The following is a 57671-nucleotide window of genomic DNA, read 5'->3' on the forward strand; positions in this document are numbered from 1 at the left end:
GTTTTCTTTTCCATTAAGAGCCGATAACTGATCGTTCACATTTTGCGTATAAACCTTTGAATCAATCATCATTTTTGCCACCGTTGTAAACCCGGAATAAAGCACTGCGGCACCAATGGAAATAATAGCGGTCGCAATGACTACTTCAATTAAAGTCATTCCCTTTCTATTTAACATACTCTTCACCACCATAATAATCTAATTTCCAGTTTCCGCCATCATCATAGAGATAAGCAGACATCGATGCAGTTTGATTATTGTATTTTGTACTTACTCCTACAACTAAATAGGTGACTGTTTGATCCTCGGCGCTCGTTTTAAGCGTAATATAAGCTTCTTCTACCGTTCCCATATTCTCGGGTAACGTAATCTCTAAAGTAAGACTGTCATCTGTTTTTTCAGGGATCAAAGTTTTATCATAATCTCCGGTTTCTAAAGCATAAACAACACTGTCTATTGCTGAGCGTGCAGACAACTCTGCCTGAGTACGGCTGGCATTTTTAATCGATGTATTGTAATTCTTTTGTACAATCATAAGTCCCGCAGCAATGATGATTGTAATGACCATGATTACAACTATTGCCCAGACTAAAGCCGAACCACGTTCATTTTTCTTCATCATTCCACCCACTTTCTTTTTTATATCAAATATAAGATAAATGTTAAAGTAAACTCATATTGTCCCTTGACTGTCGTACTTGGAGCAGCAACTAAAGTAGCCAGCTGCATTCCTTTATCGGCATTCATATCCTCAATATACGCATATACATTTTCAGGTAACCCTCGTACACGCTGTGTCACTTCGTAACAAGGCATCACTTTAGAAGCAAACATTTCTTCTATTGTCTGATCCTCTGTTTTTGTTTCGGTCTTAGTGTCTTCCTCTTTCGTTTCACCAAACGGTTTAATAGTATCCGTAACTGAGAATTTAATTGATAAATCCAATGGCAATAAAGCATAATTCACGGTTTTCTTTGTATAAAGGTCATCTACATCCTCACTGTTAAAAGTGGTTTTATAAAAACGTTCACTTAGTTCAGCGTATTTGTTAGCGGCATTCTTCATATCCTCATCTAAAGTACTATAATCCATCTGACTGCTCTCTAAAGTTTGATAAGTACCTTTAAGCGTATCGTATTCATTTTTAAGAATTCTTTGCCTAGTTAATGAAGGTTGGATCAAAAACATCCATCCCCCTACACAAATTAACAATAACAATAAAATGTACAGAAGCGTTTTTTCTCTATGTGTCAATGTTTTCATCTTAATTTGCCTCCAATACACAGGTAATCTTCATATTATATTTTAATTCTAATGTTTCTTTTTCAGTTGTCACTGTTGTCGTTTCATTACCGGTATACCCTGCATGACTGACAGAACTAAAATAATGCAATGATTTCAAAGTTCTAACCACATTTTCCCCTTTAGTTACATCCGTTGTTTCAATATAAATATCCACTGTTGCTGTTTCATAATTATACACCATTGTTTTAATCGTACTATTTGATGAACAGGCAGAATCAATGGCTACTAAAAGATATTTATCTAAAGTCGGATAACTATCAAGATTTGTTGTGATCTCTTCTAAATTTTTATTGTTTTTATCAATCTGCACATACAGGTTATATTCTTCCTGACGATTGGTAAGTGCCAATTTTGTCTGTAAATCCGTAATATTATTTTGCATATCCAAAACATTCTGTTGTTTTTTATGTATGTCTGCATTCAAATAAATAAATCCTCCGATAAATACCACAATAATACACACTATAGGAATAATGTGCTTAATCACTGCACGATGTTTACTATAGAAAGATTCTTTATAATTATAGGGGACCAATAAGTCGATATCTTTATTACTGTTAAACATCTTATTTCCCCTTCCTTCTAATCATGGTACCTAACGGATAGGCATACTGGTAATAATCAATCTTTGCCCCGTTTACACTGGAAAAACAAAGGGATGGCATCAAGTAATCCACTTTAACATCCAAACTGTCTCCAATTGTTTCAAATGTCATTTCTTCATTTCCAACGGTATCTCCGCATAAATAAACATTTTCAATCTTTTCATCTTTACCGCCGCCACGTCTAAACTGAATCAGCTGTGAAAGACTGTTCGTTAATTCTGAAATAAATGCCTGACTTCCCTGTTCAGCTAATAATCTGGATTTATGGGAGAATACATAATGTCCTTGATTAAACATATAGCTCGTTAAGTCATTCCCATCAATCGTCATAATAATGTAAGATTTCTCGTTTAATTCAGGAATTGCATTTGCTAGTTTGATAATGGCGTTTGTCCCTACATCCACACTTTGAAGTTCAATATTAACACTATTAAATAAAGTGATATAAGTTTCAAGAAATTCTCTTTCTACCCCCACGCATAACACCTCTACACCATTTTGGTCCTCTAATTTACTTCTTAAAATGGTGTAATCATATAAGAACGCTTCTTGAGTATCATTAATATCTCTTAATTCATCAACGATTAATTGGCGCATCTCTCGCTCCCTTGCTTTAGGTAAGATTGCAATCTTTTTTAAGATTTTTCCTGTACACAAGACAAGCCTCGCCTTATTAATTCCCAGCCCTTTTGTCTGTGCCAACACATGGCGTACACTATCCTCATTTAAGATAGTTCCATCAATAATAACCCCTTCATCAAAAGGATAAACACGGCATTGATTAATTTTTAAAGTTTGGTGTTCGTAAGTTCCCTGTACTACCTGGATACCACGATTCGATAAATACATGACAGTTTCCATAGATTATCCTCCTACAATTTCCCGGCATTTTGATAGATAGAATAGATCGGCAAAATGACCGCTAAGACTACAACTAAGATAATAAGCGCTAAGATAATGATCATCAAAGGTTCCATAATTGCCACCAACTGTGTGGATGCTACTTCTGCTTCATAATCAAAATCATCTGCTAATGAAGTAAGAATATCACCTAAACGCCCGCTTTCTTCTCCAACATAGATACTGCTCGTCAGTTTAGGATCAAACCCGTCAACATCACTGATAGAATTTGATAAGGATGTTCCGCTTCTTACACTTCTTATCACCTGATCAAACTGGCTCTCCAAATACTTGTTGCCAATGGTTGAGCGTGTAATCATCAGCGCCGTAACAATACCAATTCCACTGCTATATAGCGAACATAATGTTCTTGCAAAACGAGCTGTATAAATAATACTCATCAATCGCCCAAATTTCTTAATTTTCAATTTCTTTCGATCAACCCATAAACGGATGCTTTTTACTTGCAATAATGAACTTAAGAAGATTAAAAGGACTAAAAAACCAATCAGCAAATAAAGCCAATTATTCATAAATCCTTTTGCCATTCCCATAATCAACGTTGTAATCCAAGGGACCTCTACCCCATCAAATAAATCAAAGAACTTTGGCAGTACCCCCACAAATATAACAATCAATACCAATATGGTCACAATGACCAAAACAATCGGATAAATCATTGCACTCTGCACTTTTTTATTCAATCGATGATCTTTTTCATATTGTTTCGCCATCGTCAATGCTACTTGAGCCATTTGTCCGCTTGTTTCTCCAGAACGATACATCTGAATCATCAAAGAGGGAAAGGCCTTACCTTGCATCTCCATCGCTGAAGACAATGTCTCCCCACGCTGTAACTGGATATAAATATCATTATAAATATTTTTTAATTTATCCTTCGTTTCCCTTTTGATCATAATGCTAAAAATATTGATCAAACTTAAACCAGCAGACAGCATGGTGCCAATATCACGGGAAAAGGAAGAAAGTTCATTTAGTTTCATTTTATATTCGCCGGCGTTAACGCTGACTGCTTCTTTACAATCGATTAGATAAAGATGATCCTGACGAAGCTTTCTTGAAAGTTCTTCACGACTCAGCGCTTCCATCTCACCGCTTATTTTCTTAGAAGCCAAATTTCTTGCTGTATATTTATATGTAGCCATACCACACCCTCTTCCTACAAATGAAATAGTGATAAATACCAACGGATCACTTCATTCCCATATAATAAAGCCAAATAAATCCCTATGCTAAGATAAGGTCCAAAGGCTATATGATCTTTTCTTGAATTCTTTTTGGTCAGTAATAAATATGTTGCATAACCCCCGGCAATAAGAATGCCAATAAAAGCTGCCAATAAATTATTTGCCCAACCTAATAGAAATCCACTTGCTGCCATGAGCTTAATATCACCGCCACCAAAACTATCGGGAATAATCAATGTTAATCCCAGCATGATTCCACTTACACTGATCATACCGATCATTCGCGTAAATAAATCCAATTCCGGCTGAAGGAAATATTGAATTACTGCCAAAGCAAAAAGACTGATGACTAATCCATTAGGAATCGTCATGGTATCAAAATCAATCATCGTAATTGCAAGTAAAATCATAAATACTAAAAATGATAAAGGCGTCATCCAAGATACGCCAAAACGATAGAAACAAAACAGCATCATCAATCCGCCGATACATTCTATTATAAATGAACGTAAACCTATTTTTTGCTTACAATAACGACATTTACCTCTTAATAGGATATAACTGACAACCGGTATTAGATCATAAGCTTTGATCGGATGCTGACAAGCATCACAGTGACTTCGATCACTTACAATCGATTTTCCCTGCGGTACGCGATCGATCACAACATTTATAAAACTTGCCACACAACTCCCTACTAAAAACAAATAAACACCGATAATGACTAACGCTCCGGACATAGTTTCCTCCTACAATACACTTATTATTTATTATAGCATTTTCCACTATAATTTGTATAGTTCGAGCTTTGTCAAATCGTGTCAAATTTGTCTTTTTTTATCTGATAAAATAAAGAATATCGGGTTTCAATTCCCGATATCTTCATTAAGCTTTGTTTGTAATTTTAATTTCGTTATTTGGATCAATTTCAGCTGTAATTGTTTTAGAGTTGCTAGTAAAGACAACTGTATACTTGTTAGCGGTCGTATCATAACCAATACTTGTTACAGTAATAGTTGAACCATTTGTTGCTGTTGCTTCAACCTTATCATTTGCAACACTTACTAATGTTGAATAATCAGTGATAGGTGTACCTTTTGCAGTTGCTTTCGCTTCTTCAGCCTGTACAACTAAATAAATTGAACGTGCTTCAGACACATAACGTGCATTATTTGCATCTTCAATATATCCTGTTACAACAGGAACAGTGATAGCAGCCAAGATTGCAATAATCACAAGCACAACTACTAATTCAATTAAAGTAAACCCTTTTTTATTTTTCTTCAATTGTTTAATCTTATTTAACATCTTTTATCTCCTCCATACGTTTATTTAACGTCCCTTAATAAATAGTATACATAAAACGAGTAAAAAAGAAATAGTTTTAACTGAAATTTGCGGAAAATTACTTGAAATTACCGCTATAAATGACATATTCTTCCTAATATAATTTAATATTAAAGATATTTCTTATCTTCATATCCAATAAATATATTAAATACTCGAATAACTACTTATTTTGGCTTGTTTATAGTATAATCTTATTAATAAAATGTCAAGGAGTGTGACCTATGCAATGGATTATAAAAAGATAGATAAACTGATAATGAAATACTTGATCATTATTGTCTTATTGATATTAGCAGTAACCAATATGAACTTTATTGTCCGTTCCATTAACTTAGTATTTACCGCTTTTGCAAATATCATTTTTGCGGCAATGATCGCTTATGTCATCAATATCATTATGAGTCGAATTGAAAAAATAATTGTCAATACAGATCAGCCTTTTCTTATTAAAAGAAAACGTATTTTTGGAGTCATACTGTCATTAGTGACAATAGCCCTGATCTTTTATTTGCTGATTAATCTGATTCTGCCTGAATTTTTTAAAGCTGTGACAGTACTCATTGAAACTATTCCTACATACGCCGAACAGCTAAGAGTATTTTTAATGGATGCCTTTGAAAATATGCCGGATATTTCTCAATACGTGAATAGTCTCCAGCTTGATTGGAAAAGCATTGTCGATAATTTCCTTGCGATTGCGGGAAACGGCTTAGGCAATGTTCTTGGAACGACATTCAATATTGTAAGTTCAATCATGGGCAGTCTCTTCAATATGCTGTTGGTCATTGTTTTTGCCATCTATCTGTTGATTGATAAAGATCGTTTTATAACCCTATATTATCGCCTTACCACATTATATCTAAGTGAGGAGCAACGTAAAAAAATAGGGGTTGTATTAAAAGTCACCCATCAATCTTTTAGTTCCTTTATTGGCGGACAATGTATTGAAGCCGCTATTCTTGGTTCATTATGCACATTAGGAATGATGATCTTGCAAATGCCTTATGCGATTATGATTGGGACATTGGTAGGAACAATCAACATCATCCCAATTATCGGTGCATACATCGGCGGCGCAATCGGTGTATTTATGGTGTTTACCGTTAGTCCGATGCAGTCTTTAGCATTTCTTGTTTATCTCATTATCCTTCAACAGTTTGAAAGCAATGTCATTTATCCGCGTGTGGTGGGAAACTCCGTTGGTTTGCCAGGCATTTATGTGTTGGCTTCAGTGATCGTTTTTGGAGCCATCGCCGGTATTCCGGGAATGTTTTTAGGAATCCCCACAATTGCCAGTCTTTACAAATTATTGAAGATGCATATAATAAGAAAAGAAACTGCCTTAAAACAAACCCAACACATTAAAGAAGATACTCAATAAGGGAACTCACGTTCCCTTTTATTATGGCTTAATATAAGCAAACCCTTCATTTTGCCTGATAACCAACTCAACAACTCCAGCCGGAACAATCGTAATTTGATCTATAAGATCTTCCTTTATAATTTTCTGTGCATTTAAGGCGTTTTGGCATGCCGCAATCACGACTCCGTTTTCAAGAAGTTCATCGATCTGTTGTTCCCATTCACTTTCTTTTTTCAATTTTTCAACCGCTATACTGTTCGCTAAAATTTCAATTTCAAACGTTGTCTTGTTTTCTTCGCCATATTTCAGCATATTTCTTACGTTCCCAAGACAAAGCTGCCATTTTTCATTCTCATCAACATGATAAATCACTTTCATTATCTTCACTCCTTTTTCGTATTTATTATAACATAACGCGTCATCAGCGTCTGCATTTATGCAATGTAACTTTATTTAATCAAGTTACTTTACAAAGTTAATTCATAGTGTTATAGTAGGAGTGTAATCAAAAGGAGGAAATAAAATTATGAAAACATATGATGCAATTATCATTGGTTTTGGCAAGGGAGGAAAAACGTTGGCTGTTGATTTAGCAAAGCGCGGACAAACGGTGGCTATGATTGAAAAGTCAGATAAGATGTATGGTGGGACCTGTATCAACGTTGGATGTATTCCCTCTAAATCATTAATTATTCAAGCCGGTCAGCATGACTACTCGCAAGCAGTTAAGAATAAAGAAGCACTGGTAACAAAACTTCGTCAAAAAAATTTCGATAAGTTAAATCAATTAGATAATATTACCATTTATACAGCTACTGCGACTTTTAAAAATAATCATGAAGTGCATATTCAAAACGAAGAGATTGAAGAAACCATTTACGGTGAACATATCTTTATTAATACAGGTGCCACACCTGTCATCCCTCAAATCGAAGGAATCTTAAATACTCGTCATATTTACACCAGTGCTGAAATGATGAGTTTAGAAAAATTACCTAAACGTTTGGCAATTATTGGCGGCGGATATATCGGTCTTGAATTCAGCAGTATGTATGCCCGTTATCACAGTGAAGTCACTGTCTTTGAATTTGGCAGCCGCCTTGTTCAAAGAGAAGATGAAGATGTGGCTCAGGAAATTTTGCATGTACTGGAAAATCAAGGCGTCAATTTCCATTTTAACGCCAGTGTGACACGTGTGGAAAATTTAGATGAAACTGTACGCATTACTTATCAAGATCAGCAAGGAAATCAAAAAGAAGAAATCGTGGATGCCGTATTATTAGCTACTGGTCGCAAAGCCAACACAAATGACTTAGGACTGGAAAACACAAATATTCAAATGGATTCCCGTGGAAACATCATCGTCAATGAACATCTCCAGACTACAGAAGATCATATTTATGCAATGGGCGATGTGAAAGGGGGATTGCAGTTTACCTATATCTCATTAGATGATTACCGCATCGTCAAAGATCATTTATTTGGTGAAGGAAAACGTACTACATCAAATCGCGGCAATGTCGCTTACTCTGTTTTTATTTCACCTACATTCTCTCGTGTTGGTTTGAGTCAGCAAGAAGCCATTAATGCAGGATATGATATAAAAGTAGCTCAGCTTCCTGCTGCTGCCATTCCAAGAGCGAACGTTATTTCTCAGCCAAACGGTTTATTAAAAGCGATCATTGACACCACCTCAGATAAGATTTTAGGCTGTGTACTATTTTGCGCAGAGTCTGAAGAAATGATCAATTTTATAGCATTAGCGATGGATCTTGGATTACCTTATCAAAAAGTGAGAGATCATATCTTTACTCACCCTACCATGTCAGAAGCATTAAACGATTTATTTACAATTTAAAGGAGGAAAATCATATGTCAAATGTTATACACCCAAATGAAAAAGAATTTAATGAAGTTATCAGCAGCAACGAAACGGTCTTTGTAGATTTCTTTGCAGCTTGGTGTGGTCCATGTAAGATGCTCTCACCAGAAATTGAAAAATTAGCCGATGAATATCAAGGACAGGTGCCGGTCTTGAAGGTCGATGTCGATCAGCAAGCAACGTTAGCACAACGCTATGGTATTCAAACGATTCCAACGCTTATTGTATTTAAAAACGGGGAAATTAAACATCAGTCAGCGGGATTCCGCCCATACGTTCAATTAAAGAATTTATTGGAATCATAATATATGTCATTTCAAAACGTGAGTTTTTTGCTTGTTTTTATTGAAGGATTATTATCCTTTCTTTCTCCCTGTGTCTTGCCTCTGCTTCCTGTCTACATGGGATATCTGAGCGGACAAATCGATAACGAAAACCCACATGCTCAGCGAAAGATTCTGATATTAACCCTGTGTTTTATTATCGGGATCTTCTCTGCTTTGCTTTTATTAAATACCGGACTCAATATTTTCAGTCAGTTCTTTAAAGAACACATGACATTTATTATTCGTGCCGGTGGAATCCTAATCATTTTATTAGGAATTCATCAATTAGGGATTATAAAATTCAACACATTAGAAAAGACTTTTCGTATTCAAGTAAAAAAGAAAAACATCCCTACTTATTTATTTGCCTTTGGTCTTGGCTTTACTTTCAGCTTTTCATGGACACCCTGTATTGGTCCCGCTTTATCTGGTATTTTGCTCTTAGCGAACAGTTCACAAAGCTTCTTAATAAGTAATTTATTAATGTTTGTCTATGCCTTAGCACTGACAATCCCTTTTCTTATACTGGGAATCTTTACGAATAAAGCACTGCATTGGTTTTCTAAATATAAACGTTTTGTACAATACAGTGTTAAAATCGGAGCGGTAATTCTTATTTTCATCGGTATCATGATGTTTACCGGTAAAGCTAATAATATCAGTAACTATGTCAGTCCGATCCCACAAAACGAGAGTGCTAAAGAAGATCCTAAAAACCCACCCCTTACTTTTGCTCTCTATGATCAAAATGAACAGCTGATAAGTTTTGAAGATTACCGCGGTAAAATTATCTTTCTGAATTTTTGGGCAACATGGTGTCCACCCTGCGTAGCAGAACTCGGGCATATTCAGGAATTATATACACAATATAAAGATAGTCAAGATGTTGTCATCCTCACTGCTATTCTTCCGGGTGATCGTGGAGTATCGAAACAGGATATTCTTGCATTTATAGATGAAAATGAGTATACTATGCCCGTATTATTTGATGATGGTACGCTGTTTAGTTATTTTGGAATCAACAGTTATCCCACAACCATAATGATTAATAAAGATGGTACACCCTACGGTTATGCCAAAGGACAACTGACAAAGGAAATGATGGAAAAACTGATCAGCCAAACATTAGCGATTAATTAGAAGATATAAAAAGAAGGAGCTGTATTTTGATGAAAAAACAATATGATCTTCCGTGCAATATTGCTCAAAGCTTAAATTTAATTGGGGATAAATGGACCCTGTTAATTCTCCATGCAATTAAATGCGGTGCACATTCCTATAAGGAAATCAGTGAAGCCTTGCCGGGAATCCCAACGAATTTATTAAGCAAACGATTAAAAGATCTTTGTAATGAAGACCTGCTTGTCTGTCATCTTTATTCCAAACATCCTCCCCGTTATCAATATGATTTAACGAAAAGCAGTCAGGATTTAGATGATGTCTATAATGCTATCTTGATTTGGGGAGATAAGCATCTTGAAAAAAGCTTTAAATGCTTAAAACATAAGGGGGCTCCTGTTCGTATTGCCTATATCAATGAAGAAACCGGAGAAATCTTAACCGCGGAAGATCTATGTGTTGAAAACCACTAAATTAACCAACGAAAGAGGAATATTTATGAAAATGAAAAATAAAGTTGTTTTAATTACCGGCGGCGGTAAAGGAATCGGTCGCGGTGTCAGTGAAGCTTTTTGTGAAGAAGGGGCTGATTTAGTGATTACCGGACGTGACGAAGCTTCGCTTTTAAAAGCAAAAGAAGATTTAGAACAAAAGTATCACAATCGCGTTTTAGCGATCCGCGGAGATGGAGCCGTAGAAGAAGACGTTAAAAATGTTATAGAAAAGACGATTGACTTCTTTGGTCATCTGGATGTATTAATCAATAATGCAATGGCAAGCAAATCCGGTAAAATGTTTGTTGAACATACAAAAGATGATTTTGCCTTGGCTATAGATACCGGACTTTATGCTACTTTCTTCTATATGCGTGAAGCTCATCCATACCTAAAAGAAAGTAAAGGGACCATTATTAACTTTGCCAGTGGGGCCGGTTTTTCCGGACGTATTGGTCAATCCTCTTATGCCGCAGCCAAAGAAGGAATCCGTGGTTTAAGTCGTGTTGCCGCAACAGAATGGGGACCTGATGGCATTAATGTCAATATTATATGTCCATTGGTAGAAACTCCGCAAATGCTGAAATGGAAAGAAACTTATCCCGATCAATATGCCAAAACGATTCATGATATCCCTTTACAGCGATTTGGTGACGCTAAAAATGATGTAGGACGTACTTGTGTTTTTCTAGCGAGTGAAGATGCCAGTTTCATCAGCGGAGAAACAATCGTCTTACAAGGTGGTTCTGGTTTACGTCCATAACATAAAAATTCTCCAAATAAGATTTGGGGAATTTTTTTATTATTTTACTCATACTAATTTTTAGAGCGACCTAGATAAAGAAACTTTATTTTTATGTTATACTATGAATAATAATGATCTAAATGGAGAACAACATGAAAAAATATTTAATACATATTCAAAATATTATTCACGATATCTTTTACCAGTGGCAAATTCTTCTGCTGTTTGAATTTATTTATAAATTAGCAGGAGGAATATTTCTGTTTCCTTTTTTAAAGTCCCTAGTACAAAAAACACTGACTTTAGCGGAAATTCCCTATCTTTATTTAGAAAATATAAAGAAATGGCTAACCAGTCCGTACACTTTACCTATTCTTTTTTGCTGTTTTATACTGCTGGGTATTTATATTCTATATGAAATCAGTGTCCTGGTTCTCTACTTTCAGCGTGCCAGAACCCAAGCTAAAATTACTTTTGTTTCTTTACTGAGTATTTCCTTTAAACAAGTTCTTCATGCGATAAAGCCCAAGAATTGGATATTCTTAATTATTTTATTATTATTTGTTCCGCTGACATTGCTGTCTCTTACGCCAACGACACTCATGCAGGTTCGCATTCCCGAATATTTTACTGACTTTTTCAAAGAACATGGCAATCTTTACTATATTTATGGCATCATCATGTTTATTCTCAATATCTTTGTTTTCTATATGATCTTTACTTTCCCCGCATTCCTTATCGAAAAAAGAAATTTCTTTGATGCTTTCAAACGCAGCCGAGAGTTAATGAAAAAACGTTTTATTAAGACGCTGATTGCTTATTTGGTCTGGTGGGTCAGCTTAGTTGCTCTCTTTTTCCTAATATGCGGATTCTTCCTGTTGATTCTAATCATTCGTTATTATTTTCTGCCGGATACAAAAGCAAATGCAACACAGTTTTTACTCAATTACATGACATTAAAACAATATGCTGTCTTTATCTACCATTCATTTATGTTTGCCGGCAGCATGGCATTTATCATGTATATGTATCAAACCTATACCGGAGTTAAGACAAATATTATCAAAGAAAAAAGGAAGACCACCTTAAAAACATTTGTTTTCAGCGTTGCAGAAGTTCTTATCATTCTTTTAGCAATCGGCTTTTACTTTGATTATCAGGGAAATATTTTTTATCAATATAATATTATGGAAAAGCCGATTGAAATAGCGGCACATCGGGCAGGGACTACCTTTACACCTGAAAATACTATACCGGCATTAAATTATGCGATCAATGTGAAAGCGGCTTACGCTGAAATCGATGTACAGCAGTCTAAAGATGGTCAGCTCTATATTCTACATGATACTAATTTTAATCGAACTGCCGGAATAAATAAGAATGTATGGGATGTTTCATCTGATGAAATCAATACGTATGATGTTGGCAGCTACTATGATTTACAATTCAAAGGAACCCATGTCCCTACTTTAGAAGAGATGATTCGTACAGCCAATCATAAGATAAAACTGATGATTGAATTAAAGAAAAACGGACATGAAGATCGCCTGGAAGAAAAAACGATTGCTTTAATTAAAAAGTATCATTTTGAAGATCAATGTGTCATTGCTTCTATGGATCTCGACATTCTAAAAACAGTCAAAGAAATAGACAGTCAATTAAAAACTGTATATATTGCTCCTGTCGTTTTTGGAAACTTTTATAACTTGGACTTTGTTGACATCTTCAGTGTCGAATCAACATTTGTGAATAAGAAAATGATTGATCGTTTGCATGAACACAATAAATTAATATTTGCTTGGACGGTCAATAAAGACAGTGAAATGAAACGATTGCTTTCTATGGATCTTGATGGACTGGTCACAGATAACCCCGAATTAGCTTTCTATTATAAGAATCAAGGGAAACAGGATGAATTTATAAACGAGCTCATCGTTTGGATGTTTCCAAATAGCCAAACTTAAAAAATAAGATCATTGACTGCACATTCATCAATGATCTTTTATTTTATTTTTCTTTAACGGCAATCCAAACCTCTATCTCGCCATCTTTCCCATAATATTCGATATCCGGAGCCCCAGATTTCATTTTTCCTGTTATATATCCTTTATTTAAAGGCTTATATTTTGATTTAGGCAGCCATTTCATAATCGCCATCGCTTCCGTTTTCCCCATCGTTTCCATTGTACAAGGAAAAACCGCCCAAGTGGCCTCCTGAACAAGATAAGATGACATTGTACTTTTCGGCTCAAGATCACTCGATACCGCTATATAATAGTCAAATTCTTTCGCATCTGCTTCATTTGTATTATAAGCATTGATTCCAAATATTCCATAAGGTTCACGATTCATAAAAGACATCAGTTGTTCATGCTGATCCCCAGCTTTAAACGTTTCCCACATTGCCGGTATATCTTTTGTTCCCTGCTTCTTTTTATTGGTTGTCGTCATTTTATATCCGACAACACGAAAACATTTTCTTTTTTCAATTCTAAACGGCTGTTCCATATATATTCCTCCTCATCTGTATTCAGTATAAAAGATTCATCAAAAAATTTCCTCTCAACTTGTGTCTAAAAAAGAGAGATTAGCACTCTTTCACCATCATCCATAATTCGAGCTTAGAATGCTTAGGATTTGGGTCTTTATAAACTTCGATGATCGGTCCATCTGCATATTCATAACCGGAATTGGGAAACCACTCCGTCCATATTCTTTTTTCCAGCTGCTGTAATGATTCATGAGTTCCCTCGGTGCTGAATACTACCCATGCCGCTTTTGGCAGACAATAGCTGTCCATTCCCAAGATTTCTTCGTCACTGGCAACTCCAATAAAAAAACGCCATTGCTTTTTCTCATCGGATACACTCATTCCAAGCAATCCCAACGGTTCTTCTTTTATATAGGCAGACAGTTTAGAAATCGTTCCCTTTCGCCCCGCCTCTTGCCATAATGTTGGAACGATATCAAAATTCTTTTCCAAATCAGGATCAAGGGAATGACTGATCCCAGTGATACGAAACGCTTCTTTTCTTACAATTCGGTACTCTAATTCTTCTACTCCCTCTACTTTTACAATAAAATGAATAGGCGGATAAGATTTTAATAAGGTGCCACACGCTTTAACCGTCGAAGGGGCAATTCCGTGAACATTTTGAAAAGCACGATTAAAAGCGGTTGGAGAAGCATATCCGTACTTTAAGGCGATATCAACAATCTTTTCATTGCCGTTTTGCAAATCAACGGCCGCTAAAGTCATCCGTCTTCTGCGAATATACTCCGCCAGTGACACTCCACTCATATACGAAAACATTCGTTGAAAATTATAAGATGACGTACAGGTAATGTTCGCAATTCTCTCTAAATCAATATTGCTTGTCAGATTTTCTTCAATATAAGTTATTGCCTGATTCATTTTATCCATCCACATGATGTTATGCCTCCTGAAAACTTCTAAATACTGTTGATCCATTATAGCATTCTCCATATTTTATTGACTACTTTAACGCTCTATCCCTCATGTATTTCATTTAAAAAGACATAAATACACGACAAATAGAATTAAATTTATAAGGATTTTCATAATATAATGTACCTTTTATTAAGTAATAGTATAAATATAAACGTATTATATTAATAATAAATACTTTAATAGAGTATGGTTTCTTATAATGCTTTTTTGTCACAAATTATGTCACAATTTTACTTTTAAGTTTATCAGAATCCCTTTATCCTCACTGACTTAGTGGTATAATAAAAGCAGGTAATGATAGTATGGTTTATTATTTATGAAAGGAGATTGGCTTATGGAAACAAAGAAATATACTGGTAAAAGTGTTATTAGCGGAGTATTTGATTGTCTCTGCAACGAATATTTTACTTTGATCAAAGCTGATGATTCCTTATATGAACTGTTAGGTTATACAAAAGAAGAATTTAAAGAATTATTCAACGATCAGCTGTTATCTTCTATTTATGAAGAAGAACGTATACAAATAAATAAAGAAATTCGTCGTCAAGTTGAACAGCATGGTGTCTTTATGTATGAAAACCGACTTATTTGTAAGAATAATATTTTAAAATGGGTATGGATCAGTGCCCAATTCATGATCGATGATACAGGGACTCCCTATTATCATTGTATTTTCCATGATATCACTGAAAATAAAGCAAATGAAGAGGCATTGACGATCAGCAAACAAAGGCTTGATTTTATTCTTTCCCAAACTCAGGATATTATTTTTGAATACGATTGTGCATTAAATCAAATTTATTATTCTGATAATTTAGAAAAGAAATTCGGTTATATGATTCCCGCTAAAGGATTCCCGGATTCAATGTTTAAAACTAATATCATTTATGAAGAAGATATACTTCCTCTTCGCAATGGCTTTCAGTCTATTATCGGCGGAAAAAATGAAATGCAATGTGAGTATCGTCTCAAATACCGTAATAAAGGATATCGCTGGGTACACGCCCAAGCCATTGCTTTGCGTGATAGTGATGGAAATCTCATCAAAATTATTGGCGTCATTACCGATATTCATGATCAGAAGCAGGAAATTCTTAAATCACGTCAAGAAGCCGCTTTAGATCCTCTTACTGGTTTATTCAATCGAAGAGAATGTATTCGCAGTATTGAAAATTATATCGCTGTTACAGATGCCTTATTTGCTTTTATCTTAATAGATATTGATGATTTCAAAATGATCAATGATGTCTATGGACACTCTAAAGGAGATTTCACGTTGAGAAGAATCAGTGAAGAACTCTCTTCTGTTATACGTAAAAATGATATTATTGCTCGTATTGGCGGTGATGAGTTCGTGATATGCTTAATGAATCTCCCTAATATTCAAGTTGCCATTGATAAAGTAGAACGAATACAGGACATTTTTGGCGACAGTTTAAAAGAAGCCTTTGGCTTTAAAATAAACTGCAGTATTGGTATTAGCTTCTATCCTAATGACGGACTTGATTTTGCTTCTCTTTTAGAGCATGCCGATCTTGCCTTATATGAAGCAAAAAAAGCCGGTAAGGATCGTTATCGTCTTTACCAAGATAAGGAAACTAACAAGGATTTTATCATTACACCACAACGATACATGAAAAAAACATTTCATGATCGTATTATCGAATATGTCTTGCAGCGACTTTTAGAGGAACCAAATAAAGAGAAAGTGATTCCTCTTCTATTGGAAATGATGTTAAGAGCCTTTGATTGTGACCGCATCACGATCTACGAGCGGCATGACGTTTCTTATTCCAAAAGTTTTCAATCTGTAAATGATCCGATTTTTGTCATACATGAACAAAAGCTGTCTTTGGCAGATGATCTCATCCATCAAATGACTTCCGGCAATAAATTTCTTGCTTATGAAAATGTTCAGACAATTGAAGATGAAAAGATTAAAAACTGGTTTTTAGATCGAAGCACCATTTCCAGCATCGTATATTATACAAAAGATATTAAGAATGCCAATATTCTCATTCTTTATGAAGACTGTCATTCTACCCGTACTCCAAGCGGGGAAATTCGCTATACAATTTTAATGGTCAGTGAACTCCTCCAATTATTTTTTCAACATCATCTTGCTTAAAAGCCTCATAAAGAGGCTTTTTATATATATTTATTTAAAGAAATGATCATTTTCAATACCACAATGACTAAATAAAAGATGCTCTTTGCATTGATGATATTCATACAGTTTCATTTCCACTTGTCCTAACAGAGATTCTTCAACATTACGCTGCATCTCTCCCATTTCCGGTGCATCTAAGCGATAGGTCTTTCCACTTTTTATTTTCAATACAATGTTATACTTTCCCTGTCTGATTGAAAGATAAAAATAATCCTTTACTCGTTTTGCCTTTGTAATGAATGCACCATAATAAGAAGCGAATCGATACTGTTTTTCACCAATCGCTATAACCATGATAATTCCAGTAAATTCAATGGGTTTAAGCGGGATGGCAGCACACGATAAAAATAGAACGGCTTGCTTTTCCTGACAGCAATTTGACTGAACCCATATATATTTTCTAGGGAAAGAGTTTCCCCAATCTTTTTCTTGGTAAAGGATTCCTTTTATCTTGTAAGAGGAATTCTGATATACCATCTCTCCTTGTGTGGAACTGCCTAAATTTAAGACAGCATGATTGCACTGCATGTTTTTAAGATAAGCAAATGGTCCCATGATCGTAGGGGCATATTTTGTTTGCTTCAAGGATAATGGTGCTTTGATCTTGATATCCAGTAAAACAGATAATCCCTGATCCTTTATATAAAGACGGTTCTTACTAAAAATACTGTCTTTGATTTTAATCAAAAACGGCTCATCTTGATATTGAACATCCTTTATATCATAACTCACCTTTTCCATCTTCTCATTTAGCGTATGAAAAATTTGAATAAAGGCTTCTTGTTTTTCTTTTGTTTTTGCAATCCCTATAATTACCGCAATAGAAACTTGATTATCGACTACACGAAAATACCAACCCTCAAAGGCTGGTATTTTATAACTTTGATGAAGCTGCAATTCTGTATCATATGTTATCATCTATATCACCCAAATAATGATATGAATGCCGGATACTAAATATGCAGATGAAATCCCAATCAAAATAATGAAGACCAATAATGTACGCTCCTTTTATTTCTAATCATACAAAAAAGCCCCGATTCATAGGGCTTAATACATGTAAACACTTTATTTATAACGCTGTTGATAACGCTCTTTTGCATATCGCAATAATTCTTTCGTATTCGCCCCATCTGATGGATAGACCACTATACTGGCTTGAGGATTGATAAATTCCTTTTTCCCATTTATTTTACGTTTCAAGAATAACTGTAAAATAAAATCTTCCACTATTTCCATTATTTTTTTATCTTCTTTATTGTGAAAAACGGCTACTGCAATAATATCCTCTCTTAGTTTACCGGCAATCGTATCTTCCGGAAAATCTTCTTGTATACATTTATATATTTGAGCAAAATACGCGTATATGTCTCCTCTATCCATTCTATGAGAAAGGTCATGAAATCCGGATAAACGAATATAGAGGATGAAACAGTCTGTTTGTTTTCTTTTTAAAAGAACTTGATCCACAAAATAACAAAAACCTTCATAATTATATAAACCACTGTCAGGGTCCATGTAATGTGTTTTTTGTAGTTCTTTCTTTTGTTTTACATAAGAATAAGAAAGACCAAAAACACTTAAAATCAACATTCCCAAAAGAATAAAAGCACTATCCATCAATAATACTTCAGCAGAGGATATCCACCCTTTTTGTGGCTGAATGCTGATATTCCATGTGGCAGGCAATGCAAAACTCAACTTTACTGCCTGCGAGAAATCAACTGTAGAATCAGAAGTTGCCACCACCATTTTATGTTCACCGAGTTCATTCACTTTCCAAACTTCATAATCATACTGTCCATCTTCAAATATATTCAGTTTCATTTGGCTGAGCACATAAGCTTTATCGATCGCCGAAACGATCTCTCCTTTATATTCACCCTCTATTACAATTGGCGTGATAAAAAGAAACACTTCCTTATCGTTGGTTAATAAGGTTTCCGGTCCTTCTACCACAGATGTCTTGACTACTTTAGCCAATGTGTAACTGTACATAAACTGATGGAGTGACTTTCCTTCCCACTCCTTATATTCCGCTTTTGGCAAAATGGTTTCTAACTTATCTCCATTAAAGTAAGCTAAATATATGATATGTTCATCTTCCGCTAATAATTGCTGAGCTTTTTGATCAAAGACCTGTACGTCCATATTCCCCTCATCATCACAAATATAAGATAAGGGGGCAGCATAATTAAGACGGAAGAACATATTAGACAGATGTTCATAAAAAGTATCTAAAGTGGTTTGTGCCGCGATCTTACGTTCTGTCATCAACTGTCGCAAAGCCATGTTACGCAATATAAACAAACTGCTGACGATCAGTACAGAAACGACAGCAAAGAGAATCCATTTCTGTTTTCTTTTATTTTTCATCATTCTGTTCTCCATTCAAGAAAAGGGAATATTTTCCTTTTCCATGACGTTTCACATCATAAAGCGCTTTATCGGCATTCGTTATCAGCATATCTAATGTATCCTGTTTATTCCATATACATGCACCTATACTGCAATGAATAGAAATTTCTTGTTCCTTTGCTTCTATTTTAAAGGAAAGCTTATCTAAGATTTCACTAAGCACTTCTTTCAATTCATCTAAGTTATCAATATCTTGAAGAATGATGATGAATTCATCACCGCCGTAACGACCAACATAGCCATCATATTTCTTTTCATATTCACGTAAAACAGAACCGATTTTCTTTAATACAATATCTCCGATCTGATGTCCATAAGTATCATTTAAAATCTTTAAATCATCTAAATCAATAAAGCACAGTGTCAGTTTATTCTCTTTGGTTTTATCTTGCAGCAGCTGTTCAGCCTGATTTAAAAAGAATGTGCGTGTTGCCACACCGGTAAGCCCGTCTTTTAATCCTTCACTGGACATTTGCAGGATATTTTCATAATCCATCTCTTTAAACATACGGTGACTATAAAGCTTTTTTTCCATACTATGAATCGATGATACCAATTTTTGAGTGATTTCTGCCTGCTTAAATATATACTTTTTAACAAAGTAATATAAAACATAAACAACCATAATCAAAAGCACACTAATAAAACTTAATAACGGTACACGATCATAAAAAAGAGAGAAAAAATCTACGGTCACTAAAATATCCCAGTTGGTATGCTGGACAGGACCATAAACGGTATACATTAAATTCCCGGATTTTATGCTTTGAAAGGTTCCACTCTCTCTTGACAGCAATAATGTTTCCAACTTATCGGTTGTTATTTGAAGTAAGTTGCCTTCATCAAGAATATCCATATAATCTGTTCCATAACTTAATTGATTCGTAGACGACATAATCTGCCCTTTAGAACCAATCAAAACCGCCTCTGCTCCATTAGTTGAAGCGGCTTTTGTTAAAAGATCGATCGTATCATCAAAATAGATAGAACAAAATAAGCTACCTGTCATTTCTTCCCCTCTTAACAAAGGAACCGCTACCGTATAATTCAAAGTTTTCCCATCCGCACCAGCAACAAAGCTATCAGTAACGAGACTTTTTTTAGTTGAGTATAGGGTCTGCATATGTTCACGACTCGCCAAGCTTGCAGGTTCTTCCCCCAAAGTATAGACTTGAATATCCTGATCAACATAGCAAATAAACATATAATCAAACGATTTATTAATTTCATCTAATTTTTCTGTTTTTGTTTCCCAAGGAACATCTGGGTCATAAAATTCCGGCAATGAAGCCAGTGATTCTAAAAGTTTTAATGATTCTTCTATTTTTTGTGATATTTGTGTCGCAGCACTCTGAAAAGCAGCATTGGCTGTTTGCTGCATCGTTTTAAATACTAACAGTGAACTGCTCAGTATTACCAATAATAGACAAAACAGAGTAAAAACAATAAATAATTTTCGTATTGAGGCAAAAGGGAGAATCTCATGTTGTTTTTTATTAGAAGATTCTTCTTTTTTCATATTTGATTCCCTCCATTCAGATATAATTTATCCTATTCCACTATTGTTTCTATTATTCGACTAAAAAAAGAGAACTATTTCTAGTATATTTATACACCTATATACCCTATTCTATCAGAAATTTTGATAAATTTCGATAAAATATTGAAATACTGTTTTTTATTCATTAATTTTTTAGAAATATGAAAAGATAAAAGAAAAAGTCCCTTATTTAGGACTTTTTAAAACTGTTTTTATGTTATTTCTTTTCAAATATTTCTGCTACCTCTTTTAAGTGGTCGATAATCCTCAAATGCTGCGGACAGACACGTTCGCATTGTCCACAACCAATACACTCACTCGCTTTTCCGTTTTCCTTCGTATAAACACCATAATAATAGTCACTGTTCCAATCATTGAACTGTTTTTTCGCGTTATAGCAGTTAAATAAATCAGGAATCGATATTTTTTTAGGACAGCCATCGGTACAATAGCGACAAGCTGTACATGGAATTCCTCCTAAACTATCTAATATCTCTGTTACTTTTTGGACTGCTTCAAATTCTTCTTGGGTAAATGGCTTAAAGTCTTTCATCGAATCAATATTGTCTTCCATCTGTTCTAAATTACTCATTCCGGACAAAACCTTGTAAACACCATCAAAAGAAGCTGCAAAACGCATTGCATAGCTGGCATAACTCTTTTGAGTTCCTAAATCATCCAGTACTTTTTTAGCCTCATCAGGCAAATTGACTAATCCGCCTCCTTTGATCGGTTCCATAATTAAAACAGGTTTATGATGCTTACGACAAACTTCATAGTTTCTTTTCCCTTGTACACTGGCACTATTGTAATCCACATAATTAAACTGCAGCTGTACAATTTCAATTTCCGGATGTTCTGTTAAAATCATGTCAAGTACTTCTGCTGTATCATGAAATGAAATTCCCACATGTTTTACTTTTCCGGAAGCTTTTAATTCCTGAGCGACTTCATAGGCTTCACATTTCTTGAACTGAGCATAATGTTCTCTGTCTTGAGCATGCATCAAATAATAATCAAAATAATCAACACCTGTTTTTTTTAGCTGTTCCTCAAATAAAGGATAGATTTCTTCCTTTGAGTTAAAGAAGTTTCCTGTCAGTTTATTTGTCAAAATATAAGCGTCTCGAGGATATCTAGGTACTAAACAATCACGAATCGCTGTCTCACTTTTTCCTCCTAAATAACCGTGTGCCGTATCAAAATAGTTAAATCCTGAAGCCATATATAGATCAATCATTTTATTAAATTCTTCATAATCTACTTGTTCACCCTTCATTGGTAAACGCATACAACCAAAACCAAACTTATCTTCCATGCTTTTTTCCTTCTTTCTTTATTTTCCTTACAACTAAATTCTATCCTATGGAGTTAACTCCAAGTCAATACTTAAATTAGGAAAAATAAGCAAAATGAATATCCATATACAGCTATTTATTTAATCATTATAGGATGTATAGAATACCTTTAATTATTTTTTGATTTTTTAAATACTTCTAAATATCGTTGTTTAGATAACAATTACTTTATAAATATTTAATAATATTGGCCAAATCAAACAATACTAATAAAGAGGTGAATACATTATGTTTAAATATGAAAGTCGTTACTTACATCCTGTAAAAGTAGATAAACCTAATCCAAATTATGCCACTCTTTTACAAGAACAATTAGGCGGACCACAAGGTGAACTCAAATCTGCTATGCAATACTTTGCTCAAAGTTTTCGTATCCGTGATAAGGAAATACGAGATTTATTCCTGGATATTGCTACAGAAGAATTGTGTCATTTAGAGATGATTGCTCAGCTTATTAACCTATTGAATGGGGATGAGCCGAATGCCAAGAATGCTACAATAGGAAACGTCGAAGCCCATGTCTTAACTGGCTTAACGCCAATGTTGGCTAATGCATCTGGTTATTTATGGACTGCCGCTTATGTCAATGAGACAGGCGATCTAGCTGCGGATATCTTATCTGATATTGCATCTGAACAACGTGCTAAAGTAGTATACCAAAACCTATATCGTCAAATTGATGATCAAGGGGTCAGAGAAACTATCGATTTCTTATTAAACCGTGAAGAAGCACACAATACGATGTTCAGACAAGCATTCAACAAGATTCAGAAATCTGCCGGGTCACAGCAGGATTGGGGAGTAACAAAGGATTCAAGAATCTATTTTGATTTATCCGATCTTGATGGTCAAAACTTTGATCCGAATGCTGTTCCGCCTAGCTTTAATTTAGATAAATTTTAATTTAAACAAAAGGACTGCATTTAGGAGCGGCTCAATAAAACAGTATAGAATTGTTTTCGGGAAACGGCGTAGCTTCGGCTATGCCGTTTCTCCGTTTGATAGGTTATTAAGCAAGGACATGGGGAGTATTCCCACAAGGTCATAGTAGATGTCTATCTGTTGTTCCCTTTGACTTATCGGGAGCATGAACATATACCGCTTTTACCATGTCATTCAAGATAGCAGGCGTCAGCTCATCCAAGTCAAGATACTTCCGCACCTTGCTTATAAACCTGTCAATGTTTTCTGCCTGTTCTTCCTACTGTGTAATTTCTTCATTCAGTTGCAACAGCTTTTCCCTCTATTACGTCATATAACATAGCCACCTGTTCAGTTTTGTGCTGCACAGGCGGTTTTTGTTATAACTTTCATTCCAAACGGAAAGGGGGTGAATATGATGTTATCCACAAAATACAGGGAAAGTATTGAACGGCGGTTTCATGCATTTTGAAAAGCTGTATTGCACAATGAAGCCTGTAATTATTACAGGGAAAACAAGCGTAAAGCAAAGCATGAAATTTCTCTTGACTATTTGCAAGAGAATACGTCCGTGGAGATATGCAGCGTAGACAAATACTTTGTATTACGGAACAGCGGCGGGAAATTATCCTTATGCGCTATTATCTGCAATTAAGCGATAAGCAGATAGCGACATTGTTGGAAAAGCCGCGCACAACAGTCAATTATCAGAAGAACGTAGCTTTGAAACAGTTGCGTACAGAAATGGAGAAAATGAATGATGAAGAATAGCAAATATAACCTTGTTCCCTGTGAAGTGATTGAAAGAGCAATTACAGGCGAGGCCGATGTGCTCTTTATCGTACAGGAACGACACAAACCCTACATAGGCAGACCGTGCAGAGGAAACGCCGACATGAAAGAATGGTTAAACGCAAAGCTGTTTTTGTCTTTGCTGTTGGCTAATCAAGAGGGCAGGATAGACCGCTTGCGTCCTCTGACATTATGAGATTAGATAGTTACGCAATAGGGGTCAAAAAATCCTTGTACTATGCGGCTTTGCAGGCCCAGAATGTGGGTAGGGAATAGTTTTACACTTGTACCTATTAAAATGGCGTTCTAATGTGTGACAAGGAAATCCATTAGCAGTTCAAAACCATGGAGTGGATAAAAAATGTGTATATTATGTTTAACAAAAAGTAAACACATTGACAAACATGTTTTGTAATCGTATTATAGTGATAACGAAACAATAATTACATTTTGTTGGGAGGATATTCAAATGACAAAAGAAAAGGCAGTAACCACTAAGGATGAAACGCAGGAATCTTTAGCTAAGAAAAAACAAACGCGTTTATCACAATCCAAATGCCCGGCAGTATCTATTGAAGATGTTCTAATTATTCCTCGTGCTATTAAAGACAACTTTGCCGGACAACCCACGCCTCCGTTATTACTTGCAGAGGCCTGCAATATATCACCTACTAGTTCAAATTGGAGAACTCTAACTGGTGCAGCGGTTGCATATGGTGTAACGGATGGAGGATATAATTCTAAGAACATTTCACTAACGCCACTTGGAGAGAGAATAGTGGCACCTTTGAAAGAAGGCGATGACTGTATTGCACTTAAAGAAGCCGTAATGGTACCATCAATTTTATCTGAATTTTATAATCAGTTTGATAATAACAAATTACCTAGGGCAGATATCGCTTATAACATACTTGCAAGTAAGGGTGTGCCAAAGGATAAAGTAGAAACAACTTGGGATATACTGAAAAATAACGCAAATAAGGCTCAGATACTTAAGATCATTAGTGGAAACGAATATATTTTTATAAATAAGTCGGCAGAAATATCTGCAACGTCAGAGATGGTAGTAGAAGTTGATGATTTGGAGACAACTGATACAGAGGAGGCTATTCCGGTAGATGTACTGAAAAAAATGAATATTACCGTTCCGAATCCTACTATCGTGCAAGCATCACTTAAAAAAAGTAAGCCGAATATATTTATTTCTCATGGTAAAAATAACACTACTATAGTTGGGCAATTAAAAGAATTGTTAGTATACGGGCAAATGGAACCTGTAGTTTCAATAGAACGTGAGACCACGGCAATACCTGTTCCAGATAAAGTTTTTGATGATATGAGAAATTGTGATGCAGGTATAATTCATATTGATTTAGAGGAAATCCCTATTGGAAATGGAGAGCAGACATTCAACCGATTAAACGAAAATGTTTTGATTGAAATTGGTGCAGCTATCGCTTTGTACGGAAAACGTGTGATTCTTCTTTGTAAAAAAGGAACTTCCCTCCCCTCGAATCTACAAGGTCTATATCGCTGTGAATACGAAGGAACCCAATTAGATTATGCATCTACGATGAAACTATTAAAAACCATGCAAGAACTTCGTGAAATGATGTAAATTGGTATAAAAATACCGCATATTTTTCAATATGCGGTATTTTTGCACCCTATATGGCAGCTACCTTATTTCAATTTGTTGATTGATACTGTTTTATCCGTAGCCCCCTTTACGCAGTCTTTTTAGCTATATATTTTCTTTATCCATTTTATTTAATATTTCTCAACTTATATCTTTCAATTCCTGTCTTTAATCGTTCTAATCCATCTTCTAAACGTTCTGACGGACAAGCTACATTCATACGAATAAAACTTTTTCCGTTTTCACCATATTCAAATCCATCAGATACATATAACCCTGTCTCTTCTCTGATAAACTGTACTAACTCGACACTATTTGCACAAATCTTTGAACAATCTATCCACAATAAATAAGTAGCATCACTGGGCACCACATAAAGGTCGCTCACATACGTTTTTATATATGTCATCGTTTTTTGCTTATTGTGTTGAATATAGACTCTTAGTTCATCTAACCAATTTCCACCCTTTTCAAACGCCGCAATAGAAGCCGCCACTGCAAAACTGTTTGGTTCAGCTACTTCATCTGTATTGATGCCACGGTTTACTTTATGACGAAGCACTTCATTAGGGACAACAATACACGATGTCTGCAATCCCGCTAAATTAAATGCTTTTGTTGGTGCAATGCAAGTAATACTGTTTTGAAGATTTGTTTTTGAAACACTTGCAAAAGGAATATATTCCTGATCAGGTGCTACAATATCACAATGAATTTCATCCGAAACAACAATGACATGATATTTTGCCGCCAAGTCTCCAATCCGTTTTAATTCCTCTTTTTGCCATATCTTTCCAATCGGATTATGTGGATTGCACAAGATCATTAACGTCGTTTGCGGCATGGCTAATTTATTTTCTAAATCCTCATAATCAATATGATAGGTGCCATTACTGTAAACTAAATCATTTGATAAAACATGACGCCCATTATTTAAAATAGAATTATAAAAAATATTATATACCGGAGATTGAATTAAAACGTTTTCTCCTACAGTTGTCATCTTTCTAACAATCGATGATAGGGCAGGAACGACTCCGGTACAAAACATCATCCATTCTTTTTGAATCGAATAGTGATGACGTGTCTCCCACCATTTTTGAATACTTTCATAGTATTCATCCGGTACTATATTATATCCAAACACTTTATGTGCCACTCTTTTTTCTAAAGCCTCTATAATTTCCGGTGCAGCTTCAAAGTCCATATCTGCTACCCACATCGGCAGTTCATCTTCTTGAACATCCCATTTTAATGATCCGGTTTTCAATCGATTGGTTAATTTTGAAAAATCATACATTTTCGTTCACCCCTTTTTCTTTAACATTGACCTATCTTTTTTACGTCCATTCCTAATGCTTATTCTTCTTTTATTCACTACCTCTTTTCTAACAATGAACAGACTCAAGCTGACTTACAGTTTCTGACTTTGTATTTTCAATAATAATTTTTGTATTTTCAGGTGTAATCTTCGTTTCATCTAAAATAATCTCACCGGCACTTTGTACGTGAATAACTCCGGAAATCGGATTTTTAATGCTGTCTACATGTGTCGTAATCTCTGCTTCAATATTTGAGCAATACTCAAAAGCCAAAGAAGTATTTATCAGTTTACAGTTTACCAGTTTCACATTATCCATATAGCATAATCCTTGAAGACTCTCAATCGTACAGTTGATAAACGTTATATTTTTGGAGTTCCACCCTAAATATTCGCCGATGATTGTAGAATCATAGACTGTCACATTTTCACAGTTCCAAAAGGCATCCTTTGAAAGTAATTTGGAGTGACGCACTACAATATTACTTGCTCCGTCGAAGCAATAATTTCCGGTTAAATTCAAATAGTCTGCCGTAATACCGTCACTGTTCATCGCAAAATAATCTCCTCTAACCCTTACTTTATTCAATTGGATATCCTGACAGTTCCAGAATGTTTGTTCCGCTATAGGCATATCTACATTTTCTAATGTGATATCACTGCTGCGTCTGAATGTTTTGGGTGCTTCAATAATGCTGTCTTTAATATGCATATGATGCGTATACCAAATTCCTGAACGTGCGGTTTCTAATAAAGCCGAGTTGCTCATTTGCACATTCTGGCAATACCATAAAGGATATTTCCACTTAAACACACTCTGATCGATTTCCAAATTTTTGCTTTCTTTTAATGGAGATTCTCCATCTGCAAAAATGGAATCTTCAATTCGCATGCCCTCACTTTGAAAAAGGGCTCTTTCACCGCTTAAATATTGTTGTTTTATTAATTTCATTCTAAATTCCTCCTATTTACTCACTTCAAATTTTATTTCTATACGACCATTCCCGACTACATTTGCTAATTCATCTGCGTTTGTCACATGCCCAATTTTAGTATAAGAATACGATGTCGCAAAACTATCGTAAAACAAAACTAAACAGTTACTGCCAAAAAGCATGATATCTCCTGCTTGAATGTAATGAACGGATTCACTTTTTGCTGGCAGATTAAAATTAAGATCATGATATTTTTCATTACCGTTAAGATCGTCCATCTGCAATGTGAGTGGAAATTTGTCCATCAAGTTTTGTACTGTTTCATTTTGATATACTGCAATCTCAAATTCCTGTCCGTTAATCGTTAATTTCATGGCATTGAATATGTCCTCTTCCAAATTTCTCGCAATATCCTGATCTGCTGTCTCATTTATTTTCTTTCTCTCTTGTATAGGCGCTTGATTTTCCTGTGATGTTTGTTGACACCCCATAATTAAGAGAGCTGCGAGTAACAAAATAATGATATTTTTTAGTTTCAATCATTATTCACCTTCTTAACTTTTTTTTCCCATTGCATAGGCTTCCTCTAAAATAGATATATGCTCTTTAACATCGCCATAGTGATCAATGCCAACTCCTTTGACAACACCTTTAAGCTGTGATTTTTCAAAGCATTCAATCCAGCCACCGATTCCGTCGATGAGATGATCTATTGACTTTTCATTTTGATCTGCACAAGTTGCCAATAAATAAATATCTCTAAATTGATAGTCGTCTGCAAATAATGGATTTGTACGATCCAGTAAAGTTTTCATCTGTCCGCTCATCTCATAAAAATATACCGGTGTAGCAAATACCACAATATCTGCTTCTTTGATCTTGTTAATGATTTGATCGGCATCATCTTGAATCACACATGGTTTCTTTTGCTGACAAACAAGGCAGCCTTTACAAAAATGAATTTCACGATCGGCTAAAGAAACTTTTTCAACATCGTGTCCCGCTTCAAGTGCCCCCTTCATAAAATAGTCTGCCAACACATCTGAATTACCACTTTTACGAAGACTCGTTGAAATGATATATACTTTTTTATTTTTCATTATGTTCATCCTCCTGTTTCAACATATAAATTAAATAATCAAGACAATCTATCTTTTTTTGAACCTGATGTAATTCTTCTAACAGTCCGCATCTTTGACATTTTAAAAATAATATCTGTTTTTGAAGGCTTTCATTTTTTCTGTATTCCAAAAATGTTTCTATCGTTTGATTTTCACATCCAGCATCTTTCAAATTGCATTTTATATTTTCTTTTGATAGTGGGTTCATAATAAGCCCCCTTTCTTATCTTTTATTCTAGAATAGAGCTATTCAAATATCAAATACCTATATCAAATATAAACCTATGTTTTTCAAGCATACTAAGGATAACCATAATAAAAAGATACCGAACTATTATTTTAAAACTGTATCTTTTATATCTAATGTTTTTCCCATTGTATAGGCTTCTTGCAGATAAGCCTCATTGATGAATCGCTTGCCCGGTTCTCCTTTACAGCCTTTCGCAAGAACCATCCCTTTATCACTCCAACCAAGAGCATTTAAAAAAATCTGTAAAATGAGACTGCCTGTTCAAATGCATAAAAACCATTACTTCCACTTGTCATTAATAATACTGTATCTTTATGGGCGTATTCATCATTCGCAGACATGGCATATAACCGGTCGATAAAACTCTTTAAGCGACCGGAGATACTCCAAAAATAAAGCGGCGAAGCTAAAACAATTATTTCGGCTTTTTCAAATAACGGATAGATGTCCTGCATAGTATCTTTTATCACACATTGATGATGATTGATCTGACAGGCACCGCAGCCTTTACACCCTTCTAAATACCCAGATAAATTTACTTTTTCAACTTTATTTCCGGCCTCCACTGCCCCTTTAATAAATGAATCTGTTAATTGATCGGTATTCCCATTTCTTACGCCACTTCCTACAACCACTAATATATTGCTCATATTTACAATCTCCTTATCATCATTGACTTATCTTTACAGTATGCTGTCTCTCTGATAACCTTTATAATAATCACACACATTTAAAATGCGGTATGTTTCTTAGTTGATTTAATTTGTTTTATCTTATGAGAACGATACCAATCGATACTTTTATTTTATATAAGCATTTATAAAATAACAAATACCTATATAACATATGTTCCTATAGTGAAAAACTATATGAAAAAAGATATGGAATTTTCCATATCTTTCTATATTCTGCGTATATCTTAAATTATATTTAGCAAAAATATTAAGCACCGGCAAATTGAAACACAATCCCTGCTACTGCACTCAAAGCAATTAAGATGATTGGATTCCATTTTGTTTTCTTAGATAAAATATAAAGGACTATGGCTAAAAGAATACTTGGCAAAACAAATAAATCAAGTAATTGCCCGGTTTGTTCAAAAATAGGAATATTTACTAAAGACACTTTAACGACACTGATTCCGGCGGCGGCGATCATCGCTAAAGAAGCGGGTCGCAATCCTAAAAAGGCACTTTGCACATAGGCGTTATCTTTAAATTTCTTCAGCAGATTAGCAATCACTAATATAATGATCACTGAAGGGGCTGCCAGTCCGATAGAAGCAAGAACCGCTCCGGGTAGTCCTGCCGTTGTAAAACCTGCATAGGTGGACATATTGATTCCGATTGCTCCCGGTGTGGACTCGGCAATGGCGATCATATTGACAATGTCTGCATGTGTAAACCATTGCATTGTATCAGATAAATGATAAAGAAACGGCAAGGTCGCTAAACCACCGCCAATAGAAAACAATCCCACTTTAAAGAATTCTATAAATAATTGTAGAAGAATCATTATGCATGGCTCCTTTCTAATGCGTTAATGACAATTCCGGCAACAGCCGAAGATATCACTAACAAATATAATGGAATTTCTGTAAAAATAGTCAGCAGAAAAATCACACCAAACAACAAGAAAGTTGTCTTACTGATGATGGATTTTTTCCACAAGCGTTCCACTGCATTTAAAATCAAGACACATACGCATACACGAATCCCTGCAAATGCATTTTTCACAATGGCATATTCAGAAAAGTTATTTAGAAAAAGCGCAATGATTATAATTAAAATAATAGGGATAGTAATAAAGCCCAAGGTGGCGATAATGCCGCCCAGTACCCCTTTACGCTTATTACCAATAAAGGTTGAAACATTTAAGGCGATAATTCCCGGTGTACATTGTCCGATTGCAAAATAATCCATTAATTCTTCATCGGTTACCCACTGTCTATTTTCGACCAGCTCTCTTTGAAGAATAGGCAGCATTGCATATCCGCCTCCAAAAGTAATACTTCCTATACGAGCAAAAATTAAATATAATTGCCAAAATTCTTTCATATCTATATCTCCATTTCCATTATACTTCCGGCATTGCCGCTCCGTCTGCACGAGGATCGCTGCCGCCTAATCTTAATCCATTCTCACGTACTTCTATAATTTGAGAAGCTCCCGAACAAGTAAACGGTTCTATAATTTGCAGTTCATGTCCCATTTCCTGAAGACGCTTTAATACTTCTTCACCTACCTGAGATTCAATTTTTAAAATATGAGAAACAGATCCATCACTATGAATAGTATGCATATCTGCCCATTTCCCATGTTCGAGTGAGCTTTGTACATCCAGACCAAAATCTAACAGATTACATACGACCTGCATGTTCCACTGAGGCTGGTTATCTCCTCCCGGAGTATTCCCAATATATCTTAAATTATTAAATTGATCTGTAATTAAATATGTATTCAAGGTATGCATGGTCTTTTTTCCCGGTGCAATCACATTCGGATGTCCTTCAATCAGATTAAATCCGGTTCCGGCACGATTATTTAATAGAATTCCTGTCCCGTCAACAATTTCTCCTGAACCCCAAGTGGCAGAAATACTATGGATAAAGGACACTGCATTTCCCTCTTTATCAATCGCAATCATGCTTGTCGTATGTCCTAGATCCGGTTCAAAGATATCTGATTCATTTAAACAGCTATCCATTTTAATGGTTGATGCTAGTTGACGTGTATAGTCATCACTCAATAATTGTTCAATCGGGTTTTTCACAAAATCAGGGTCACCGAAATATTTCATACGATCATGGAAAGCAATCTTTTTTGCTTCCACCATAAGATGAATCGCTTCTGCACTATCTGGCTCATATTGTGCTATATCCAGTTGATTTAAAATAGCCAATTCTTCCAGATGAATGATTCCTTGTGAAACCGGCGGCGTCTGATAGACACAATACCCCCTGTAATCAACAGAAATCGGGTCTAAGATTTCACAATGATAATCGCTGAAATCTTCCTTTTCAAAAAGTCCGCCGTTCTTCTTTGAATATGCTACTATTTTATCTGCTAATTCGCCTTTATAAAAGCCATCTCTTCCATGTTTTTGTAAATAGCGAATACTATTTGCATAATCTTTATTATAAACAAGATCGCCAAACGAATATGGTTGTAGATCATGTAAATAGATTTGACTCAAATTCTTGAATTTGCACATTTTCTCATAATCCGTATGCATATGTCTTACAACTTTTTCAGATACCGGCACCCCATTTTCCGCAAGATCAACAGCATCTTGACTGACTTGTGCAAAACTCATCGTCCCATATCTTTTTAATGATTCAAAGTAAACATCTACTGCTCCCGGTATCGATACGGACAGCATTCCATCTCCCGGAACGCGTTCATAACCATGACTTTTAAAATAATCTAACGTTGCCCCTTTCGGTGCCCCGCCTGATCCATTGATGGCTGTGATCTTTTTTGTTTTGGCATCATAATAAAGCATGAAAGCATCGCCGCCTAATCCGCACATATCCGGCAGCACTACTCCACTTGTCAACGCCATCGCAATACAGGCATCCATCGCATTTCCACCCTGATTCAGCACCTTCAACCCTGAAGCGGATATCAATGTATGTGCAGATGATACCATCCCTTTATAACTTGTAACGATTCCTCTATGTTTCATGACTTTCTCCTTTTTTCTTTCTTGTAGTTAATTTTTTACAGGTTCACGTCTACATCACTCAACTTCGTTTACTGTCTTTTAAATAGCATAATGCCTATATCATCATCATGTTTCAACACATTTCTTCATAATCGATAAAATTGATGATTACTACTCTTTTTTTATCTCTAAGCTATAAGCTTCTACGTTTACACACGCTTGCGTGTAGGAGTCGAGATAATCTTTATTAAAATGATATAGTATCTAATGCTAACTTACTTTTAAATCATACAGATAAATGCCTTGAATTAAAAATAAATTTCATTTTTTGATTTTATTTTCATAAGTATAAAACATGAATATTGTTTATATGTGCATTATTCACTATTTTTAGCACTCGCGTATTGACAGTGCTAAAAATAGTGATATAATAAAAGTGTAGTTAGGGAGGATCCCTAACGAGGTAGTATATTTCATTTCCCAGCGTGATTACTGAGAATCATTTTTGATGAAAGTTATGAAAGAAAGAGGCGATGTTTTATGAAATTCCTACCTGCAATTGATTCTTTGTTTGATGATTTATTCCACGATCCATTCCAAAGCGTTTCGACTGAACATATGCGTACGGATATCGTTGAAAAAGATGGAAATTATTTATTGAATATGGAACTTCCTGGATACAAGAAAGAAGATATTCAAATGGAATTGAAAGATGGTTATTTAATTATCAATGCATCAAAAGATATCAATAACGAAGAAAAAGACGAAGATGGACATGTCATTCGACGTGAACGCTATAGTGGCAGCTGCACACGTAATTTCTATGTAGGCGATAATATCAAAGAAGAAGATATTAAAGCGTCCTTTGACAATGGTGAATTAAAAATTTCAATTCCTAAAGAAACGATCAAACAAGTGGAAGAAAAACGTTATATTCCAATTGAATAAAGTAAAATCAGCTAGCTTATAACTAGCTGATTTTTATTTTAACCAAAAACGCTTCTTAAATCCCATGCCTTTTATTTTCATTCTCTTTATAAATATATCGGATTTCCTTCACTTCTTTCCCTCCGATATGATCGTTGAAATAATCATGCGTTGGGATAAATCCGACTTTTTCATAAAACTTTTTTGCTCTGATATTTTCTTCAAGCACCCATAAGAAGATATCATTGTATCCCAGTTTTTTTAACTCAGATACAGCATATTCAATCAGCTTCTTTCCATACCCTTTTCCCATATAATCGGGGAGCAGGTAGATTGAAATAATTTCACCCCAACCCGCAAACCGCTCTAAGCGGGAAGCACTAAAACTGCTTGTCCCCACTATTATACCGTTATCAATGCAAATGATGGTTTTTCTATCAGAATTCCCTAAATTAGCTACCCACTGTTCCTCTGAAATAGAATCTAAATAGGCTTGGGGAATCATTCCCTTATAGGCATATTTCCAACTTTCGGCATATATTTTGCTTATTGTCATTTTATTATCTGTCGATGTTATATAGCGAATCTCCATGTATCCTCTCCTCTATGCTATTCATTTTTTTAGGATTCTTTTTATATAAGCAGCATCGATTAAGTTGACAGTCTTAAATTCACCATTATAAAAGACTGCCCAATTATTAAACACACAAGGTAATGCTTTCGCTTTTTCCAAGGTATCAACATGAATCCAATTAACCGGTACTTCATTTGATTCACAATAATTTTTAATCCTTTGAATATACTGATCTATAAACGGACACTGTCTATCAAAATAAATGGTCAGTTCTTTGTTTTCGATTTCCATACGTTTAGCATTTGATGCGAATTTTGGCATCGTTCCATCAAAAGAAAGGGCAAGCAGTTCATATCCGTTTTCCGTCGTATCCACTACTTCAAAACCAAATTTCTTTGCAAACGATTGATCAGAAAGCCAGCCTTTTTGTTTCTTTGCGCCTAACATACAGATTCCCGATTTTCCCTGTTCTTTTGCATCCGCAATACAGTATTCCATCAAAGATGTTGCATATCCTTTTCCTTTATGTGCACTATCCACCCATAAACAATACAGATAATAATAGTTGTCACCGATGATTGGTACCCATGCCGTTTCACAAGGAGCATACTCGATAAAGACCGTTGCTTTTTCATTTAATTTCCTAAAGACATGCCCTTCTTTTAATCGATCCGCAAGCCATAAACGCTTTGCTTCAATACCGGGATGGGCTATTTTGGTACGGATGATACAGCTTAAATGTTCACTAGCAAGATTTTCCGGAGTTAAGTTTATAAATTCTGTTTTCATATTTACCCTCTCTTCAATATTTTTTATGTATTATCATGATACCAGTGTAACATATTTTAAAGAGAATAGGTGATTTCAAATAAAAACAGCACTTATTTGGTAAGTCCTGTTATTTTAATATAGTCATAATCCTTTTTATCTGTTTTCTATAGCTTTTTAAATCAAGGTCAGCGTTTAGCAAAGACATCTAAATTTACTCAATACAGTCCTCTACTTTCATAAAATATCGTCACCTGATTTGTTTTAAAGAAAACACCGTAGTTTCTCACATATAAGATTTAATTTTAAAAATAATATCCTGCTTGTTAATTGCGGCGTGAGCACTTTTCCGCATCTATTGCCAACACGATCATTAAAACATACAAGGCATTTTGAGGTTCTGTTACCTCTATCACATAAGTATCAGTCAGATGAAATACTTCCTTTGAAATGGTAGCAATCAACTGTGAATGTGCATCTATAATCTGATAATCCCATTGCCACAAGTCACCGTTTACCTGCCAATCATTACAGTCAAGACGAAAGACTGGCTTGAAAAATGAGAATTCTTTATAAATACGCCCAATATATTGGTCATGAACATACATATTAAATTTAGGTAAAAAAGTCAGAACTTCTTCTTTGATGGTCCCTATATTTTCATCTTGTTGATTATGAATATGAAGGCAATGCCCCCAACTTAACTTCCCTTGAACCGTATATAAAACTTCTTGATTCTCATCGTATATATCATAGCTATCGAGCCATGAAAAAAACCTTTGCTTAAATAATAGTTTCATCGTTATCTCCTTTTTATCTATTCTATCATAAAACAAATTGAATTAGTCCATTCACTTATAAAAGAATATATGAAGCTATCTATAAAAAAACAGATACTTTTTAGATATCTGTTTAATAAATGTATAAGATTAATAGACAAGTGCTGTAAATGTAAACTGTATCAGCTTCCACTCTTTCTTATACACATAAACTTCAGTCACCATAAAATGATGCGTTGTTTCTTCTCCATTTATCAATAATGTATAATTGCAGTCTGTCAAAACAACAGCTGTGTTATTATTAAAGAGATTAACTTTCTGATCATGAAATGTAATCTTTGTTGGCTTAAAAGAACCGCTTGTATAAAATTCTATTTCTTTATCTAAATCACAACTAATTCCAATATGAACAAACTGGCATTTTTGATCCGCATATAAACGCATTCCTTTTTCATCAGCGTTTTCCATAGCTTTCCAAAAAGCCTGAGATACTTCTAATACTTCTTTTTCCATTGACTTTGCCTCTTTTGTTTAGATTTATATTCTTTAATTATCTTTTTAAACCGCAAATCATTTCAACGGTTGCCGGATCATAGTGTGAGAAGAACGAACTTGTATCTTTATTCAATGACGCTATGGTTTGCATATCCTCTTGGCTTAATTCAAAATCAAAGATATTGATATTTTCCAGCATTCTTTCTTTTCTTACGGTTTTAGCCAAAGGCACAATCCCTCTTTGAATTAACCATCTTAAAATAACCTGTCCGATTGACTTACCGTATTTATTTCCAATTTCTGCTAGTGTTTCATTTGTAAAAATTCCATTTTTACCTTCTGCAAATGGAGCCCATGCTTCTAATTGTACTCCATATTTACGGTTATATTCTAAAGCTGTATCCTGTTGATGAAAAGGATTCACTTCCACTTGATTGACTGCCGGCACAACTTCACTATCTAATGCCAAATCAACTAAACGATCAGGATAAAAATTAGATACACCAATAGCTTTAATTTTTCCTTCTTTATATAAATCTATTAAAGCACGATATGCCCCATGATAATCTTTAAAAGGTTGATGCAGTAAGACTAAATCAATATACTCTAATTGCATTTTATTTAAAGATTCTTCAACAGAAGCTTTGGCTTGATCATATCCATAATTAGAAATCCAAACTTTTGTTGTGATAAATAATTCTTCTCTGGCAACAGTTGTTTTTATGATCGCTTCTCCTACTGCCTCTTCGTTTCCATATGATTGAGCTGTATCAATTAAACGATATCCGGCATCGATAGCGTCTAGTACCACTCTGACACATTCCTCTTTATCTTTGATTTGGAATACTCCAAATCCTGCTTTTGGCATTTTCACACCATTATTTAATGTTATATATTCCATTTATTTTCTCCTTACTGTTCATTTGCTTTAATAATATCTTGCAGGCTGACATGCTCATTGCGGTATCTGGCATTTGGATTTTTATCACTTATTGACATTATGATTGCTTTTGACGGGCAGTTATTGGCACATGCCAAACAGAATTCACAGGTTTTGTTGATCTTTACTGCTTTCCCACCAATAATCTTAATATTGCCAATCGGACAAACACGCACGCATATACCACAGCCACTGCATTTATCAGTAATTTTAATTTGTTCTCCATTATTAATTTCCGGATATTCCGTAAATCTAGCCTTGACTAAATCATATTTTTCTCGTCCGTCTTCTGTCGGTTGCTTAATAAAATTTTTACGCTGATTCAAATCTTCTTTAATCATTGATAGCTGCTCTGGTATCTTCTTATCCATTGCTTTTTGCTCATTGACATCAAATGAAGGGAGGTAGTTGTCAACCATTTGTAATGTATTGGCATAGTTTACCTTTATTCCCTGCTCCTTACAAAATTGGCTAGCCCACTCACTAGCAACACTATCATTCATCCCATAAGTTGAAATAATATAGAAATAATTCGTTTTAAAGGTTGCTTTTTCTATAAATCTTCTAACAATATGGGGCATCTTCCCAGCATAGACCGGTGTAACGATTCCAATGGTTTCATCTTCAAACTCTAAATCTTCTGTTTTTAAAACCTGAGGGATACTTTGACTATGGCTGTCTAACTGCTGACTGATATGTAAGCAGTTCCCTGTTGCACTAAAGTAAAATATCATATCTTTTTCCTCCTGAAATGATGATGTATCTGACTACTATTTCCTATAATATTTATTCTGCTCAATGTATTTATTTCATGCCTAAATGCATTGTTATAGAGGAATTTTTTAATTTTCAAAATTACACTTAGTTTTTGCTAATCTTTCTAGTGACTCCTTTGTAACGATGTAGAAAGGCTGATGTTTGCTGACTCGTTCAATTATTTTCATCTCTTCCTTAGTTAAAGCAAAGTCAAAGATATCCGCATTCTCTTGAATATGTTCTAGTGAAGTACTTCCCGGAACTAATCCAAATCCCATCTGTGTATGCCATCTTAAAATAATTTGTACTGTAGATTTATGATACTTATTTCCTAATTCCATAAATACTGGATCATTCAGCATGTCAGTATTGCCATGTCCTAACGGATACCAAGACTGCAAAGCAATATGATGTTCTTCTAAGAACGCTTTCACTGCTTCTGCCGGATAATAGGGGTGACATTCCACTTGCATGACAGCTGGTACAATTTCACAGTTGTCTAATATTTCCTGAACCTTATCGATTGGGAAATTAGATAGTCCAATCGCTTTTAATTTCCCATCTTTATAAGCTTTTTCCAGCATTCGATAAGCATAAATGTAATTGTTTACCGGATGATGAAGAAGCATTAAATCTATATAATCAACATTCAAACGTTTTAACGTATCGTCAATTGCCTGATCGTTTTCATATAAAGTTGGTCCTAGCTTTGTTTCTAAGAATATATCTTCTCGTTTAATTCCAGATTTTATGATCCCTTTTCCAACTTCAACTTCATTTCCGTAACGATTAGCAGTATCAATAAGTAAATACCCATTATTTAAAGCATAACTCACATTATCGATAATTTGTTCACCAAATTGATTGATCGTTCCAAAGCCTAGTTTTGGCATGCTCACCCCATTGTTCAATAGGATATATTCCATATTTTTTCCTCCTTTAGTCATGAATTTTCAATCCCATTAAACGTGTTTCATTTGCCGGGTCTTCCGGATTATGTGTTCCTTTTCCTGTATCTAAGGCTTGAATAGCTGTCATTTCTTCCTCGCTTAATTCGAAATCAAATATATCTATATTCCCCTTCATTCTTACTGGATTTGTTGATTTTGGAAGTGAAATAACTCCTTCTTGATAAATCCATCTTAAAATAATTTGACCTGCATTTTTGTTGTATTTATTTGCCAGAGAGATGATTGTTTCATTTTCTAATAAATTCTTGTTTCCATGTCCTAGTGGATACCATGCTTCTAAACGAATATGATGTTCATTCATCACTTCTCTTAACTCTTTTTGCTGAGTAAAAGGATTAAACTCTACCTGATTTACTACAGGCATTAAAGTCATGCCATCCTTAAATTTATTCCATAGATTAACTGTGATATTTGAAATTCCGATTGATTTTATTTTTCCTGCTTCGACCGCTTCTTCTAAGGCTTTCCATGCCCCTAAATAATCACCATATGGCTGATGCAGTAAATAAAGATCAATATAATTCACCCCTAATAGTGCCAAAGAATTTTCGATTCCTTTTTTTGCGTTCTCATAACCGTAATCTTGCAGCCATAATTTTGAAGTAATAAAGATTTCATCTCTTGGTATACCACTGTCCTTAATTGCTTTTCCTACATCGCTTTCATTCATATAGCCTGCTGCCGTATCAATATGGCGATAGCCCGCTTTTAATGCCGCTAATGTTGCATTATATGTTGGTCCGTCATTAGGAATCATAAAGACTCCAAATCCCACTGCCGGAATCGTTGTGTCATTGTTTAGTGTAAAGTAATCCATTGTTCTGTTCTCCTTTTCTTTTATTAATGTCCGCCAAATACCGCAAAATCCATCGTGTCTAAATGATCATCGATTATTCGAATTTCTTCTGCTGTCATTTCAATATTTCCTGAATTAAAATTCTCTGTCAAACGACTTTCTTTTCTGCTGCCGGGAATTGGAATAATGAAATCTTTCTTACAGATCATCCAAGCCATTGACAGTTGTGCCATTGTACAGTTCTTCTGATTTGCCAAGTTATTTAATAAGTTCAATAAACCTTGTGCTTTTTTATATCCTTCTTCTTGATATTGGGGCATTTTATTTCTAAAATCGCCTTTTTCAAATTTAGATTCAGGAGTAAATTTACCTGTCAATAATCCATTTGCCATAGGTGAGAAAGCAACATATGTGATACCCAATTCCTCACATACTGGAAATAAATGTTCATGCCATCTTGCCATCATTGAATAGCGATTTTGAATAGCCGATACCGGACAAACCGCATGAGCTCTTCTTAAATAGTCTTCATTTACTTCAGAGATACCCCATGCTTTTATTTTTCCTTCTTTGATTAGTTCTTTCATTACCCCAGCAACAACTTCCGGTTCAATCTTAGGATCGATTCTATGCTGATAATATAAATCAATATAATCTGTTTGAAGCTTTTTTAAACTGTTCTCTAATGCTCTTCTTATTGTTTTTGGGGAGCTATCAAATTCTAAATAATCTCCTTTATGTGTTACTCCAAACTTCGTCGCTATAACAACCTTATTACGAACCTCTTTTAAGGCACTTCCTACTAGTTCTTCATTGTAAGAAATGGTACCATCCGCATTTTCCCCAGTATAGCATTCTGCCGTATCAAAGAAATCATATCCTAGATCATAAGCTTTTCTAATAACCTTTATGGCTGTATCTTTGTCTTCTGCCATTCCATAGGCATGAGAAAATCCCATACACCCAAGACCAATCATATTTACATAGATCCCCGTTTTACCTAATTGTCTTTTCTTCATCTTTTTCCTCCTTATTTTTAAATTTCTCAATCAAATGGACCATGTATTTTATACTTATTCAACCACTTTGCTGTGGTGTAACACTGATGGTCAATAATCTCACTATGCCCAATATCTAATCGCCTAATTTCATTAAGATCATCCTGATCTAATATAAAGTCAAAAATATCAATGTTTTCTTTCATTCTTTCCTGATGACTGGTTTTAGGAATCGTTATAACGCCCTTTTGAAGATGCCATCGTAAAATAACCTGTGAAATAGACTTTTGATGCTTCTGTGATATTGCTTTTAGAACTGGATTATCAAAGATTTCCCTTTGCCCCTCATTAAGGGGACCCCAAGCCTGTGTCTGACAATGATAATGTTTCATCAATGTCACTGTTTCCTCCTGCTGATAAAACGGATGTACCTCAATTTGATTGATCATAGGATGAATCTTCGAGTTTAGATAAAGATCAACAAATCTTTCCTTAGAAAAATTACATACTCCTATCCCTTTAACTTTTCCATCCTGATAAAGTTTTTCTAACGCCCGCCAAGATCCATAATAGTCATTATATGGCTGATGAATTAAATAAAGATCAAGGTAATCGATCTGCAAATTATCAAGACTTGTTTGAAATGCTTTCAGCGTATTTTCATAGCCGGCATCCTGCACCCAAACCTTTGAAGTAATATAGATTTCATTCCTTGAAAAACCAGACTCTCGAATGGCTTCCCCTATTTGTTTTTCATTGAAATAACTAGCTGCCGTATCAATTAGGCGATATCCGCATTGAAGGGCATCAAGAATACATCTTTTTGTATCCTTTGGTAGGATATGCAGTGTTCCGTATCCCAACATGGGTAAACATACACCATTGTTAAGTTCAATATATTCCATATGCTCCCTCCTTTTTACACTTTCATTTTATTTGTATTTACTAAAAAAGTACAATATCAATAAAACATTGTGCTATAATTAAAATGCATAGTGAAAGGAGGAAACCTTATATGTTTGAACTTAGTCAATTGCTTTACTTTGTTACTATTGTCGAACAAGGAACAATCTCAAAGGCTGCCGAAGTCCTTCTTATATCACAGCCTGCCTTGACACGGTCTTTAAAAAAATTGGAAGAAGAGTTAGAAGTTGAACTGTTTGATCGTACAAAAAATAAAATTATTTTAAACGACAACGGACAACTTGCCTATCAACGTGCAAAGAAGATATTGGAAATGAGCACGGCTATGAAGAGTGAGCTCATCGCCTTCAACAAAGCAACAAGTACCATCTCAATTGGTTCTTTAGCTCCTGCACCGATATGGGCTTTAAAACATCTATTAAAAGAAAAATATCCGGATTTGAAGATTGAAGAAGAGATTGACCATAAGGATTCTTATCTTATAGATGGGTTGAGAGATGAAAAGTATACCATTATCGTTCTCAATTATCCCTATTCTCATAAAGATTATCAGTCAATAGAACTTTTTGAAGAAGATCTTTATCTATCCCTTCCACCGGCACATCCGCTCGCTTTATTTGATAAAGTATCATTTGATGATCTGAATGGTGAGAGTATATTGCTTTTATCCAGAATCGGATTTTGGAATGAAATATGCTTAACTTATATACCTGATTCTCATCTTTTAATTCAAAATGATGAAACTGTTTTTAATGAAATTGTCAGATCCTCAGCATTGCCACATTTCAGAACAAACATTACCTTAATGTGTCATGATTCAAACAATCGGATTAATATTCCCATTACAGATGAAGCGGCTAAGATAAAATATTATGCAGTATTCCATAAGAGTAAAAAGAAACTCTTTCAATTTCTAAAAAAAGAGATAACAAATATAGACTGGGGAAAAATAGATATATAATAATGACAATATGAATAACGATGCCATTAAAATGTGAATGTAAAATTGCATGCCCTTTTCAAAATAAAATTTTATGAAGCAATGTATTATGATTGAAATAAAAGAACTAGGAAAAGATTCCTAGTTCTTTTATTTAACATATGGAGATACGCATGAAATTAATATCACGAGTTATGATTGATTTACCTCTTTTAAAACACCTCTTTTTCATAGTCGTACAAACATCAATATATTCACTCAAATAACTCATTATTCCCTATCGATTATATTGGGAAATAGGCAAGATTTTTAAGTTTATCAATGTCATATATTTAATAAATACAGTCCGGCTGAGATATTTGGCTTAAATTTAACTAATAAAATACCTTCATAATAACTAGTTTAATTCCATATCTTGATATTTTAATTCTCTATATTGATTTATGTTCCTGTTTTTCTACGATTTCAATCGTATATATATCTTCTATCGGCAGCTTATCTCCATTCATTAACACCAGTTTATTTTCATAGTAATCGATCTTCTTAACCTGAATTATATCACTGATGTAGCAGCCACCTGCTTTTTTCTTATCCTTAATAAAATAAGTCATTTGGATCAAAGGATAGTGTCTATTTATTACTTCTTGAAGTGTATTATTTATGATTTCTTTTTGATTTTCATCAAGCTCTTTCTTTGGCACTGTTAATCGCTCTGTCTCTAAAATACGTTCTTTATGTCCTGTCAATGCGGCAAAGGGAGCAAACTGAACGGCCCGGTCTTGTTTTGACATTTGCGGATGTTTTTTAGAAATATGTCGTGGCATATTGATAATATCTCGATAATCCTCATTACCTTTTTTCATTTTCTTTTACCTATGCTTTATGTCCGCCAATTGTTCCATTACGAATAATTGCCGTTGCCCCTTCTTCAAGATCCATTACTTTTAAAACTGCATTCTTGCCATATTTTTTCTTTATTGTCAGTGTTGCTTGCTGTATTCTTTTATCTTTTTCCAGTTCTTCTTTTTGCTTTTTTCGCTCTTTATCAATTGTCTCATAATCTGCAAACAGATTCATTTGCTCCATTTTGGTCTGATTGATTATCATACTTTCACTTTTAACGTGATTGGCTGTAATATTGATTCTTCTAATATACAAGTTTCTGTCCACAATCTTATCATAAACCCTAAGAACTTTTTCAATTATTAATGTTGAAGAAGAGGTCAATATTCCTAAGTTGATTCCCTGATGAGCATGTTTGGGAATCTTACGTCCATAATAATCGGTTGTAATCTCCCCGTGATATCGAACTTTCTTATTAGACAGGTTCCCCTTATCATATCCGACTGTTAATATAATTTGATCTGTAACAAGATTTTTATCTACTAAATCAAGGGCTAATTGATCCAACATCTCTATAACAACCAGTCTGCCTTTTTCAAAATCATAAGGATCACTCAATACCTGACCGCTGCCGATACTTTGATTTTCGGGCTGGTATGCTTTAATATCTTTCATAGAACAAGATTCATATCCCCATGCATGATCGATCAATAATTCGGCATTGATGCCAAATTCATCATAAAGCAAGTCTTCATTATGAAGTGAACATCTCGCAATGTCTCCCATCGTATATAATCCCAATTTTTCCAATCTTTTGGTATATCCTCTGCCTACTCGCCAAAAATCTCTTAAAGGTCGATGACACCATAAATATTGACGATATCTTGATTCATCTAATTGGGCAATCCTGACTCCATCTTCGTCCGGTCTGACATGCTTCGCCACGATATCCATCGCCACCTTACATAAATAAAGGTTTGTTCCGATCCCCGCAGTGGCGGTAATTCCTGTGGTTTCAAATATATCGATAATAATCCTTTTGATAAACTCTCTTGCGGTCATTTGACTGCTTTTTAAATAGCTGGTAATATCGATAAAAACCTCATCAATAGAATACACATGAATATCCTGTGGAGACAGATATTTTAAATAGACTTGGTAAATTCTGGCACTGTAATCTATATAAAACGACATTCTTGGCAGAGCCGTTATATAGGAAAGCTCTAAATTTGGATTTTCAAACAACTCTTCTTCATCATAGGACACACCGGTAAACGGCTGTCTGCCTATTTGTTTCCATCTTTGTTTATTGATTTCTTTTACTTTTTGTACGACTTCAAACAATCTAGCTCTCCCCGCTATTCCGTATTTCTTTAAAGAAGGGGAAACCGCTAAGCAGATTGTTTTTTCTGTTCGACTTGAATCCGCAACGACTAAATGCGTTTTCAAAGGATCTAACCCGCGTTCTTGACACTCAACTGATGCATAAAAAGATTTCAAATCGATTGCTGCATAGACATGATGATCCCTTTTCATTCCTATACCTCCTATAGACGCCCTATTCATTATTATTTTAACACATCTGTTTCATTTTCATTTTTTAAAGCAGTTGTCTGTCTATAGTATTTACGCACAAAAATATTTTTAAAATAAAACTTTATAAAGCACAATAAATAAAACGGTTAAGTCACCATAATTGCCATAATAAAGCAGATAAGTCAGTGGGAGATAGTCTATTCATGTCCTTTTAAGTATTCTCCATTAACTTTAATTTAACGTTGCATTTGATAAGATATATTCGCATAAAAGAAAGGAATGATAAAAATGAAATTAGCAAAATCAATATTCGCTATTATGTTTATAGGCAGTATTTTAGTTGGCTGTACAGATGCACAGTCCAACGGATCAAAACCCAAAACAGAAAACTATTCTAACCCCAGTCAAAATACACCATCAAATCCAGGAGGGAATTCTTCTTCAAAACCTCCGGCAAAGGGAAATACCGGTGAGTTAGGTGACGGTAAAGACTACAATGATACAATGAAAGATATCGTTCAATAAGCAAAGGAGAGATGACCATGTATATATTAAAAAACACATTGAAAAATATCGGCAGAAACAAAGGAAGAAACCTTATTATGGGTGCTATCCTTTTCCTGTTAATTTTTACTATCGCTATATCGGTGATTATCAACACCTCTGCCAACTCTACAATCGCCTATTACAAGGAACAGTTTGGTGCAGAAGTGGTCATGGCTAGAAACAATGAGAAAATGCCGGCAAACTTAGATGACTATCACCTGCCTTCTCTTGCAGATATGCGTAGTTATGCAGATTCAAGTCTATTAAAAGGATCTCAGATTTCCGCAAAAATCGCAGCTTCACTAGTTGGAATAAATACACTGGACAGTGATCTTAATTCCGGAAAGGGTGCGGCTTCTGATGGAATGGGTGGATCTTCAAATGATAACGGCTATAGAGTAAACAGTTTTATTATCGCAAGCAATCAAAATGAAATCAATGAAGAGTTCTCTAAAGGTTTAAGAAAAATTATCGAAGGCACGCTTTATCAGAACGTCAATGATATTATTATCTCACAAAATTTATCAAAACACGCGAATTTAGGCGTAGGGGACAGCGTCACAATACGTGTCTCATCTCCATATGATGGAAAAATCGTATCGGAAATAAAAGCTAACATTAGTGGTATTTATGAAGATCATGCTCCTGTCGATGAAAATGTAGAGTTCAAATCAGCCTTAACAAATCGTGGAAATGAGATTTTCATGAGTATGGAAACTGCTGAATCCAGCAAATTATTTGAATCTGATTTAGCGGTTATTGCGGCTACCTTTAAATTAAAAGATCCTAACGATTTAGATAAACTGCAAAAAGAATTCCAACAAAAAGGACTTCCTCAATATTTTGAATTAATTGCAGACAGCAGTACTTATCAAAAAATGGTTGCCCCATTAGAAGGATTAGGTAATATTACTAAAACATTTACAATTGCTTTATTTATATTTGGTTCAATTGTACTCATTATACTTTCAAATATTGCGATTAGAGAAAGAAAGTATGAGATCGGGGTTTTACGTGCTATAGGAATGAAGAAAAGCAGAGTGTCGCTATCTTTAATAAGTGAAATGTTTATCATTACCGCGATTTCACTGACCCTGGGCCTGTTCGCCGCAAACCTCAGCAGTAAACCAATTGCCAATACCGTATTATCTTCACAAGTAGAAGAGTTAAAAAGCAATTCCAACCATGAAATAGGTTCAAAATATGTCACCGGTTCTACTATCGTGACTGTACCGATTGATGAAATTGATACCAATTTAAACAGTTCAGCCCTATCACAAATTATTGTATTTGCCAGTTCATTGGCCATTATCTCCAGTGCGACCGGCGTCATGTATATTACAAAATTTGAGCCAATGCAAATATTATCAGAAAGGAATTAGTTTATGAGCCTATTAAGATTAGAAAATGTCAGCTATGCCTACGCAGGCAGCAATAAAAAAGTATTAAAGAAAATCAATATCGCCTTTGAAAGTGGCATTCTATATGGAATTATTGGAAAATCAGGTGCCGGAAAAAGTACACTATTATCTTTATTATCCGGTTTAGATAAATGTAAGGAAGGAAATATCATTTATAATGGTCAAGATATGGCAAAGATCGATCGAGATGAGTATCGTGCCAAAAAAATCGGAGTTATTTTTCAAGGTTATAATTTACTGACAAATGCCACCGTTTTAGATAATATTCTCTTATCTATTGATATCAGTGGGAAAAAGATCTCCAATAAAAAGGAATATGCTCTGAAACTGTTAGAAAAAGTTGGGATCGATAAAGAAAAAGCTATGCGAAAAGTATTAAAACTTTCTGGTGGAGAACAACAGCGTGTTGGGATTGCCCGAGCACTCTCTCATGATCCCGATGTCATCATTGCCGATGAACCGACAGGAAATTTAGATTCCGATACAGAAGCGAATATCATGGAAATTTTAAAAAATTTAGCACATGAAGAAAACAAATGTGTCATTATCGTAACACATTCAAAAGGTGCTGCCAGTTATGTAGATGATTTATATGCCCTATCTGCGGGTCAATTATCCTTTGTAAGAGAATCGAAAGGATAGAAAGACGGTAAATATTCCGTTATTTGAATGTATAAAAATTATTTGATAGAAAGAAAGGAGTAATAAAACATCATGACTATGTTCATTACACTATATGAGGAACAGTTATGTATATAATAACCCATGCATTAAAAAATCTAGTACGTAATAAAAGCAGAAATCTGCTTTTTGGCATTATCATTTTTTCTATTATTTTAACTGCTTCTGCATGTATGATAATTAATATGACTTCCGCACAAGCAATACGTTATTATAAAGAGAAATTTGGTTCAGAAGTCACCCTCACCAATCTGTCTAATAAACAAGATGCCCAGGATACCTTAAGTGCAGAGACACTGTTGTCCTTTTCTGATTCAGAATATATTCAATCTAAGGTCTATTCCGCAAAAATTGCGATTATTCCTGAAGGATTAAAGGTATTAAACGACTCAGGAAGTGTTTCATCCAATGGTACTTTATTAGCCAAAGCCTACGTAAAAGGAACAAGTGATCCGATGATTAATGAGGATTTCACAAAAGGATTGAAAAAAATCATACAGGGTTCTTCATCCCAAAACGCAAATGAGTGTATAATAAGTACAGAATTTGCAGAATTAAATTCATTAAGCCTAAATGATACGATCACGGTAATCAGTAATATTGCAAATCAGCCCATGCCGATCCAGTTAAAGATTACCGGGATTTATGAAGATAAATCATTATCACAACAAACTCAATCCAGCAGTTCATTGTTTTATTCAGGCAATGATATTTATACAAATTTTAATACCATTATTGATTCTGAAATCTTTAAAACTTATGGCAATATTGAGGCAAAGATGTCTCTAAAAAATCCGGATATGCTGGAAAACTTTAAAGCAGAATTAAAAGCAAAAGGGTTGCCGGACTATTATAATGTCACTACAGACGAGGATTCATACAAGGTGATGATAGCTCCTATTGAAAAAATAGCCGGTATTGCAAACAAAGTCATGATCGGGGTATTTATAAGCGGAAGTATTATCCTGCTTTTATTATCATTAATGACGATTAGAGAACGTAAATATGAAATCGGCGTTCTTCGAGCAATGGGAATGAAAAAAGTGAAGATTGCTTTAAGTTTATTAATAGAAAGTATCATGATTGTCTGTATATGCCTAGGTATTGGATTAGGCGTTGCGAAAGTGTCTCAAAAGCCGCTGTCATCTGCCGTCATTGCAACACAAGTTAAAGAAAGTGAAGAACAAAAGCAACTTATAGAACATGTCCAATTTGGTTCAAAAGAATTTTCTGACATAGCCTTGGCTTCTTTAGGTTTAGTCTTCATTTCCAGTTTGAGCGGAGTTTTGTTTGTAACCCGTTATGAACCATCAAAAATATTATCAGAAAGCAATTAAAACTATTCCAAGTATGATATTGTAGTAATAAAGGAGGGATTATTCATGAAACTACTGCTGATTGAAGATAATAAAGAACTTGCCGACTCAGTGAAAAAAGGATTAGAAGAATATGGCTATCAAGTAGATATTGCTTATGACGGAAATGATGGAGAAGAGAAAGCTTTTGTGAATCTCTATGACTGCATCCTGTTGGACTTAAATCTTCCCGGAAAAGATGGATTGGATGTCCTGCACTTTTTAAGAAATAATGGAATAGAAACACCGGTACTGATTATCAGTGCCAGAGATCATGTGGAAGAAAAGGTAAAAGGATTAAATTTAGGTGCTGATGATTATTTAGTGAAGCCATTTCATTTGAATGAATTGCATGCCCGAATTCAAACATTAATCCGACGCTTTCATGGAAGAAGCCAACCCGTTATTCAAATTGATGACTTAATGATTGATCCTATGAATCGAACAGCAACGATTAATGGAAAAATGGTAAAACTATCTGTAAAAGAATTTGATATTTTGGAATATATTGCACAAAAACACCCCAGAACTGTCAGCGCTGAGGAAATTGCCGAACATATTTATGATGAATTAGACCCTCAGTCTTCTGTCTTACGTGTGCATATGATTAAATTAAGAAAAAAGCTAAGGGAAGTTACAGATCGTGACATTCTGATGACAAGAAGAGGAATCGGGTATTATATCGCATGCAAGGAAAACGAATAAAACAAACTATTGCGATTCTATTATATGCTGCGTTCTTAATTACTATTTTCATCACCGGCACTCTATATTATCAAAACCAATCACTCCAAACTATGAAAGATCAATTTGATCATTATGAAGTACGGCAAGATACTGTATTAACACAACCTCAGGCAGATAACCCAATTAGGTTTGATGATGTCATTCAAAGTTTTCGTTTCAGTTTTTCAACATTTCAAATCTCATTTTTTATCGTTTTATTCACTACTGCTTTGATTGCTACCTATTTTTTATGGTTTTATCTGCATAACTTAAATAAAAAAGAAGTGAAAGAAATCATATTAAATCTTGAATCGATTGAAGAAGCAATATCCATTCCAGATAATGATTTAAAAAAAGTATATCAACGTCTTCAAGAGCGTTTTGAGAGTTATTTAAACGATTATAAGCGTTTAAATTATTATCTCTCTCATGAACAAAAAAATGCGATTGCTACTCTCCGAATGCGTTTAGAAGTCGATCATCAGACACAGTATTTATCCCAATTAGATAATATCACGGACTGTATCAATGACATCCTCACTTTAGGTGAACATAACGATGAGGCAACTAATGTGATTGATGTTGCTTTGATCTGTGCTGAAGTATATGATGCCTATTCCAAAAGTTATCCCTTACTCAAGTTCACTTTAGAAGAAGAAGATCACACTGAGATTCTCGGAAAAAAAAGATGGATTCAAAGAGCAATCAGCAATCTTGTGGATAATGCGATTAAATATGGAAATGGCAAATCCATAGAAATCAGTATCCAAAATAAAAGAGGCAGTGTAATCGTGATGGTCGAAGATCATGGGGTAGGGATTCCTGCATCTGAAAAAGAACAAATCTTTAATATGAATTACCGAATTCGCAAGTTGAAATCCGATGGCTATGGCATTGGCTTAAGTTTAGTCAATCATGTATGCGATTTATGTCATGGCTATGCTTACTTAGAAAGCGAAATAGGGAAAGGAACAAAGTTTTATTTAAGTTTCCCAGCATATAAAGAAATCAATGAACTCCCCAATAACACTAATAAATCATAACCACGCCTAAAAGACGTGGTATGCTTCCCCCTGTTAGGACATGATGTCGTGTTTCACACTTTGATATTTGACAGGGCAATCTCTTTATCACTAGCCCTTTTATGGGCTTTTCTTTTTGCCTCCTTTTTCATAAACGATCGCTTTCCTATTCATCTGAACTTACAACTTATCCTGTTAGTTTAAATCTCCTTTATATTTTTTCTTTCTCATCAGAAATAATACACCGCTCACAGACAGCATTCCCATCGTTACCAATATAGCTGTTGGGCTGTTATCCCCGGTTGGCACACCATGCGTAGGTTTCTGATCCGGATTTGCTTGGTGAATGGATTCGATTGGAAAACTTCTTGTAATGGTTCCAATATAATTCCCCATGAACGTGATAGTGACTATAGTCTTATTATTATCCTGTTTTTGATCCACTAGATAGTCAATCTCTTTTTTAAGTTCTTTGTTTCCCTCCATAACAATGAGATTTTCAATATCCTTGTCATTTTTAATATCGGAAACTTTGATATCACTATTTTCAATATTCTTTGGTGCGATCATAAAAGGCACAATTTCCTCTAATCCCTTATAATTATCTGTTTCTGCAGCAAAGGCTTTCATATACCATGTTCCGGCTTCTGTCGGTACTTTATTCGTATATATACCATCCTTTAAATCACTATAGCAAAATGTCACATCACCAAATTTGGCGGATGCTAAAGGGAGGTTTGCCTGTTCATCGTATGTCCACCCTGTAATTGTGGGAGGATTTACCCAATTATTTACTGCCTGTGAAATGATAAACTCGGTTTGTTTTGTACTTGCACCTTGATATCTATCATCTCCTGCTAAATCTGCCTTTACTCTGTATTTCCCTGCATTTTTTGGAATATCAAGGTAATCTTCCCACGAACTGCCATTCCATACTTCATACGTAAATGTGACAATTCCACTACTTCCCGCCTTATTGATAATAGGCGTTGAAATCGGTATACCTGTGTATTCTCGGTCCAAACTACCTGCAAATTCAATCGTACTTATCCCTTTTGTTAAATTTAAGGTAACATTCTGTATTTCAATTCCATTTTTGGATTGTCCGCAATCATACTCATATATAATAGACTCCCCTATTTTATATCCACTCATTGTTCCGCTGGTTTTATCTAAAGTTCCACCTTTTATATTATTGATCCTATTCACATCTATCCCCTTAAACACTTCTGTTATATTGAAAGTATCTTCTGTCACTGGGATTGTAATATCCGCATCTGTTTTTAGAAATTTCCACAAATTATCATTAACGCCTATATTGATCCAAGCAAAAGGGGTCTCTTGAACTTGTAATTGCGTCAATAATGTATTCTTACTTACATCAAGCCCCTGTAAATTGCTGTAACCGCAAGCTAGGGTTTCTAAGTTTAAATTTTTACTGACGTCCAAAGAAGTTAACTGAACATAGTGGCAATTTAAATAGTTTAAATTTGGATTATTTTCAAGATTAAGTGTTTTAATTCCGGTGGTGTCGCAAAGTAACATTTCCAAACCAGGATTTTGGCTAATATCCAAATTGTCAAGATTAATATCGGCATAACAATATAATTTTTTTAAATTTAAATTTTCCCCTATTATCAATGAGGTAAGCGTCGGGATGGATTGGCATTGAAGAACCCTTAATTTTTTATTATTACTGACATCCAGACTTTCAATTTTTGTACCTGCACAATATAACATCTCTAAATTTGTAAAGTAAGAAATACCCGTTAAACTTTCGATATTCTTTAACTCATCCGCAAAAAATGCAATCTCTTTTGCATTCTCAATTTCTTCAGCGGATAATTTACCATCCGTGTCTGTATCAAAATTATCTTCAATATACTTTCTGAAAATATCATCAGGAAAATTTATTGCATTAATTTCAATATCTGTGCTTTGATTGGCAATACTTTCCAAGCCTTTAAAAATTGAAATTACATTTTCTATCTTTACTTTCTCATCTTCTTGTGCATGGATTGTGATAGGTGACATAATGCTTATACCTAATATTCCCACCATTGCAACAGCAATTCTCAAATTCTTTTTGTTCTTCATATTATCTTCTCTCCTTTTTTAGAACTTATAATTCTCGTAATACTAATATAATTTTATTAAAATTAACTGTGTAGTCCTGCTCATATGAAACGAACATTCTATCTTAGCAGAATATATAAAATATTTTTACTTATAAATCAAATGAGTTCTTTTTTCACATGACAATTTGTGCAACACCTTTCCTATTTTTACCTTATCAAATCTCATCAAAACTACAATGCATTGGCAGAAACTTGCAGGTTTTGGCATTAAACTGCATTGTTTTGAACAGTTTTTTCATGTAGAATAAAATTGATATATTATTTTTATGTTTGCAAATAAGGAGGGATCAAACATGAACATTGCTATTATTGATGATTTAGCAGAATGCAGAAGTGACATTCAATCCTGCCTGCATCGTTTCTTCAAACAGCATTATGCGATGGAATCCCTCTGTACCAAAGAGTTCTCTTGCGGTGAAAATTTCCTGTCGGCATTTAGAAAAGATGCCTATGATCTAATATTTATCGACCAATACATGCAGTCACTATCTGGAATTGATACAGCCAAAAAGATACGTGAAATCGATCAGCTAGTAACACTGGTATTTATAACCACCAGCAAAGAACACGCCATTGACAGCTATCAAGTTAGAGCGAGCGGCTATTTATTAAAACCGTTCTCCTATGAAGCTTTTGAACATACATTGTTGTTATTGGGAATAGAAAAATTACGCAATGCTCGTTTCATATGTATTCAAAATGAAAAAATTCTTTTACGTGAAATACTCTGGTGCGATGTATCAGGACATTATGTTCATATCCATACCCAAGAACGTGGTAATCTACGCTGTCGTACGCGTTTTGCAGAAGTAGCTGATATGCTTTTGGATTATCCACAGTTTTTGCCCTGCTATAAAGGATGCCTTGTTAATCTCGATCATGTTGAGCGGCTTGATGAACTGTGCTTCGTACTAACATCAGGTGATCGGATTCTTTTTTCTAAAAGAGAGAGGAAAAAGATAGAAAATGGCTACCATACTTATTTGTTTCAAAAAGCAAGAGAGGAGGAACTGCTATGATGGATACATTGATGATTGTCTTATTTCCATATCTTGACTTCATTCCCTTCGCTTTACCCCGTTATCTTATGTTTAAAGATAAATTACGTATTCCCATGAGATACGTCCTTATTCTCATACTGTCTGTCGCGGCTCTCAACAGTATTTGTTTCTATTTTATCAATATGGGTGGATATGCAATAGCGATGCAGTGGACAACGGTTATGCGTTACGGATTTATGTTAATCAACCTGGCGTTGTCCTTTACATTGATAAAAGAGAGCTTTCCTAAGCTAATGTTTACTTACCTGCTGATGTTTTCATGGTCATTCTTCGTTTATGGAAACGCCAATTTTATTGAAAGTCGATTCTTTTGGAATTTCTCAAAGCAGCATCCATATCTGATATATAACTTTGTTCGTATAATTGTCTATTTATTGACTTGTCCTTTCATGTTCCGCTTTTTTAGCCATACGATTGCGGATGCGATGAAAATTCAAGATGAGACCATGTGGCGCTGCTTTTGGAAGATTCCACTGTTTTCTTCCTTGTTTGGCATGCTGTATTGTTTCAATGATGATATTTATGCTTATGCTTCATGGCAGTTCTTAGTATCACGCTATCTCATGCTGTTAGGCACCTGCTATGTATCTTATGTCGCATTAAAAGTACTGAAGATTTCAAAGAATCGAACGCAGTTAGAAGAATCACTGAAGTATGCAGACCAAAGCATACAAATGCAAAAGAAACAATTTGACAGTCTTGCAAAACACATGGAGGACATGCACAGAGCTCGTCACGATCTGCGCCAACATTTGACACTCGTTCAGTCTTATCTTGAAAAAGATGATAAGTATGGTTTGAAAAATTATATTGATCTATATAGAAATGAACTGCCAGCTGATGTCGTGGAGCTCTATTGCCGAAATGATGTAGTGAATGCAATCGTCTGTTACTATGCCTCTGCAGCAAGAACGCATCATATTCACTTTGATGTCAAAATAGATTATCCTGATACCTCTGCTATATCCGAAACTGACATTACTGTTTTGTTAGGAAATATGTTAGAAAATGCAGTAGATGCCTGCCAACAAGAAACAACGAATCAAGCATTCATTAAATTAAGAATAAAACGACATGGCAACTCAGAATTGCTGATCTTGGCTGATAATACTTGCAGTACTCCTGTCTTATTCAATAATGGTATCCCATTATCATCAAAGCATAAAGATTTGGGAATAGGTACATCGTCCATGAAAGATATTGCCGAGCGTTATCATGGTACAGCACGTTTCGAATGGAAAGAAGGTATCTTTTATACTTCTGTCCTTATACAATATGAATCCAAACAAAAAACACATCCTCTATAAGATGTGTTTTTTTAATATATTTTATTTCAAGAATTAAAAGTAAATAAAAAACTTCATTTCAACATAAAAATAATCAATGATTCGTTAATCAGTTCCGACTATATATCACAGATGATCCATAAATCATTTTTATTTATTTCTCTCAATAAATTCAATGATATATTTTTGCAGTTGTTTAAGCGCTTGTTTTTCAATTGGGTAATGACTTCCATCCTTCAAAACTTTTATTGTTACCGGAACATATTTAACTTTATTTAAAAACAATTGGCTAAGATGAAGAGGTGTCCATCTATCTTTTTCCGGTTGTGTTAACAATATGGGGCATACTGCAAATTCTTCTGCTTCTATTTCCGGTTTATATGTCATATAAGTATAAATAAATTTCATTGGCACACTGTTTCCTGCAGATGTTTGATCTGATAACATTTCTTTCAAACAATCTTTGTTATTGCATAATGCCGTCATCTTAGAACATACAGACATTTTCATTCTAAATTTTCCCATACCTAATTTTACAGACAATCTGGCTAACGGAGTTCCCAAATATGCCCAAAAACGATTATTTGTTGTTTCGTTACGTACTTGTTGATTTCTTTGATCAAGGAATGTCATTCCAATAATTCCATGTACTTTTTTATTTTTACATGCAATATGATAGGTCTCCATACCTCCAGCAGATAAACCATAAAGAAAAATCGGTCGGTTATCTTTCGATAACTCATAATCAATATAATCACTGCCTAATTGTACCCAGTCCTCATAGCTTACTGCAGCCTTCTGCCTTACTTTCGTCATTCCATATAATGGCATGTCTACAGCAATAATTTCATAGCCGGCTTTAGCTAATGGTCCCCCTATAATCGTACTCATTTGTCGTCCATTTGTTCCTACACCGTGAAATAAAATAATCTTTGCCTTTGCTGTTGGATTTCTAAATATATCCAAGTGCACATAATTTTGATGCCACTGCCATAGTTCCTCTTTAGGTAGATCCTTCTCTTTTAAATGATGCTCTTTAGGAAGATAATTCATTATTTTTTCCCAATTATTTTGTTCTGAATAGTACATGTTGCCACCTCGTTATTATAAGTTTAAACATATAAACATTTAATTTGTAAAATTACATCTCTTAGAAGAGATGCAATCACATTACTTGTTCTATATCTGTTTCAATAGATCGTGTTAATTCTTTTAGAAGCTCTAATGCTGGTTTTAGATTTAAACGATAATATCGTTCTTTTCCCTCTTGGCGTACAGTAACTAAATCAGCGTCCAATAAAAGTTTGAGATGATGAGATACAGCCGGACGGGAAAGTGATAGTTTTTCCGTTAAAGATGAGACACTTAATTCTTTATTCTCAAATAGCAGTTGAGTAATTTCTTGTCTTCTTTCATCTTGTAACATTGAAAAGATAGGAACACACTTTTTCATATAAAGCATTGTTCTTTGACTCATATATTCCCCTTTCATATATAACGTTTATATGTTTAAACATATGTTATCATTAAACTTTTATAATTACAATACCTATACAAGTTTTATTCAAAATAAGTCTTTTCAACAGCAACATTCATGTCTATTTTAATCTCTTTGAAACAAAAAAGTCCCATAAAAATGGGACTTTCCAAGATTTGCAGTTCTTTATATTTGTATTTAACCTGATGATACTATCTCTTAGAGAATTGAGGAGCACGTCTAGCTGCTTTAAGTCCGTATTTCTTACGTTCTTTAGCACGGGCATCACGAGTTAAGAATCCAGCTGCTTTTAATGCAGGTCTGTAATCAGAACCAGCTTCCAATAAAGCTCTTGCAACACCATGACGGATAGCACCAGCTTGGCCAGTGTATCCCCCACCATATACATTAACAATTACGTCGAATTTATCTTTAGTAGCTGTTAATTCTAATGGTTGGTTGATTACCATTGTTAAGACGTCAGAATTGTTTAAATATTCTTTAGCGCCTCTTCCGTTGATTGTGAAGTTCCCTGTACCCGGTCTTAAAATGACACGAGCTACAGATGATTTTCTTCTTCCAGTTCCTCTATATTGTACGATTGCCATAGTCTTCCTCCTTCTTATCCTTTAATTTTCAATTCTTCAGGTTTTTGAGCTGCATGTGGATGAGTATTACCTGTATAAACAAATAATTTCATACCTTGTTGTCTACCTAATGTATTATGTGGCAACATCCCTTTAACAGCTGCTTCCACGAATCCAGTAGGGTTTTTAGTTTGGAAAGTTCTGGCAGTTTTAACTTTTAAACC

At 34.7% G+C, this 57671-nt stretch carries 62 protein-coding genes and 1 pseudogene (2 of these 63 running past the window's edge); 21 read left to right on the forward strand and 42 right to left on the reverse strand.

Translation table 11 applies throughout. The features are described from left to right. The 8 genes from BN1225_RS10530 to BN1225_RS10565 form a co-directional block, all read right to left on the reverse strand. Positions 1 to 177, reverse strand: partial view of a prepilin-type N-terminal cleavage/methylation domain-containing protein gene (locus BN1225_RS10530; protein WP_041139790.1) — the start only. The gene continues 795 nt to the left of window position 1, outside the view; the window shows 177 of its 972 coding nt (coding positions 1–177); it begins with the start codon at positions 175 to 177; its stop codon lies beyond the left edge, outside the window. Next, positions 167 to 622, reverse strand: a complete 456-nt coding sequence (locus tag BN1225_RS10535; protein ID WP_187117554.1) for a hypothetical protein — start codon at positions 620 to 622, stop codon at positions 167 to 169. The genes BN1225_RS10530 and BN1225_RS10535 overlap by 11 nt, the downstream gene beginning before the upstream one ends. A 17-nt stretch (positions 623 to 639) precedes the next feature. Then, entirely contained in the window at positions 640 to 1263 is a 624-nt protein-coding gene (locus tag BN1225_RS10540) for a type II secretion system protein GspM (RefSeq protein WP_041139791.1), read from the reverse strand. Position 1264: 1 nt separating this feature from the next. After that, entirely contained in the window at positions 1265 to 1870 is a 606-nt protein-coding gene (locus tag BN1225_RS10545; protein ID WP_041139792.1) for a hypothetical protein, read from the reverse strand. 1 nt (position 1871) lies between these two features. Continuing rightward, positions 1872 to 2771, reverse strand: coding sequence for a type IV pilus biogenesis protein PilM (pilM, locus tag BN1225_RS10550; RefSeq protein ID WP_041139793.1), 900 nt, complete (start codon positions 2769 to 2771; stop codon positions 1872 to 1874). 11 nt (positions 2772 to 2782) lie between these two features. Further along, positions 2783 to 3976: a type II secretion system F family protein gene (locus BN1225_RS10555; protein ID WP_041139794.1), complete on the reverse strand. Its 1194-nt coding sequence runs from the start codon at positions 3974 to 3976 to the stop codon at positions 2783 to 2785. Positions 3977 to 3990: 14 nt separating this feature from the next. Continuing rightward, positions 3991 to 4758 (reverse strand): prepilin peptidase, encoded by a 768-nt coding sequence (locus BN1225_RS10560; RefSeq protein ID WP_041139795.1) that lies wholly within the window; start codon positions 4756 to 4758, stop codon positions 3991 to 3993. A gap of 145 nt (positions 4759 to 4903) precedes the next feature. Then, positions 4904 to 5326, reverse strand: a complete 423-nt coding sequence (locus BN1225_RS10565) for a type IV pilin protein (RefSeq protein WP_041139796.1) — start codon at positions 5324 to 5326, stop codon at positions 4904 to 4906. 268 nt (positions 5327 to 5594) lie between these two features. On the opposite strand from BN1225_RS10565, the gene BN1225_RS10570 reads away from it, so the two are divergent. Further along, positions 5595 to 6749: an AI-2E family transporter gene (locus BN1225_RS10570; protein WP_041139797.1), complete on the forward strand. Its 1155-nt coding sequence runs from the start codon at positions 5595 to 5597 to the stop codon at positions 6747 to 6749. A gap of 21 nt (positions 6750 to 6770) precedes the next feature. Here BN1225_RS10570 and BN1225_RS10575 read toward each other — a convergent pair whose 3' ends face one another. Then, positions 6771 to 7109: a DsrE family protein gene (locus BN1225_RS10575; RefSeq protein WP_041139798.1), complete on the reverse strand. Its 339-nt coding sequence runs from the start codon at positions 7107 to 7109 to the stop codon at positions 6771 to 6773. Between the two features lie 148 nt (positions 7110 to 7257). On the opposite strand from BN1225_RS10575, the gene BN1225_RS10580 reads away from it, so the two are divergent. The 6 genes from BN1225_RS10580 to BN1225_RS10605 all read left to right on the forward strand — a co-directional run bounded on the left by BN1225_RS10580 (position 7258) and on the right by BN1225_RS10605 (position 13261). After that, positions 7258 to 8589, forward strand: a complete 1332-nt coding sequence (locus BN1225_RS10580; protein ID WP_041139799.1) for an FAD-dependent oxidoreductase — start codon at positions 7258 to 7260, stop codon at positions 8587 to 8589. Positions 8590 to 8603: 14 nt separating this feature from the next. Beyond that, entirely contained in the window at positions 8604 to 8918 is a 315-nt protein-coding gene (gene trxA / locus BN1225_RS10585; protein ID WP_041139800.1) for a thioredoxin, read from the forward strand. Positions 8919 to 8921: 3 nt separating this feature from the next. Beyond that, positions 8922 to 10079 carry a redoxin domain-containing protein gene (locus BN1225_RS10590; protein ID WP_041139801.1) on the forward strand — a complete coding sequence of 386 codons (1158 nt, stop codon included), beginning with the start codon at positions 8922 to 8924 and terminating at the stop codon, positions 10077 to 10079. A gap of 29 nt (positions 10080 to 10108) precedes the next feature. Then, positions 10109 to 10531: a winged helix-turn-helix transcriptional regulator gene (locus BN1225_RS10595; protein WP_041139802.1), complete on the forward strand. Its 423-nt coding sequence runs from the start codon at positions 10109 to 10111 to the stop codon at positions 10529 to 10531. A gap of 25 nt (positions 10532 to 10556) precedes the next feature. Then, on the forward strand, positions 10557 to 11315 hold the full coding sequence (locus tag BN1225_RS10600) for an SDR family NAD(P)-dependent oxidoreductase (RefSeq protein ID WP_041139803.1): 759 nt from the start codon (positions 10557 to 10559) through the stop codon (positions 11313 to 11315). A 134-nt stretch (positions 11316 to 11449) separates the two neighbouring features. Next, the gene (locus BN1225_RS10605) at positions 11450 to 13261 is read left to right on the forward strand and encodes a glycerophosphodiester phosphodiesterase family protein (protein ID WP_041139804.1); all 1812 of its coding nucleotides are present in this window, start codon (positions 11450 to 11452) and stop codon (positions 13259 to 13261) included. A 43-nt stretch (positions 13262 to 13304) separates the two neighbouring features. Here BN1225_RS10605 and BN1225_RS10610 read toward each other — a convergent pair whose 3' ends face one another. Both BN1225_RS10610 and BN1225_RS10615 read right to left on the reverse strand, forming a co-directional pair. Continuing rightward, positions 13305 to 13805 (reverse strand): GyrI-like domain-containing protein, encoded by a 501-nt coding sequence (locus tag BN1225_RS10610; protein WP_041139805.1) that lies wholly within the window; start codon positions 13803 to 13805, stop codon positions 13305 to 13307. Between the two features lie 79 nt (positions 13806 to 13884). Next, on the reverse strand, positions 13885 to 14727 hold the full coding sequence (locus tag BN1225_RS10615; RefSeq protein WP_317621638.1) for an AraC family transcriptional regulator: 843 nt from the start codon (positions 14725 to 14727) through the stop codon (positions 13885 to 13887). 376 nt (positions 14728 to 15103) lie between these two features. On the opposite strand from BN1225_RS10615, the gene BN1225_RS10620 reads away from it, so the two are divergent. Next, on the forward strand, positions 15104 to 16897 hold the full coding sequence (locus tag BN1225_RS10620; RefSeq protein ID WP_052466578.1) for a sensor domain-containing diguanylate cyclase: 1794 nt from the start codon (positions 15104 to 15106) through the stop codon (positions 16895 to 16897). A gap of 30 nt (positions 16898 to 16927) precedes the next feature. Here BN1225_RS10620 and BN1225_RS10625 read toward each other — a convergent pair whose 3' ends face one another. The 4 genes from BN1225_RS10625 to BN1225_RS10640 all read right to left on the reverse strand — a co-directional run bounded on the left by BN1225_RS10625 (position 16928) and on the right by BN1225_RS10640 (position 22215). Next, positions 16928 to 17857, reverse strand: coding sequence for a tocopherol cyclase family protein (locus tag BN1225_RS10625; protein ID WP_074434818.1), 930 nt, complete (start codon positions 17855 to 17857; stop codon positions 16928 to 16930). A 150-nt stretch (positions 17858 to 18007) separates the two neighbouring features. Continuing rightward, positions 18008 to 19318 (reverse strand): hypothetical protein, encoded by a 1311-nt coding sequence (locus tag BN1225_RS10630; RefSeq protein WP_041139806.1) that lies wholly within the window; start codon positions 19316 to 19318, stop codon positions 18008 to 18010. Further along, positions 19305 to 20876, reverse strand: a complete 1572-nt coding sequence (locus BN1225_RS10635) for a sensor domain-containing diguanylate cyclase (protein WP_041139807.1) — start codon at positions 20874 to 20876, stop codon at positions 19305 to 19307. The genes BN1225_RS10630 and BN1225_RS10635 overlap by 14 nt, the downstream gene beginning before the upstream one ends. 238 nt (positions 20877 to 21114) lie before the next feature. After that, the gene (locus tag BN1225_RS10640) at positions 21115 to 22215 is read right to left on the reverse strand and encodes an aldo/keto reductase (RefSeq protein WP_041139808.1); all 1101 of its coding nucleotides are present in this window, start codon (positions 22213 to 22215) and stop codon (positions 21115 to 21117) included. Positions 22216 to 22483: 268 nt separating this feature from the next. On the opposite strand from BN1225_RS10640, the gene BN1225_RS10645 reads away from it, so the two are divergent. After that, a complete protein-coding gene (locus tag BN1225_RS10645; RefSeq protein ID WP_041139809.1) occupies positions 22484 to 23158 on the forward strand; it encodes a manganese catalase family protein in 675 nt (224 codons plus the stop codon). 139 nt (positions 23159 to 23297) lie between these two features. Here the strand turns inward: BN1225_RS10645 and BN1225_RS15000 are convergent. Further along, a pseudogene (locus tag BN1225_RS15000) lies at positions 23298 to 23444 on the reverse strand (DUF4368 domain-containing protein); the annotation flags it as partial. Between the two features lie 311 nt (positions 23445 to 23755). Here BN1225_RS15000 and BN1225_RS14415 point away from each other — a divergent pair. Together BN1225_RS14415 and BN1225_RS10660 are read left to right on the forward strand one after the other, a co-directional pair. After that, on the forward strand, positions 23756 to 23947 hold the full coding sequence (locus tag BN1225_RS14415; RefSeq protein WP_041139810.1) for an RNA polymerase sigma factor: 192 nt from the start codon (positions 23756 to 23758) through the stop codon (positions 23945 to 23947). Between the two features lie 490 nt (positions 23948 to 24437). Next, the gene (locus tag BN1225_RS10660) at positions 24438 to 25586 is read left to right on the forward strand and encodes a TIR domain-containing protein (protein WP_041139812.1); all 1149 of its coding nucleotides are present in this window, start codon (positions 24438 to 24440) and stop codon (positions 25584 to 25586) included. A gap of 148 nt (positions 25587 to 25734) precedes the next feature. Here the strand turns inward: BN1225_RS10660 and BN1225_RS10665 are convergent, their stop codons facing one another. The 9 genes from BN1225_RS10665 to ggt form a co-directional block, all read right to left on the reverse strand. After that, positions 25735 to 26907 carry a MalY/PatB family protein gene (locus BN1225_RS10665; RefSeq protein ID WP_041139813.1) on the reverse strand — a complete coding sequence of 391 codons (1173 nt, stop codon included), beginning with the start codon at positions 26905 to 26907 and terminating at the stop codon, positions 25735 to 25737. Positions 26908 to 26995: 88 nt separating this feature from the next. Continuing rightward, the gene (locus tag BN1225_RS10670) at positions 26996 to 27880 is read right to left on the reverse strand and encodes a DUF3737 family protein (RefSeq protein ID WP_041139814.1); all 885 of its coding nucleotides are present in this window, start codon (positions 27878 to 27880) and stop codon (positions 26996 to 26998) included. 12 nt (positions 27881 to 27892) lie between these two features. Then, the gene (locus BN1225_RS10675) at positions 27893 to 28402 is read right to left on the reverse strand and encodes a cyclophilin-like fold protein (RefSeq protein WP_242857710.1); all 510 of its coding nucleotides are present in this window, start codon (positions 28400 to 28402) and stop codon (positions 27893 to 27895) included. Positions 28403 to 28417: 15 nt separating this feature from the next. Then, entirely contained in the window at positions 28418 to 28963 is a 546-nt protein-coding gene (locus BN1225_RS10680) for a flavodoxin family protein (RefSeq protein WP_041139815.1), read from the reverse strand. Further along, a complete protein-coding gene (locus BN1225_RS10685) occupies positions 28953 to 29192 on the reverse strand; it encodes a hypothetical protein (RefSeq protein ID WP_041139816.1) in 240 nt (79 codons plus the stop codon). The genes BN1225_RS10680 and BN1225_RS10685 overlap by 11 nt, the downstream gene beginning before the upstream one ends. A 272-nt stretch (positions 29193 to 29464) precedes the next feature. Continuing rightward, positions 29465 to 29884, reverse strand: coding sequence for a flavodoxin family protein (locus tag BN1225_RS10690; RefSeq protein WP_052466582.1), 420 nt, complete (start codon positions 29882 to 29884; stop codon positions 29465 to 29467). A 292-nt stretch (positions 29885 to 30176) separates the two neighbouring features. After that, the gene (locus BN1225_RS10695) at positions 30177 to 30749 is read right to left on the reverse strand and encodes a chromate transporter (protein WP_041139817.1); all 573 of its coding nucleotides are present in this window, start codon (positions 30747 to 30749) and stop codon (positions 30177 to 30179) included. Further along, positions 30749 to 31291 carry a chromate transporter gene (locus tag BN1225_RS10700; protein WP_041139818.1) on the reverse strand — a complete coding sequence of 181 codons (543 nt, stop codon included), beginning with the start codon at positions 31289 to 31291 and terminating at the stop codon, positions 30749 to 30751. Before BN1225_RS10700 ends, BN1225_RS10695 begins: the two co-directional genes overlap by 1 nt. A 19-nt stretch (positions 31292 to 31310) precedes the next feature. Further along, the gene (gene ggt, locus BN1225_RS10705) at positions 31311 to 32921 is read right to left on the reverse strand and encodes a gamma-glutamyltransferase (RefSeq protein WP_041139819.1); all 1611 of its coding nucleotides are present in this window, start codon (positions 32919 to 32921) and stop codon (positions 31311 to 31313) included. 519 nt (positions 32922 to 33440) lie between these two features. Between ggt and BN1225_RS10710 the strand changes: the two genes are divergently transcribed. Beyond that, positions 33441 to 33848 (forward strand): Hsp20/alpha crystallin family protein, encoded by a 408-nt coding sequence (locus BN1225_RS10710; protein WP_041139820.1) that lies wholly within the window; start codon positions 33441 to 33443, stop codon positions 33846 to 33848. 55 nt (positions 33849 to 33903) lie between these two features. Here BN1225_RS10710 and BN1225_RS10715 read toward each other — a convergent pair whose 3' ends face one another. The 10 genes from BN1225_RS10715 to BN1225_RS10760 form a co-directional block, all read right to left on the reverse strand. Further along, a complete protein-coding gene (locus BN1225_RS10715) occupies positions 33904 to 34419 on the reverse strand; it encodes a GNAT family N-acetyltransferase (RefSeq protein ID WP_041139821.1) in 516 nt (171 codons plus the stop codon). Between the two features lie 21 nt (positions 34420 to 34440). After that, complete coding sequence (locus BN1225_RS10720) at positions 34441 to 35190, reverse strand: GNAT family N-acetyltransferase (RefSeq protein WP_041139822.1); 750 nt, start codon at positions 35188 to 35190, stop codon at positions 34441 to 34443. A gap of 305 nt (positions 35191 to 35495) precedes the next feature. Beyond that, positions 35496 to 35969, reverse strand: coding sequence for an LURP-one-related/scramblase family protein (locus BN1225_RS10725; protein ID WP_041139823.1), 474 nt, complete (start codon positions 35967 to 35969; stop codon positions 35496 to 35498). A gap of 129 nt (positions 35970 to 36098) precedes the next feature. Then, a complete protein-coding gene (locus BN1225_RS10730) occupies positions 36099 to 36461 on the reverse strand; it encodes a DUF4440 domain-containing protein (RefSeq protein WP_041139824.1) in 363 nt (120 codons plus the stop codon). A gap of 37 nt (positions 36462 to 36498) precedes the next feature. Continuing rightward, positions 36499 to 37344 carry an aldo/keto reductase gene (locus BN1225_RS10735; protein ID WP_041139825.1) on the reverse strand — a complete coding sequence of 282 codons (846 nt, stop codon included), beginning with the start codon at positions 37342 to 37344 and terminating at the stop codon, positions 36499 to 36501. Between the two features lie 11 nt (positions 37345 to 37355). Next, positions 37356 to 38117 carry an EFR1 family ferrodoxin gene (locus tag BN1225_RS10740; protein ID WP_041139826.1) on the reverse strand — a complete coding sequence of 254 codons (762 nt, stop codon included), beginning with the start codon at positions 38115 to 38117 and terminating at the stop codon, positions 37356 to 37358. A gap of 108 nt (positions 38118 to 38225) precedes the next feature. Beyond that, positions 38226 to 39065, reverse strand: coding sequence for an aldo/keto reductase (locus BN1225_RS10745; protein WP_041139827.1), 840 nt, complete (start codon positions 39063 to 39065; stop codon positions 38226 to 38228). A gap of 13 nt (positions 39066 to 39078) precedes the next feature. Then, positions 39079 to 39927: an aldo/keto reductase gene (locus BN1225_RS10750; RefSeq protein WP_041139828.1), complete on the reverse strand. Its 849-nt coding sequence runs from the start codon at positions 39925 to 39927 to the stop codon at positions 39079 to 39081. Positions 39928 to 39950: 23 nt separating this feature from the next. Beyond that, positions 39951 to 40925 carry an aldo/keto reductase gene (locus BN1225_RS10755; RefSeq protein WP_041139829.1) on the reverse strand — a complete coding sequence of 325 codons (975 nt, stop codon included), beginning with the start codon at positions 40923 to 40925 and terminating at the stop codon, positions 39951 to 39953. A gap of 26 nt (positions 40926 to 40951) precedes the next feature. Then, a complete protein-coding gene (locus BN1225_RS10760; RefSeq protein WP_041139830.1) occupies positions 40952 to 41809 on the reverse strand; it encodes an aldo/keto reductase in 858 nt (285 codons plus the stop codon). 110 nt (positions 41810 to 41919) lie between these two features. Here BN1225_RS10760 and BN1225_RS10765 point away from each other — a divergent pair, with 110 nt between their 5' ends. Further along, positions 41920 to 42789, forward strand: coding sequence for a LysR family transcriptional regulator (locus BN1225_RS10765; protein ID WP_052466585.1), 870 nt, complete (start codon positions 41920 to 41922; stop codon positions 42787 to 42789). Between the two features lie 410 nt (positions 42790 to 43199). Here BN1225_RS10765 and BN1225_RS10770 read toward each other — a convergent pair whose 3' ends face one another. Beyond that, entirely contained in the window at positions 43200 to 43631 is a 432-nt protein-coding gene (locus BN1225_RS10770; RefSeq protein WP_041139831.1) for a YolD-like family protein, read from the reverse strand. A 10-nt stretch (positions 43632 to 43641) separates the two neighbouring features. Next, positions 43642 to 45147, reverse strand: coding sequence for a Y-family DNA polymerase (locus tag BN1225_RS10775; RefSeq protein ID WP_041139832.1), 1506 nt, complete (start codon positions 45145 to 45147; stop codon positions 43642 to 43644). 288 nt (positions 45148 to 45435) lie between these two features. Here BN1225_RS10775 and BN1225_RS10780 point away from each other — a divergent pair, with 288 nt between their 5' ends. From BN1225_RS10780 to BN1225_RS10805, 6 genes are all read left to right on the forward strand, one after another. Further along, positions 45436 to 45672: a hypothetical protein gene (locus BN1225_RS10780; RefSeq protein WP_041139833.1), complete on the forward strand. Its 237-nt coding sequence runs from the start codon at positions 45436 to 45438 to the stop codon at positions 45670 to 45672. Between the two features lie 17 nt (positions 45673 to 45689). Beyond that, positions 45690 to 47075: an ABC transporter permease gene (locus BN1225_RS10785; protein ID WP_041139834.1), complete on the forward strand. Its 1386-nt coding sequence runs from the start codon at positions 45690 to 45692 to the stop codon at positions 47073 to 47075. Between the two features lie 3 nt (positions 47076 to 47078). Next, on the forward strand, positions 47079 to 47756 hold the full coding sequence (locus BN1225_RS10790; RefSeq protein ID WP_041139835.1) for an ATP-binding cassette domain-containing protein: 678 nt from the start codon (positions 47079 to 47081) through the stop codon (positions 47754 to 47756). Between the two features lie 107 nt (positions 47757 to 47863). Next, complete coding sequence (locus BN1225_RS10795; RefSeq protein ID WP_041139836.1) at positions 47864 to 49132, forward strand: ABC transporter permease; 1269 nt, start codon at positions 47864 to 47866, stop codon at positions 49130 to 49132. A 45-nt stretch (positions 49133 to 49177) separates the two neighbouring features. Further along, positions 49178 to 49855, forward strand: a complete 678-nt coding sequence (locus BN1225_RS10800; RefSeq protein WP_041139837.1) for a response regulator transcription factor — start codon at positions 49178 to 49180, stop codon at positions 49853 to 49855. Positions 49856 to 49947: 92 nt separating this feature from the next. Beyond that, a complete protein-coding gene (locus BN1225_RS10805) occupies positions 49948 to 50919 on the forward strand; it encodes a sensor histidine kinase (protein WP_187117555.1) in 972 nt (323 codons plus the stop codon). A 174-nt stretch (positions 50920 to 51093) separates the two neighbouring features. Here the strand turns inward: BN1225_RS10805 and BN1225_RS10810 are convergent, their stop codons facing one another. After that, positions 51094 to 52995 carry a leucine-rich repeat domain-containing protein gene (locus tag BN1225_RS10810; RefSeq protein WP_041139838.1) on the reverse strand — a complete coding sequence of 634 codons (1902 nt, stop codon included), beginning with the start codon at positions 52993 to 52995 and terminating at the stop codon, positions 51094 to 51096. Between the two features lie 334 nt (positions 52996 to 53329). Between BN1225_RS10810 and BN1225_RS10815 the strand changes: the two genes are divergently transcribed. After that, positions 53330 to 54055, forward strand: a complete 726-nt coding sequence (locus tag BN1225_RS10815; protein WP_041139839.1) for a LytR/AlgR family response regulator transcription factor — start codon at positions 53330 to 53332, stop codon at positions 54053 to 54055. Beyond that, positions 54052 to 55404 carry an ATP-binding protein gene (locus tag BN1225_RS10820; protein WP_041139840.1) on the forward strand — a complete coding sequence of 451 codons (1353 nt, stop codon included), beginning with the start codon at positions 54052 to 54054 and terminating at the stop codon, positions 55402 to 55404. Before BN1225_RS10815 ends, BN1225_RS10820 begins: the two co-directional genes overlap by 4 nt. Positions 55405 to 55533: 129 nt before the next feature. Here BN1225_RS10820 and BN1225_RS10825 read toward each other — a convergent pair whose 3' ends face one another. From BN1225_RS10825 to rplM, 4 genes are all read right to left on the reverse strand, one after another. Beyond that, a complete protein-coding gene (locus BN1225_RS10825) occupies positions 55534 to 56472 on the reverse strand; it encodes an alpha/beta hydrolase (RefSeq protein WP_041139841.1) in 939 nt (312 codons plus the stop codon). Between the two features lie 76 nt (positions 56473 to 56548). Further along, entirely contained in the window at positions 56549 to 56860 is a 312-nt protein-coding gene (locus BN1225_RS10830; RefSeq protein ID WP_041139842.1) for an ArsR/SmtB family transcription factor, read from the reverse strand. A 212-nt stretch (positions 56861 to 57072) separates the two neighbouring features. Next, positions 57073 to 57468, reverse strand: a complete 396-nt coding sequence (gene rpsI / locus BN1225_RS10835; RefSeq protein ID WP_041139843.1) for a 30S ribosomal protein S9 — start codon at positions 57466 to 57468, stop codon at positions 57073 to 57075. A 14-nt stretch (positions 57469 to 57482) separates the two neighbouring features. After that, positions 57483 to 57671 carry the final stretch of a 50S ribosomal protein L13 gene (rplM, locus tag BN1225_RS10840; RefSeq protein ID WP_041139844.1) on the reverse strand. Its footprint extends 249 nt past the window's final position, so the window shows 189 of its 438 coding nt (coding positions 250–438); its start codon lies beyond the right edge, outside the window; the stop codon is at positions 57483 to 57485.

The organism is Beduini massiliensis, from assembly GCF_000829905.1.
GTDB lineage: Bacteria > Bacillota_I > Bacilli_A > Erysipelotrichales > Coprobacillaceae > Beduini > Beduini massiliensis.

Bases quoted from the DNA above. Each gene is read 5' to 3' on its own strand.
- BN1225_RS10535 (WP_187117554.1), bottom strand. From the start codon at position 622: ATGATGAAGAAAAATGAACGTGGTTCGGCTTTAGTCTGGGCAATAGTT.
- BN1225_RS10540 (WP_041139791.1), bottom strand. From the start codon at position 1,263: ATGAAAACATTGACACATAGAGAAAAAACGCTTCTGTACATTTTATTG.
- BN1225_RS10545 (WP_041139792.1), bottom strand. From the start codon at position 1,870: ATGTTTAACAGTAATAAAGATATCGACTTATTGGTCCCCTATAATTAT.
- pilM (WP_041139793.1), bottom strand. From the start codon at position 2,771: ATGGAAACTGTCATGTATTTATCGAATCGTGGTATCCAGGTAGTACAG.
- BN1225_RS10555 (WP_041139794.1), bottom strand. From the start codon at position 3,976: ATGGCTACATATAAATATACAGCAAGAAATTTGGCTTCTAAGAAAATA.
- BN1225_RS10560 (WP_041139795.1), bottom strand. From the start codon at position 4,758: ATGTCCGGAGCGTTAGTCATTATCGGTGTTTATTTGTTTTTAGTAGGG.
- BN1225_RS10565 (WP_041139796.1), bottom strand. From the start codon at position 5,326: ATGTTAAATAAGATTAAACAATTGAAGAAAAATAAAAAAGGGTTTACT.
- BN1225_RS10570 (WP_041139797.1), top strand. From the start codon at position 5,595: ATGGATTATAAAAAGATAGATAAACTGATAATGAAATACTTGATCATT.
- BN1225_RS10575 (WP_041139798.1), bottom strand. From the start codon at position 7,109: ATGAAAGTGATTTATCATGTTGATGAGAATGAAAAATGGCAGCTTTGT.
- BN1225_RS10580 (WP_041139799.1), top strand. From the start codon at position 7,258: ATGAAAACATATGATGCAATTATCATTGGTTTTGGCAAGGGAGGAAAA.
- trxA (WP_041139800.1), top strand. From the start codon at position 8,604: ATGTCAAATGTTATACACCCAAATGAAAAAGAATTTAATGAAGTTATC.
- BN1225_RS10590 (WP_041139801.1), top strand. From the start codon at position 8,922: ATGTCATTTCAAAACGTGAGTTTTTTGCTTGTTTTTATTGAAGGATTA.
- BN1225_RS10595 (WP_041139802.1), top strand. From the start codon at position 10,109: ATGAAAAAACAATATGATCTTCCGTGCAATATTGCTCAAAGCTTAAAT.
- BN1225_RS10600 (WP_041139803.1), top strand. From the start codon at position 10,557: ATGAAAATGAAAAATAAAGTTGTTTTAATTACCGGCGGCGGTAAAGGA.
- BN1225_RS10605 (WP_041139804.1), top strand. From the start codon at position 11,450: ATGAAAAAATATTTAATACATATTCAAAATATTATTCACGATATCTTT.
- BN1225_RS10610 (WP_041139805.1), bottom strand. From the start codon at position 13,805: ATGGAACAGCCGTTTAGAATTGAAAAAAGAAAATGTTTTCGTGTTGTC.
- BN1225_RS10615 (WP_317621638.1), bottom strand. From the start codon at position 14,727: ATGTGGATGGATAAAATGAATCAGGCAATAACTTATATTGAAGAAAAT.
- BN1225_RS10620 (WP_052466578.1), top strand. From the start codon at position 15,104: ATGGAAACAAAGAAATATACTGGTAAAAGTGTTATTAGCGGAGTATTT.
- BN1225_RS10625 (WP_074434818.1), bottom strand. From the start codon at position 17,857: ATGATAACATATGATACAGAATTGCAGCTTCATCAAAGTTATAAAATA.
- BN1225_RS10630 (WP_041139806.1), bottom strand. From the start codon at position 19,318: ATGATGAAAAATAAAAGAAAACAGAAATGGATTCTCTTTGCTGTCGTT.
- BN1225_RS10635 (WP_041139807.1), bottom strand. From the start codon at position 20,876: ATGAAAAAAGAAGAATCTTCTAATAAAAAACAACATGAGATTCTCCCT.
- BN1225_RS10640 (WP_041139808.1), bottom strand. From the start codon at position 22,215: ATGGAAGATAAGTTTGGTTTTGGTTGTATGCGTTTACCAATGAAGGGT.
- BN1225_RS10645 (WP_041139809.1), top strand. From the start codon at position 22,484: ATGTTTAAATATGAAAGTCGTTACTTACATCCTGTAAAAGTAGATAAA.
- BN1225_RS14415 (WP_041139810.1), top strand. From the start codon at position 23,756: ATGCAGCGTAGACAAATACTTTGTATTACGGAACAGCGGCGGGAAATT.
- BN1225_RS10660 (WP_041139812.1), top strand. From the start codon at position 24,438: ATGACAAAAGAAAAGGCAGTAACCACTAAGGATGAAACGCAGGAATCT.
- BN1225_RS10665 (WP_041139813.1), bottom strand. From the start codon at position 26,907: ATGTATGATTTTTCAAAATTAACCAATCGATTGAAAACCGGATCATTA.
- BN1225_RS10670 (WP_041139814.1), bottom strand. From the start codon at position 27,880: ATGAAATTAATAAAACAACAATATTTAAGCGGTGAAAGAGCCCTTTTT.
- BN1225_RS10680 (WP_041139815.1), bottom strand. From the start codon at position 28,963: ATGAAAAATAAAAAAGTATATATCATTTCAACGAGTCTTCGTAAAAGT.
- BN1225_RS10685 (WP_041139816.1), bottom strand. From the start codon at position 29,192: ATGAACCCACTATCAAAAGAAAATATAAAATGCAATTTGAAAGATGCT.
- BN1225_RS10690 (WP_052466582.1), bottom strand. From the start codon at position 29,884: ATGAGCAATATATTAGTGGTTGTAGGAAGTGGCGTAAGAAATGGGAAT.
- BN1225_RS10695 (WP_041139817.1), bottom strand. From the start codon at position 30,749: ATGATTCTTCTACAATTATTTATAGAATTCTTTAAAGTGGGATTGTTT.
- BN1225_RS10700 (WP_041139818.1), bottom strand. From the start codon at position 31,291: ATGAAAGAATTTTGGCAATTATATTTAATTTTTGCTCGTATAGGAAGT.
- ggt (WP_041139819.1), bottom strand. From the start codon at position 32,921: ATGAAACATAGAGGAATCGTTACAAGTTATAAAGGGATGGTATCATCT.
- BN1225_RS10710 (WP_041139820.1), top strand. From the start codon at position 33,441: ATGAAATTCCTACCTGCAATTGATTCTTTGTTTGATGATTTATTCCAC.
- BN1225_RS10715 (WP_041139821.1), bottom strand. From the start codon at position 34,419: ATGGAGATTCGCTATATAACATCGACAGATAATAAAATGACAATAAGC.
- BN1225_RS10720 (WP_041139822.1), bottom strand. From the start codon at position 35,190: ATGAAAACAGAATTTATAAACTTAACTCCGGAAAATCTTGCTAGTGAA.
- BN1225_RS10725 (WP_041139823.1), bottom strand. From the start codon at position 35,969: ATGAAACTATTATTTAAGCAAAGGTTTTTTTCATGGCTCGATAGCTAT.
- BN1225_RS10730 (WP_041139824.1), bottom strand. From the start codon at position 36,461: ATGGAAAAAGAAGTATTAGAAGTATCTCAGGCTTTTTGGAAAGCTATG.
- BN1225_RS10735 (WP_041139825.1), bottom strand. From the start codon at position 37,344: ATGGAATATATAACATTAAATAATGGTGTGAAAATGCCAAAAGCAGGA.
- BN1225_RS10740 (WP_041139826.1), bottom strand. From the start codon at position 38,117: ATGATATTTTACTTTAGTGCAACAGGGAACTGCTTACATATCAGTCAG.
- BN1225_RS10745 (WP_041139827.1), bottom strand. From the start codon at position 39,065: ATGGAATATATCCTATTGAACAATGGGGTGAGCATGCCAAAACTAGGC.
- BN1225_RS10750 (WP_041139828.1), bottom strand. From the start codon at position 39,927: ATGGATTACTTTACACTAAACAATGACACAACGATTCCGGCAGTGGGA.
- BN1225_RS10755 (WP_041139829.1), bottom strand. From the start codon at position 40,925: ATGAAGAAAAGACAATTAGGTAAAACGGGGATCTATGTAAATATGATT.
- BN1225_RS10760 (WP_041139830.1), bottom strand. From the start codon at position 41,809: ATGGAATATATTGAACTTAACAATGGTGTATGTTTACCCATGTTGGGA.
- BN1225_RS10765 (WP_052466585.1), top strand. From the start codon at position 41,920: ATGTTTGAACTTAGTCAATTGCTTTACTTTGTTACTATTGTCGAACAA.
- BN1225_RS10770 (WP_041139831.1), bottom strand. From the start codon at position 43,631: ATGAAAAAAGGTAATGAGGATTATCGAGATATTATCAATATGCCACGA.
- BN1225_RS10775 (WP_041139832.1), bottom strand. From the start codon at position 45,147: ATGAAAAGGGATCATCATGTCTATGCAGCAATCGATTTGAAATCTTTT.
- BN1225_RS10780 (WP_041139833.1), top strand. From the start codon at position 45,436: ATGAAATTAGCAAAATCAATATTCGCTATTATGTTTATAGGCAGTATT.
- BN1225_RS10785 (WP_041139834.1), top strand. From the start codon at position 45,690: ATGTATATATTAAAAAACACATTGAAAAATATCGGCAGAAACAAAGGA.
- BN1225_RS10790 (WP_041139835.1), top strand. From the start codon at position 47,079: ATGAGCCTATTAAGATTAGAAAATGTCAGCTATGCCTACGCAGGCAGC.
- BN1225_RS10795 (WP_041139836.1), top strand. From the start codon at position 47,864: ATGTATATAATAACCCATGCATTAAAAAATCTAGTACGTAATAAAAGC.
- BN1225_RS10800 (WP_041139837.1), top strand. From the start codon at position 49,178: ATGAAACTACTGCTGATTGAAGATAATAAAGAACTTGCCGACTCAGTG.
- BN1225_RS10805 (WP_187117555.1), top strand. From the start codon at position 49,948: ATGAAAGATCAATTTGATCATTATGAAGTACGGCAAGATACTGTATTA.
- BN1225_RS10810 (WP_041139838.1), bottom strand. From the start codon at position 52,995: ATGAAGAACAAAAAGAATTTGAGAATTGCTGTTGCAATGGTGGGAATA.
- BN1225_RS10815 (WP_041139839.1), top strand. From the start codon at position 53,330: ATGAACATTGCTATTATTGATGATTTAGCAGAATGCAGAAGTGACATT.
- BN1225_RS10820 (WP_041139840.1), top strand. From the start codon at position 54,052: ATGATGGATACATTGATGATTGTCTTATTTCCATATCTTGACTTCATT.
- BN1225_RS10825 (WP_041139841.1), bottom strand. From the start codon at position 56,472: ATGTACTATTCAGAACAAAATAATTGGGAAAAAATAATGAATTATCTT.
- BN1225_RS10830 (WP_041139842.1), bottom strand. From the start codon at position 56,860: ATGAGTCAAAGAACAATGCTTTATATGAAAAAGTGTGTTCCTATCTTT.
- rpsI (WP_041139843.1), bottom strand. From the start codon at position 57,468: ATGGCAATCGTACAATATAGAGGAACTGGAAGAAGAAAATCATCTGTA.